At 62.0% G+C, this 57,671-nt stretch carries 50 protein-coding genes, 1 tRNA gene and 2 pseudogenes (2 of these 53 running past the window's edge); 27 read left to right on the top strand and 26 right to left on the bottom strand.

Going from position 1 to position 57,671, the window contains the following annotated elements:
- From AMK05_RS21815 to AMK05_RS21825, 3 genes and pseudogenes are all read left to right on the top strand, one after another.
- A protein-coding gene (locus AMK05_RS21815) for a glucan ABC transporter ATP-binding protein/ permease (RefSeq protein WP_064841486.1) crosses the window boundary here: on the top strand, positions 1 to 1,258 show its 3' portion. 506 nt of this gene lie to the left of the window's left edge; only the last 1,258 of its 1,764 coding nucleotides appear in the window; the start codon falls outside the window, past its left edge; the stop codon is at positions 1,256 to 1,258.
- A 307-nt stretch (positions 1,259 to 1,565) separates the two neighbouring features.
- Positions 1,566 to 2,130, top strand: a pseudogene (locus AMK05_RS21820) (glucose-6-phosphate isomerase family protein).
- 214 nt (positions 2,131 to 2,344) lie between these two features.
- On the top strand, positions 2,345 to 2,698 hold the full coding sequence (locus tag AMK05_RS21825) for a VOC family protein (protein WP_064841122.1): 354 nt from the start codon (positions 2,345 to 2,347) through the stop codon (positions 2,696 to 2,698).
- A 51-nt stretch (positions 2,699 to 2,749) separates the two neighbouring features.
- On the opposite strand, the gene AMK05_RS21830 is transcribed toward AMK05_RS21825, so the two are convergent.
- From AMK05_RS21830 to AMK05_RS21885, 13 genes are all read right to left on the bottom strand, one after another.
- Positions 2,750 to 3,988 carry an OpgC family protein gene (locus tag AMK05_RS21830; protein WP_064841124.1) on the bottom strand — a complete coding sequence of 413 codons (1,239 nt, stop codon included), beginning with the start codon at positions 3,986 to 3,988 and terminating at the stop codon, positions 2,750 to 2,752.
- Positions 3,989 to 4,088: 100 nt separating this feature from the next.
- Positions 4,089 to 12,611, bottom strand: a complete 8,523-nt coding sequence (locus AMK05_RS21835; RefSeq protein ID WP_064841126.1) for a GH36-type glycosyl hydrolase domain-containing protein — start codon at positions 12,609 to 12,611, stop codon at positions 4,089 to 4,091.
- Positions 12,612 to 13,171: 560 nt separating this feature from the next.
- Positions 13,172 to 13,336, bottom strand: coding sequence for a hypothetical protein (locus tag AMK05_RS35315; protein ID WP_171899816.1), 165 nt, complete (start codon positions 13,334 to 13,336; stop codon positions 13,172 to 13,174).
- Between the two features lie 172 nt (positions 13,337 to 13,508).
- Entirely contained in the window at positions 13,509 to 13,697 is a 189-nt protein-coding gene (locus AMK05_RS21840; RefSeq protein WP_064841127.1) for a hypothetical protein, read from the bottom strand.
- Between the two features lie 162 nt (positions 13,698 to 13,859).
- Positions 13,860 to 14,609 (bottom strand): ABC transporter ATP-binding protein, encoded by a 750-nt coding sequence (locus AMK05_RS21845; protein ID WP_064841129.1) that lies wholly within the window; start codon positions 14,607 to 14,609, stop codon positions 13,860 to 13,862.
- Positions 14,606 to 15,439 carry an ABC transporter ATP-binding protein gene (locus tag AMK05_RS21850; RefSeq protein ID WP_064841130.1) on the bottom strand — a complete coding sequence of 278 codons (834 nt, stop codon included), beginning with the start codon at positions 15,437 to 15,439 and terminating at the stop codon, positions 14,606 to 14,608. The genes AMK05_RS21845 and AMK05_RS21850 overlap by 4 nt, the downstream gene beginning before the upstream one ends.
- A complete protein-coding gene (locus tag AMK05_RS21855) occupies positions 15,436 to 16,371 on the bottom strand; it encodes an ABC transporter permease (protein ID WP_064841132.1) in 936 nt (311 codons plus the stop codon). The genes AMK05_RS21850 and AMK05_RS21855 overlap by 4 nt, the downstream gene beginning before the upstream one ends.
- Entirely contained in the window at positions 16,368 to 17,435 is a 1,068-nt protein-coding gene (locus AMK05_RS21860; RefSeq protein ID WP_064841134.1) for an ABC transporter permease, read from the bottom strand. Before AMK05_RS21860 ends, AMK05_RS21855 begins: the two co-directional genes overlap by 4 nt.
- 18 nt (positions 17,436 to 17,453) lie before the next feature.
- On the bottom strand, positions 17,454 to 19,097 hold the full coding sequence (locus AMK05_RS21865) for an ABC transporter substrate-binding protein (RefSeq protein WP_064841135.1): 1,644 nt from the start codon (positions 19,095 to 19,097) through the stop codon (positions 17,454 to 17,456).
- A 100-nt stretch (positions 19,098 to 19,197) separates the two neighbouring features.
- A complete protein-coding gene (locus AMK05_RS21870; RefSeq protein ID WP_064841136.1) occupies positions 19,198 to 20,256 on the bottom strand; it encodes a dipeptidase in 1,059 nt (352 codons plus the stop codon).
- A gap of 149 nt (positions 20,257 to 20,405) precedes the next feature.
- Complete coding sequence (locus tag AMK05_RS21875) at positions 20,406 to 21,431, bottom strand: ABC transporter permease (protein ID WP_049733299.1); 1,026 nt, start codon at positions 21,429 to 21,431, stop codon at positions 20,406 to 20,408.
- Positions 21,432 to 21,465: 34 nt separating this feature from the next.
- Positions 21,466 to 23,007: a sugar ABC transporter ATP-binding protein gene (locus tag AMK05_RS21880; protein ID WP_064841137.1), complete on the bottom strand. Its 1,542-nt coding sequence runs from the start codon at positions 23,005 to 23,007 to the stop codon at positions 21,466 to 21,468.
- A 63-nt stretch (positions 23,008 to 23,070) separates the two neighbouring features.
- Positions 23,071 to 24,000: a sugar ABC transporter substrate-binding protein gene (locus AMK05_RS21885; RefSeq protein WP_064841138.1), complete on the bottom strand. Its 930-nt coding sequence runs from the start codon at positions 23,998 to 24,000 to the stop codon at positions 23,071 to 23,073.
- 370 nt (positions 24,001 to 24,370) lie between these two features.
- On the opposite strand from AMK05_RS21885, the gene AMK05_RS21890 reads away from it, so the two are divergent.
- Complete coding sequence (locus AMK05_RS21890; RefSeq protein WP_064841139.1) at positions 24,371 to 24,868, top strand: DUF1993 domain-containing protein; 498 nt, start codon at positions 24,371 to 24,373, stop codon at positions 24,866 to 24,868.
- Positions 24,869 to 24,874: 6 nt separating this feature from the next.
- Here AMK05_RS21890 and AMK05_RS21895 read toward each other — a convergent pair whose 3' ends face one another.
- Both AMK05_RS21895 and galE read right to left on the bottom strand, forming a co-directional pair.
- Entirely contained in the window at positions 24,875 to 26,431 is a 1,557-nt protein-coding gene (locus tag AMK05_RS21895; RefSeq protein WP_064841140.1) for an alkaline phosphatase family protein, read from the bottom strand.
- A complete protein-coding gene (gene galE, locus AMK05_RS21900; protein ID WP_064841141.1) occupies positions 26,409 to 27,392 on the bottom strand; it encodes a UDP-glucose 4-epimerase GalE in 984 nt (327 codons plus the stop codon). The genes AMK05_RS21895 and galE overlap by 23 nt, the downstream gene beginning before the upstream one ends.
- 248 nt (positions 27,393 to 27,640) lie before the next feature.
- Between galE and AMK05_RS21905 the strand changes: the two genes are divergently transcribed.
- Both AMK05_RS21905 and AMK05_RS21910 read left to right on the top strand, forming a co-directional pair.
- A complete protein-coding gene (locus AMK05_RS21905; RefSeq protein ID WP_064841142.1) occupies positions 27,641 to 28,285 on the top strand; it encodes a ThuA domain-containing protein in 645 nt (214 codons plus the stop codon).
- A gap of 68 nt (positions 28,286 to 28,353) precedes the next feature.
- Positions 28,354 to 28,920 carry a GNAT family N-acetyltransferase gene (locus AMK05_RS21910; protein WP_064841144.1) on the top strand — a complete coding sequence of 189 codons (567 nt, stop codon included), beginning with the start codon at positions 28,354 to 28,356 and terminating at the stop codon, positions 28,918 to 28,920.
- A 26-nt stretch (positions 28,921 to 28,946) separates the two neighbouring features.
- Here the strand turns inward: AMK05_RS21910 and AMK05_RS21915 are convergent, their stop codons facing one another.
- Complete coding sequence (locus tag AMK05_RS21915) at positions 28,947 to 29,201, bottom strand: DUF2934 domain-containing protein (protein ID WP_064841146.1); 255 nt, start codon at positions 29,199 to 29,201, stop codon at positions 28,947 to 28,949.
- A gap of 236 nt (positions 29,202 to 29,437) precedes the next feature.
- Between AMK05_RS21915 and AMK05_RS21920 the strand changes: the two genes are divergently transcribed.
- Complete coding sequence (locus AMK05_RS21920; protein ID WP_064841148.1) at positions 29,438 to 30,874, top strand: DUF6880 family protein; 1,437 nt, start codon at positions 29,438 to 29,440, stop codon at positions 30,872 to 30,874.
- 36 nt (positions 30,875 to 30,910) lie between these two features.
- Positions 30,911 to 31,471, top strand: a complete 561-nt coding sequence (locus tag AMK05_RS21925) for a DsbA family protein (RefSeq protein WP_064841149.1) — start codon at positions 30,911 to 30,913, stop codon at positions 31,469 to 31,471.
- A 55-nt stretch (positions 31,472 to 31,526) separates the two neighbouring features.
- Here AMK05_RS21925 and AMK05_RS21930 read toward each other — a convergent pair.
- Positions 31,527 to 31,616, bottom strand: a tRNA-Ser gene (locus AMK05_RS21930).
- A gap of 305 nt (positions 31,617 to 31,921) precedes the next feature.
- Here AMK05_RS21930 and rplU point away from each other — a divergent pair.
- The 4 genes from rplU (at position 31,922) to AMK05_RS21950 (ending at position 33,908) form a co-directional block, all read left to right on the top strand.
- The gene (rplU, locus tag AMK05_RS21935; protein ID WP_003543907.1) at positions 31,922 to 32,239 is read left to right on the top strand and encodes a 50S ribosomal protein L21; all 318 of its coding nucleotides are present in this window, start codon (positions 31,922 to 31,924) and stop codon (positions 32,237 to 32,239) included.
- A 33-nt stretch (positions 32,240 to 32,272) separates the two neighbouring features.
- On the top strand, positions 32,273 to 32,542 hold the full coding sequence (rpmA, locus tag AMK05_RS21940) for a 50S ribosomal protein L27 (RefSeq protein ID WP_003567620.1): 270 nt from the start codon (positions 32,273 to 32,275) through the stop codon (positions 32,540 to 32,542).
- Positions 32,543 to 32,667: 125 nt separating this feature from the next.
- Positions 32,668 to 33,324, top strand: a complete 657-nt coding sequence (locus AMK05_RS21945) for a GNAT family N-acetyltransferase (RefSeq protein WP_012559345.1) — start codon at positions 32,668 to 32,670, stop codon at positions 33,322 to 33,324.
- Entirely contained in the window at positions 33,321 to 33,908 is a 588-nt protein-coding gene (locus AMK05_RS21950; protein ID WP_064841150.1) for a GNAT family N-acetyltransferase, read from the top strand. The genes AMK05_RS21945 and AMK05_RS21950 overlap by 4 nt, the downstream gene beginning before the upstream one ends.
- Positions 33,909 to 33,945: 37 nt before the next feature.
- Here the strand turns inward: AMK05_RS21950 and AMK05_RS21955 are convergent, their stop codons facing one another.
- On the bottom strand, positions 33,946 to 34,812 hold the full coding sequence (locus tag AMK05_RS21955) for an endonuclease/exonuclease/phosphatase family protein (RefSeq protein ID WP_064841151.1): 867 nt from the start codon (positions 34,810 to 34,812) through the stop codon (positions 33,946 to 33,948).
- Between the two features lie 84 nt (positions 34,813 to 34,896).
- On the opposite strand from AMK05_RS21955, the gene obgE reads away from it, so the two are divergent.
- The 7 genes from obgE (at position 34,897) to modC (ending at position 42,406) form a co-directional block, all read left to right on the top strand.
- On the top strand, positions 34,897 to 35,991 hold the full coding sequence (gene obgE / locus AMK05_RS21960; RefSeq protein WP_064841152.1) for a GTPase ObgE: 1,095 nt from the start codon (positions 34,897 to 34,899) through the stop codon (positions 35,989 to 35,991).
- A complete protein-coding gene (proB, locus tag AMK05_RS21965; RefSeq protein ID WP_064841487.1) occupies positions 35,978 to 37,147 on the top strand; it encodes a glutamate 5-kinase in 1,170 nt (389 codons plus the stop codon). The genes obgE and proB overlap by 14 nt, the downstream gene beginning before the upstream one ends.
- The gene (locus tag AMK05_RS21970; protein ID WP_064841153.1) at positions 37,140 to 38,423 is read left to right on the top strand and encodes a glutamate-5-semialdehyde dehydrogenase; all 1,284 of its coding nucleotides are present in this window, start codon (positions 37,140 to 37,142) and stop codon (positions 38,421 to 38,423) included. Before proB ends, AMK05_RS21970 begins: the two co-directional genes overlap by 8 nt.
- A gap of 37 nt (positions 38,424 to 38,460) precedes the next feature.
- Positions 38,461 to 39,060: a nicotinate-nucleotide adenylyltransferase gene (locus AMK05_RS21975; RefSeq protein WP_237352222.1), complete on the top strand. Its 600-nt coding sequence runs from the start codon at positions 38,461 to 38,463 to the stop codon at positions 39,058 to 39,060.
- Positions 39,061 to 39,543: 483 nt separating this feature from the next.
- A complete protein-coding gene (gene modA, locus AMK05_RS21980; RefSeq protein ID WP_064841155.1) occupies positions 39,544 to 40,335 on the top strand; it encodes a molybdate ABC transporter substrate-binding protein in 792 nt (263 codons plus the stop codon).
- A 305-nt stretch (positions 40,336 to 40,640) separates the two neighbouring features.
- Positions 40,641 to 41,342: a molybdate ABC transporter permease subunit gene (gene modB, locus AMK05_RS21985; protein ID WP_064841156.1), complete on the top strand. Its 702-nt coding sequence runs from the start codon at positions 40,641 to 40,643 to the stop codon at positions 41,340 to 41,342.
- A complete protein-coding gene (gene modC / locus AMK05_RS21990) occupies positions 41,339 to 42,406 on the top strand; it encodes a molybdenum ABC transporter ATP-binding protein (RefSeq protein WP_064841157.1) in 1,068 nt (355 codons plus the stop codon). The genes modB and modC overlap by 4 nt, the downstream gene beginning before the upstream one ends.
- A gap of 28 nt (positions 42,407 to 42,434) precedes the next feature.
- Here the strand turns inward: modC and AMK05_RS21995 are convergent, their stop codons facing one another.
- Positions 42,435 to 42,794: a winged helix-turn-helix domain-containing protein gene (locus AMK05_RS21995; protein WP_064841158.1), complete on the bottom strand. Its 360-nt coding sequence runs from the start codon at positions 42,792 to 42,794 to the stop codon at positions 42,435 to 42,437.
- Between the two features lie 209 nt (positions 42,795 to 43,003).
- Here AMK05_RS21995 and rsfS point away from each other — a divergent pair, with 209 nt between their 5' ends.
- The 6 genes from rsfS to AMK05_RS22025 all read left to right on the top strand — a co-directional run bounded on the left by rsfS (position 43,004) and on the right by AMK05_RS22025 (position 48,759).
- A complete protein-coding gene (rsfS, locus tag AMK05_RS22000) occupies positions 43,004 to 43,447 on the top strand; it encodes a ribosome silencing factor (protein ID WP_003589592.1) in 444 nt (147 codons plus the stop codon).
- Between the two features lie 116 nt (positions 43,448 to 43,563).
- Positions 43,564 to 44,046, top strand: coding sequence for a 23S rRNA (pseudouridine(1915)-N(3))-methyltransferase RlmH (gene rlmH, locus AMK05_RS22005; protein WP_064841161.1), 483 nt, complete (start codon positions 43,564 to 43,566; stop codon positions 44,044 to 44,046).
- Positions 44,047 to 44,210: 164 nt separating this feature from the next.
- The gene (locus AMK05_RS22010; RefSeq protein ID WP_064841162.1) at positions 44,211 to 45,608 is read left to right on the top strand and encodes a murein hydrolase activator EnvC family protein; all 1,398 of its coding nucleotides are present in this window, start codon (positions 44,211 to 44,213) and stop codon (positions 45,606 to 45,608) included.
- Positions 45,598 to 46,920: a S41 family peptidase gene (locus AMK05_RS22015; protein ID WP_064841163.1), complete on the top strand. Its 1,323-nt coding sequence runs from the start codon at positions 45,598 to 45,600 to the stop codon at positions 46,918 to 46,920. Before AMK05_RS22010 ends, AMK05_RS22015 begins: the two co-directional genes overlap by 11 nt.
- A gap of 76 nt (positions 46,921 to 46,996) precedes the next feature.
- Positions 46,997 to 48,190 (top strand): divergent polysaccharide deacetylase family protein, encoded by a 1,194-nt coding sequence (locus AMK05_RS22020; RefSeq protein WP_064841165.1) that lies wholly within the window; start codon positions 46,997 to 46,999, stop codon positions 48,188 to 48,190.
- 38 nt (positions 48,191 to 48,228) lie between these two features.
- Positions 48,229 to 48,759 carry an RNA pyrophosphohydrolase gene (locus AMK05_RS22025; protein ID WP_064841166.1) on the top strand — a complete coding sequence of 177 codons (531 nt, stop codon included), beginning with the start codon at positions 48,229 to 48,231 and terminating at the stop codon, positions 48,757 to 48,759.
- Positions 48,760 to 48,830: 71 nt separating this feature from the next.
- Here AMK05_RS22025 and bfr read toward each other — a convergent pair whose 3' ends face one another.
- The 5 genes and pseudogenes from bfr to AMK05_RS35620 form a co-directional block, all read right to left on the bottom strand.
- Positions 48,831 to 49,316, bottom strand: coding sequence for a bacterioferritin (gene bfr, locus AMK05_RS22030; RefSeq protein WP_064841167.1), 486 nt, complete (start codon positions 49,314 to 49,316; stop codon positions 48,831 to 48,833).
- Positions 49,282 to 49,681, bottom strand: a pseudogene (locus AMK05_RS33540) ((2Fe-2S)-binding protein). Before AMK05_RS33540 ends, bfr begins: the two are co-directional and overlap by 35 nt.
- Positions 49,682 to 49,803: 122 nt before the next feature.
- The gene (locus AMK05_RS22040) at positions 49,804 to 53,268 is read right to left on the bottom strand and encodes an error-prone DNA polymerase (RefSeq protein WP_064841170.1); all 3,465 of its coding nucleotides are present in this window, start codon (positions 53,266 to 53,268) and stop codon (positions 49,804 to 49,806) included.
- The gene (locus AMK05_RS22045; protein WP_064841172.1) at positions 53,265 to 54,680 is read right to left on the bottom strand and encodes a Y-family DNA polymerase; all 1,416 of its coding nucleotides are present in this window, start codon (positions 54,678 to 54,680) and stop codon (positions 53,265 to 53,267) included. Before AMK05_RS22045 ends, AMK05_RS22040 begins: the two co-directional genes overlap by 4 nt.
- A 40-nt stretch (positions 54,681 to 54,720) precedes the next feature.
- Entirely contained in the window at positions 54,721 to 55,665 is a 945-nt protein-coding gene (locus AMK05_RS35620; protein ID WP_064841173.1) for an ImuA family protein, read from the bottom strand.
- Between the two features lie 161 nt (positions 55,666 to 55,826).
- Between AMK05_RS35620 and AMK05_RS22055 the strand changes: the two genes are divergently transcribed.
- Entirely contained in the window at positions 55,827 to 56,264 is a 438-nt protein-coding gene (locus tag AMK05_RS22055) for a metallopeptidase family protein (RefSeq protein WP_064841175.1), read from the top strand.
- 42 nt (positions 56,265 to 56,306) lie between these two features.
- Here the strand turns inward: AMK05_RS22055 and AMK05_RS22060 are convergent, their stop codons facing one another.
- Positions 56,307 to 56,513, bottom strand: a complete 207-nt coding sequence (locus AMK05_RS22060; protein WP_064841176.1) for a DUF1737 domain-containing protein — start codon at positions 56,511 to 56,513, stop codon at positions 56,307 to 56,309.
- Positions 56,513 to 57,418, bottom strand: a complete 906-nt coding sequence (locus AMK05_RS22065) for an HpcH/HpaI aldolase/citrate lyase family protein (RefSeq protein WP_064841178.1) — start codon at positions 57,416 to 57,418, stop codon at positions 56,513 to 56,515. The genes AMK05_RS22060 and AMK05_RS22065 overlap by 1 nt, the downstream gene beginning before the upstream one ends.
- Positions 57,419 to 57,531: 113 nt before the next feature.
- Between AMK05_RS22065 and AMK05_RS22070 the strand changes: the two genes are divergently transcribed.
- Positions 57,532 to 57,671 carry the 5' portion of a hypothetical protein gene (locus AMK05_RS22070; RefSeq protein ID WP_064841180.1) on the top strand. Its footprint extends 94 nt past the window's final position, so 140 of the gene's 234 nt are visible here — the first part of the coding sequence; the start codon lies at positions 57,532 to 57,534; the stop codon falls past the right edge of the window.

The following is a 57,671-nucleotide window of genomic DNA, read 5'->3' on the forward strand; positions in this document are numbered from 1 at the left end:
CTGGCTGATCGGCCGCGTCGTCATGAGCCGCACCAAAGACGGCCAGGCTTCGGTCGAAAACCATTACCACACCGTCTTTTCGCATGTCAGCGACTCGATCAGCAACGTTTCTGTCCTGCACAGCTACAACCGCATCGAGGCTGAAACCAAGGCGCTGAAATCCTTTGCCGACCGCCTGCTCGAAGCACAGTATCCGGTGCTCGACTGGTGGGCGATCGCCAGCGCGCTGAACCGCATGGCGTCGACCATCGCGATGATGGTGGTCCTGATCATCGGCACCATTCTCGTCCAGGCCGGCCAGCTGCGCGTCGGCGACGTCATCGCCTTCATCGGCTTTGCCAACCTGCTGATCGGCCGTCTCGACCTGATGCGCCAGTTCGCGACGCAGATTTTCGAGGCCCGCTCCAAGCTCGAGGAATTCTATGCGCTCGAAGACTCGGTGCAGGAACGTGAAGAGCCGGCCGGCAACGGCGAGATCAAGGACGTCAAGGGTGCGATCGAATTCCGTGACGTCTCCTTCGGCTTCGGCAACAGCTCGCAGGGCCTGCACAATGTCTCCTTCTCGGTGAAGGCAGGCCAGACGGTTGCGATCGTCGGCCCGACCGGCGCCGGCAAGACGACGCTGGTTAACCTGCTGCAGCGCGTCTACGACGCCCAGGGCGGCCAGATCCTCGTCGACGGCACCGATATCACCAAGGTGACCCGCAAGTCGCTGCGTCGCCACATCGCCACCGTCTTCCAGGATGCCGGCCTGCTGAACCGCTCGATCAGCGACAATATCCGCCTCGGCCGCGAAGGTGCGAGCGAGGAGGACATGCGCCGTGCCGCCGAGGCTGCTGCCGCCGCCGACTTCATCGAGACCCGTGAGGATCGCTACGATACGCATGTCGGCGAACGCGGCAACAAACTCTCCGGCGGCGAGCGCCAGCGTATCGCGATTGCCCGCGCCATCCTGAAGGACGCGCCGATCCTGGTGCTCGACGAGGCGACCTCGGCGCTCGACGTCGAGACCGAAAACCGCGTCAAGTCCGCGATCGACAATCTGCGTGAGAATCGCACCACCTTCATCATCGCCCACCGCCTGTCGACGGTCCGCGAAGCCGATGTGGTGCTCTTCCTGGATGACGGCCGCGTCGTCGAACAGGGCAGCTTCGATGAACTCAGCCACAGCAACGGCCGCTTCGCCGCCCTGCTGCGCGCCAGCGGCATCCTGACCGACGAAGAGGTCCGCAAGGCCCACACGACCGAAGCCGCCTGATCGGTTCGGGTTCCATGACAAAGGCCGGAAGGGTAGTTCCCTTCCGGCCTTTTTATTTGGCTGGGTAAGGCCAGTCCAATTCCTACGACACACAGTAGTCATAAGCGGTGTTTGAACCCCCTTCCGGATCAGCGTTTGATTGTCGATGATGAGCCCTGAACGGTTAGCGTCCCTAATAGCCGCTTCGAGCGGCTCACACACGAAAGCCCCGGCTTTGCCGGGGGATGGTTAGTCCTAAGGAATGAATGTCGGATGCAGTCGCGGATGACTGGCGCGATGTCGCCAACACAGTTGAAAGGATCGAGCCATGTTGTTGCCTGAAGGCGTGCTCATCAACGGCTTAACCGGCGGAGTCTCGCCCGGGACCGGGAGATACACGAAACGTCTTAGCGAGCTGCGTGAGATATTCCAGGACCAGACCGAGCTTGACAGGCTGGTGGAGGTCGAGTGCGATCCCGTTGTCTACGAAGTCATCGAATATAGGAAGCAGGGCAGCGACCTCTTTTTCGGCACCACGACGATGGAACCCGGCAAGGTCAGTGGTGAGTTCTTTATGACCCGCGGCCATTTTCACCAGCGCCGCGATATGGGGGAGGTCTATTACACAGAGTGGCCACGGGGTCCTTTTGCTCGAGTCCCGCGAAGGCGAAACAAAAGTGGTCCGGATGGACCCGGGCGTTTGCGCCTTCATTCCACCGGACTGGGCCCACCGATCAATCAATGTCGGCACTGAAAAGCTCGTGTTCGTTTGGGTGTGCAATGTCGACGCGGGACATGACTACGGCGATATTCTCAAACATGGGATGCGTAAAATCGTCGTCGACAGGGACGGCAAGGACGCCATCATGAACAATCCCCGCTACGCGTTGTGAGATGCTTAGACGTCTTTTGTCGGTGTTGAGAAATGTCTGAGGTTGAGATACCCGTGAACGGCCTTGCACTGAGTGATGAGGCCAAACGAGGTAAGCGTCCGGTCAGGCCGTTTGATGGTGGTTTCCTACATCGCCATTTCAAGCCAAACCCCGATTGACCACCCTGCCGATCCTCCTACCTTCCGCCTTGTCATCAAGCATCGGGAGCAAACCCATGAAGGTCCTGCGCATCGTCGCCAATATCCAGGCGCCTGACATCACACCGGCTCGGCGCTTCTATCAGGATATCCTCGGTCTCGACGTCATCATGGATCATGGCTGGATCACGACCTTCGGCGCCGCAAGGCCGATGAACATTCAGCTCAGCATCGCCAGCGAGGGCGGTTCCGGAACGCCGGTGCCCGATCTTTCGATCGAGGTGGATGATCTCGATGCCGCCTTCGAGGCAATGTCGGCTGCCGGCTTTCCGATCGAGTATGGGCCGGCCGACGAGCCCTGGGGCGTCAGGCGCTTTTATGTGCGCGATCCGCTCGGCAAACTGGTGAACATTCTCGTCCATAAAGATTGAGCCGGCGGCCATTGGCCACCGGCTCCTTCATCTCACTGGCGTATCCGATGCCTATTTCCGATCGGGCCGGCGATAGGCGTTGGCGGTTCCGCCGATGCGGACGGGAACCGGGATGCTGGCGGGCTCGCTGACGAGTTTGGCCTTGACCTTGCCCTGCTGGCGCTTGCGTTCGAGATAATAGGCATAGGCGAATTGCGTTGCGACGCCGGCGATGACGAAGAGCGGCCCGACCAGCGGGTCCTTATTGGTGACAAAGAGCACCACCTGGCCGATCATGGCGAGGATCGTGCCGGCGACGAAGATATTCAGCGAATGGCGGCCGAGGATGGTCAGCGGATGGTCCGCCGGACGGCGCAGGATGCGTGAGAGCGCCGGGATGCTGATGACCAGATAGGTCAGCGCCAGCACATGCAGCAGCCGCGGCAGCGACAGGAAGGTCTTGTCGAAACCGGTGAGGACGGGGGGAAGGCCAAGCGCTGCCAGCGAATTGCCGAAGACCCAGAGATGGCCGGTCACCCAGACGAAAGACAGCGCGACGTAGCCGGCAGCGGCCGCAAACAGCAGCGGATGCCGCGGGATCGTGCCGCCGCGCTTGATATGCAGCATCGAAACGATGCCGATCGTAAACAGGAACTGCCAGGAAAGCGGATTGAGGAACCAGTAACTCTCGATCAGCATATTGTGCGGCGCCACCTCATAAATGCCCGCCAGCAGCCAGACCGTGCCGGAGACGCCGAGCGCCAGCAACGGGCTGCGCGCATTCAAAAGCAGGATGATCGGCACCATCAGCATCAACGCGCCATACATCGGCAGGATATTGTTATAGCCGATCTGATGGCCGAGCAGCAGCAGCGCCGGGATACCCTCCTTGAGGTTCATCAGCACCGCCAGAATGTTGATTTCAACCAGCAGACCCGGCCGGTGAAACAGCCATGCGCCTGAGATGAACAGCGCCAGCGTCATGAAGGTGGTGATCATATGCGCGAGATAGAGCGTGAAGGCGCGTTTTGCCGCCTTGATCGCCATCTTCAGCCGGTTGCCCGGCCGGAAGCCGGAACCATAGGCGAGGCCGACGGCGATGCCCGAGATCAGCACGAAGGCCTCGGCGGCATCGGAGAACCCGAAATTCTTCGTCGTCACATATTCGAGGATCTGTCCGGGAACATGATTGATGAAGATCATGATCAGCGCCACGCCGCGCAAGACGTCGAGCCTGGTGTCACGCATCGGCGCAGCTGCGGATAGGGAACTGCGCCCGGTGACGACGGCTTCGGTCGGCGTGCTAGCCATGGTTGTCTCCTTGTTATCCGATTTGCAAACGCGACGACGGCCAAAAGGGTTCCCTTTTGGCCGTCGCGAATCGCCGTGTTTTTCAGCGTGGAGAACGCTGTTATCCGAGCGGATATCCCTGTTCGGGATCGGTGACTTCGCAGCCGTTGATGGACAGAGTGTAGCCGCTGGCATTGGACGCTTTTGAGACCGAAATGCGGTATTTGCCGCCGCCCTGTTCCACCTCTGCCGCAAATCCGTCCCATTCCGAAGGGAGCGACGGCCGCACGTAGAGCCGGTCGCCCTTCAGCCGGATGCCGAGGATGCCCTCGACGGCGGCGCGGTAAAGCCAGCCGGCGGAGCCGGTGTACCAGGTCCAGCCGCCGCGCGCCGTGTAGGGATCCTGGCCGTAGACGTCGGCCGCCACGACATAGGGTTCGACGCGGTATTGCTCCGCCGAAGCCTTGTCGAGCGCATGGGTGATGGGGTTGAGGATCTGGAAGCAGCGCAACGCGTCGTCGCCCCGCTTCAGTTCCGCCAGCGCCATCACCACCCAGGTTGCGGCATGGGTATATTGCCCGCCGTTTTCGCGCACACCCGGCGGATAGGCCTTGATATAGCCGGGATCCCTGGCGGAATTGACGAAAGGCGGCGTGAACAGCCGGATGATGCGTGCATCCTCGTCGACCAGTTGGTCGAGCACGGCATTCATCGCCGTGACGGCGCGGGCCGGATCACCCTCGCCCGACAGCACGCTCCATGACTGCGCAATCGAATCGATCCGGCATTCCGGGCTCTCCCGGGACCCAAGCAGCGCACCGTCGTCGAACGTGCCGCGGCGATAGTAGCCGCCATCCCAGGCCGCGGTTTCGAGCGCCTTCTTCAGTTCGGTCAGATGCGCCGACCAGCGCTCGGTGCGGGTCGTGTCGCCGCGCTCTTCGGCATAGGGGATGAAGGAGCGCAAGGCACCCGCCAGGAACCAGCCGAGCCAGACGCTGGTGCCGCGCCCGCCGATGCCGACGCGGTTCATGCCGTCGTTCCAGTCGCCGCCGAGGAACAGCGGCAGGCCGTTTGCCCCCTTGCGGGCGATGGCGAGATCGAGCGCCAGCGCGGCATGCTCGTAGACGCTCGCCTTGTCCTCGGAAATCTCCGGCCTGTAGAAGGAGTCGTGCTGGCCTTCGAGCAGAGCCGGCCCTTCCAGGAAGGCGATCTCCTCGTCGAGCACACTCTTATCGCCGGTGACGCTGCTATAATGATGGATCGCGTAAGCGAGCCACACGACGTCGTCCGAGATCAGCGTGCGCACGCCGGCACCCGTTCCGGGCAGCCACCAATGCTGCACATCGCCTTCGCGGAATTGGCGCGAGGCTGCATTGAGGATCTGCCGGCGGGCGAGCGACGGTTCGTGCAGCACGAAGGCCAGCGTGTCCTGCAGCTGATCGCGGAAGCCGAAGGCGCCGCTTGCCTGGTAGAAGGCGGTGCGGGCCATGATACGGCAGCCGAGGCTCTGATAGGGCAGCCAGGTGTTGACGAGATTGTTCATCCCGCGATCCGGCGTCGATATCTGCAGCCTGCCGGTAAAGTCCCGCCAGAAGGCCCGGTTCGCCTCGACGGCATCGTCGAACGAAACCTTGCGGATATCGGCGATGACGCTGCGCGCTTCCTCCTCTGTCGGCGTATCGCCAAGGAAGAAGGTGAAGTCGCGCTCCTCGCCGGCGCCAAGCTCGACGTCGATCGCGAGCGCTGCTGCCGGATCGCCGTCGAGGTCGGCGGTGCCGGAAAGCGAGGCGGCTGAAATGACGGCCTGCGGCGCCTGGATCGTTCCTGCCTTGCCGACGAATTCGCGCCGGCTTGCCGAGAAGCTCGAAAGCGCCTCGCTCGCCGCGAAGAAGGCGGTGCGGTTGGAATAATCGATGCTGTAGGGATTGGTGGCAAACAGCGCGCCTGCCTCCTCGTCATATCTAGACAGGATGAAGGGCGCGGTACGCGCCGCATTGCTGCCGAGGATCCACTCGACGTAACCGTAGAGACGCAGCCTGCGGCTGGTCGAACCGGTGTTGCGCAGGCGCAGGCGCTGCAGTTTCACCGGCCTTTCACGGTCGATCGTCTGCGTCAGTTCCAGCGCGATATCGTGCTGAACGCTGGAGAAAACGGAATAGCCGAGCCCGTGGCGGGCTTCGAAACGGACATCCGGCCGGCGCGAAAGCGCTGCGAACGGCGTCATGACCGCACCGCTGTCGAGATCGGCGAGATAGAACGCCTCACCCGAGCGGTTGATCACCGCATCGTTCGACCAGGAGGTCAGCTGATAGTCGCGCGAATTGGCGCTCCAGGTGAAGCCCGCGCCCTCGGCCGACACGTGGAAGCCGAACCTGTCATTGGAGATGACATTGATCCAGGGCTGCGGCGTCGCGTGACCTCCCGGCAGGCGAACGACATATTCGCGTCCGTCGCGGGCAAAACCGCCGATGCCGTTCCAGAAGTCGAGATCGCCTTCTTCCTCGATGACGACGGCGGGCACGACCGGCGGCGGCACCGGCGCGACACGCTTGACCGGGGCCTCCTTGTTGCGCTCGGCCCGTTCCATCTCCTGCAGTTCCTCCTTGGAGGGTGCAGTGAGCGCCACGGCGCGGTTGATCTGATCGACCACCTTGCCGTTCTTCGTATGCAGCGTCACACGGGAAGCCGCGATCAGCGCATGATAGGTGCTCTCCTCCATCAGGTCCTTGCGAACCGCGAAGATATGCTGGCGCAGCCCGTCGGCCTGGCCCATGCGGCGCACGTTTTCGCACATCGCGTCGAGCGCATGCTGCATGTCCTGCGCATAGGAAGAGGCGCGTTCGTTCATGATGACGAGATCGGCGGTGACGCCGCGCGAGCGCAGGTATTCCTGCGCCAGCAGCGCCTCGCGGGCGATGTCGAGATCCATGTCATCATTGATGCGCAGCGTGAAGATCGGGAAGTCGCCGGAGATCGCCAGCGGCCACAGCGCCGATTGTGACTGCAGGCCGGCCTCGACGGTCGCCTCGTCCTTGCGCAGCTGCATGTCGGGATAGACGAGGTAGCGGCCGAGATGCTGGAAGGCCGCCGCCTGCTGCGAGGTGACGCCGACATGGCGCATCTGCACCTGCGTGCGCGTCCATGCCTGGACCAGCTCGTGGGTGAAAGCGTCGGGATGACGGTAGCGATTGACCGCCTTGTCGACTTCGTCGCGACTCGGTGCCGCGATCGTCCAGAAGATCACGCTGACTTTCTTGCCGGCCGGCACGCGCACCGTGCGGCGCAGCGACATCACCGGATCGAGCATGAAGCCGTCGCTGCCGGAAAGCGTCGCGCCCGGATCGAAGGCCGCCGCATCGGCAAGGCCGCGGCCGCGGCCGAGGAACTTGCGGCGGTCGGTCTCGAATTCCGTGTGGCGGGTATCGCCGGCATTGTCGACGATCAGATGCGCAATGCTGATGTTCGGCTCGTTCGGATCGCGCTTGTTGCGTTCGGCGCGGATGACGTCGCCGCGCTTGCCGATCTCGGTCTTGACGAACATCCTGGCGAATGCCGGATGCGCATTGTCGGTATCGTCGGAGGTGATCACCGGTTCGAGATAGGAGGTGACTTCGATGAAGCGGTCTTCCCCACCCATGTTGAGCAGGGTGACGCGGCGGGCTTCGGCATCATGCTCGGTCGCGATGATGCATTCCACCTCGCTGGTGAGGTCGCCGACCGTCTTGGTGAACTGCGCCTTCTCGTCTGCGAATTCGACCTTGATCTTTTCGCCCTCGACACCCTTCGGCTCCGAGGTCGTCGACCACCATTCGTTCGTGGCGGTATCGCGCAGGAAGATGAAGCTGCCCCAGCGGTCTTCGGTCGGATCGGGTTTCCAGCGAGAAACGGAAAGGCCGTTCCAGCGGGAATAACCGGCGCCCGTCGCCGTCAGCATCATCGAATAATGGCCGTTCGACAGGAATACGAGTTCGCGGTCGCGCGAGGCCGGATCGCTGATCTTCCTGATCTCCGGCCGCAGCAGATCGTCCTGAATGCTGGCCGGTGTGTCGGATTCATGCTTGCCGCTCATCACCGGAATGTCGCGCGGTGCCTTTTCCTGCAGCAGAAGCTCCGCTGCCTCGATGACCGGATCGGAGTGGAAGAGTTCACGCAGATGGCCGTTGAAGGCGACATTGGCGACGGCTGCGATCGACATGCCGTGATGGTGGGCATAATAATTGTAGACCACGGCGCATTTCTTGCCTTCCGGCACGCGCGTCGGCGTGAAGTCGACGGCATCGTGGAAGCCGAACTTGCCGAGCGCGCCGACTTTGCGCAGCCGCTGCAGGTTTTCGAGCGCGCCCGGCGGGTCGTACTGGCTGGCGAGCAGCGAGGCGTAGGGCGCAATGACCGCATTGTGGCCGAGGCCGCGCTTCAGGCCGAGCGTCGGCACGCCGAAGTTCGTGTACTGATAGTTGAGGTTATGGTCGCGGGCATTGAAGGCCGCTTCCGAAATGCCCCACGGAATGCCGAGCTTGCGGGCATAATTCATCTGTTCGACGACGACCAGATTGTTGGTCTGGTTGAGAATGCCCCCGCCGCGCTCCTGCATGACGAGCGGCGGCATCAGATATTCGAACATCGAGCCCGACCAGGAGACCAGCGCGCCGCGCGAACCGACAGGCACGACCTGGCGGCCGAGGCGGTACCAGTGCTCCGTCGGCAGGTCGCCCTTGGCGATGCCGAACAGGCTGGTCAGGCGGCATTCCGAGGCGAGAAGGTCGTAGCAGGCCTGGTCGAGTTCACCGCTTTCAACGCGGTAGCCAATCGACAGCAGGCGCCGTTCCGGCCGGAACAGGAAGCCGAAATCCATCGAGAAAGCCAGATCGCGGGCCTTGTCGCGCAGCGCCACCAGGCGTGGCCTCAGCGCATCGACCTTGGACAGGTCGAAGGTGCTGTCTGATATATGCGCCTCGCAGACCTTCACCAGCGATGCCGCCCATTGGGTGACCTCTTCGCTCTGCTTCGATTTGACCTCATGGTCGAGATTGGCGGCGAGCTTCTCGATGTCGCGGGCGAGAACGGCAAGGTTGATGATGCGGATCGAGGCGAATTCATGCTCGCGCTTGACCGCGGCAAGCGCGTTCTGGAAGCCGACGATGCGCTCTTCCAGGCGCCGGCGCAGCGGCCGCACGGTCTTGCGGTCATCCGGCAGCTCCGCCAGCACTTCGCCGAGAATGCCGGCCGTGTCGCCGACGCCGTCGAGATTGCCCTGCATATGGGCGGACGGCGCCTCGGCCCAGTTGCGGCAGGCCGACGAAATGGCGATCAGATGGCCGGCGAGATTGCCGCTGTCGACAGCCGAGACATAACGCGGCCCAAGCGTCTGCAGCGTATCGGTGTGATACCAGTTGAACAGATGGCCGCGGAATTTCTCCATTCGGTCGATCGTCGCAATCGTCTGCTCCAGCCGCTCGAGCGTCTCCTCGAAGGAGAACCAGCCGAATTGCCGGCCGGAGACGACGGAGAGCAGATAGACGCCGATATTGGTCGGCGAGGTGCGCGCCGCGACGATCACATGCGGCGTTTCCTGGATATTGTCCGGCGGCAGATAGTTCTGCTCGACCGTGGTGAAGGTCTCGAAATAACGCCAGGTGCGCCGGGCGATCTTGCGCAGCTCGCTCGACACGGAATCCGCGACCTCGAGCCGGTCCTCGGTCTCGGCCGACTGGCTGACATACCAGGCGACGACAGGCGAGAGGATCCACAACAGCGCGAAGGGAATGCCGACGACGAAGGCGCTGCCGCCGGGCAGGGCGGCAAAGCCAAGCGCCAGCAGCGCCAGCACCGGCGCATGCCACATCGCCTTATAGTAGGAGATCAGCTTTCCCTGGCCGCCGGCCTGAACGCTGGCGGCGGTCCGCCACTGCAGCATCAGCTTGCGGCTGAAGAACAGGCGGTAGAGCGAACGGCCGATCGCATCGGCCATCATGGCGGCGGAATCGGCGATGAAGACGATCCGCAGTGCGACCTGCGCATTGGCGGCGGTGATATCGGCCCAGACCGTATAGAGATGGGCGCGGGCGATGATATCGCTGGTGCGCGGAATGATACCGTTGATCAGCGACAGCGTCGGCGCGACGAACAGGCAGAAGATCAGCAGAATCTGCCAGATCAGCGCGCCGAGCGGGCTCATGAAATACCAGCCGAGCACCGAGGCGAAGAACCAGGCAATCGGCGTCAGCGAGCGGCGCAGATTGTCGAACATCTTCCAGCGGCCGAGGGCCGTGACGCCGTATTTCGGATTGAACATATAGGGCAGCAGCTGCCAGTCGCCGCGCGCCCAGCGATGCTGGCGCGAGGTCTCGACCTCGTAGCGGATCGGGAAATCCTCCACCAGCTCGAGATCGGTGACGAGCGCGCAGCGCGCCATCGAGCCTTCGAGAAGATCGTGGCTGAGCACCGAGTTCTCATCGATCCGGCCCTTCAGCGAGGCTTCGAAGGCATCGACATGATAGAGACCCTTGCCGGTGAAGGTGCCTTCGCCGGCGAGATCCTGATAGACGTCGGAAACAGTGAAGACATAAGGGTCGAGGCCGCGGTTGATCGAAAAGACGCGCTGGAAGACCGACGCGTCCTTGCCCGTCGTCAGCGACGGGGTAACGCGCGGCTGCAGCACGCCGTAGCCGCTTTCGACACGGCCGGTTTTCGGGTTGATCACCGGGCGGTTGATCGGGTGATAGAGCTTGCCGACGAGCTTGGTGACGGCATCGCGCATCAGGCGCGTATCGGCATCGAGCGTCATGACATATTGCACATTGGCCGGCACGGTGTTGGCGCCCGGCAGATAGGTCGTGTCGCGGTCGCCGCGCAGCAGCATGTTCAGCTCGTGCAGCTTGCCGCGCTTGCGCTCCCAGCCCATCCACACGCCTTCCGAGGGATTGTAGAGGCGGCGGCGATGCAGCAGATAGAAACGCGTCTTGCCGTCATAGGCATAGCGGGCGGAAAGATTGGCGATCTCGCGCCTGGCATAGTCGAGAACCTCGAGATCGGCGGGCGTTTCCTCGACCTCGCTATCCGGCCAATCGCTGAGCAGCGCGAAATAGAGTTCGCCGCGCGGATTGGCGAGGTAGTGAACCTCGAGATTGCGCACGTGGTCGTCGACGCTGTCACGGTTCGAGATCAGGCAGGGCACGACGAGCAGGGTGCGCGCATCCTCCGGAATGCCTTCCTTGAACTCGTAGCCGACGAGGCGCGCCGGCGTCACGAAGAAGGACAGCACGGTATTGAACAGGCCCGTCGCCCCCTCCGATGCCGGCAGTGAGAACATGATCAGCAGCAGGGCGATTTCGATCGCCCCCATGCCGGCACTGGCCATGAACCGGCCGACGATCGCCATGGCGATGACCGTCAAAAGCATGACCGGCACGGCAATGGCCAGCCAGTTGAACTGGCGCACCGCGCGCACGAAATGCTGCGTGACCGTCGGGCGATAGTTCGCCCGCGCCTCGAGCTTCGGCCGCTGCGCGCCGGACAGGAAGCCGCCGACATTCGGTTCATGCGGCTGCGGTTCGTCGGAAGCCTTGGCGGCATCCGTCATGTCGAGCGCCAGCTGGGCGATTTCCATTTCCGTCAGCGGCGAGCGTTTGGCCAGCTTTTCGATCTGTTTGCGATATTTGTTGCGCGAGCCGGAATCGAGGATGCCGTAATCCGAATGCTCCCAGAGCAGCTTGTCGACATGGCTGACCTGCTCGACCCAGACCGACCATTCGGCATCGTCGATCTCGCGAAGGCTGCGGATGATGTTGCCCATCGTCACGTTGCCGGAGGAGAGGCGGCTATGTTCGGCCGTCGTCGCCTCTTCGGTGTTGCGGCCGAGTTCTTCCAGCCGCTCGTCGAGCCAGGTGATCGCCAGGCTCGACGTCTGCGAGCCGTCACGCATGCGATAGAGGAACTGCGTCGAGAAGGTATTGTCCTCGGCAAGCGGTTCCAGCGTCTTCAGATAACTGGCCGCCGCGGCCGGGTCGGTCAGGCGCACCAGTTCATCGGCCGCCTCGTTGGCGCGGCGGCGCAGGCGGCGGCTGGCTTCGACACGGCTGGAAATGCGACGAAGGTTTTCAACGAGCACATAACGCACAAGCGAAGGCAAGGCCCAGAGTTCGCCGATCCTCAGCGTCTCGCTGGCCTGAAAACCGTCGACCAGAGCCGTCAGGCTTTCCTGCGAGATCGTGCTGTGGGTGTGGGCGACATAAAGCCATGCCAGCACGAGGGTGCGCGGCACCTCGACGCCGCCGACCACCATAGTCGGCAATTCGCGATAGAAGCGGCGGGGGAAGTCGCGCCGCACCTCCTGGATCGCCTCTTCGACGATATAATGATTGTCCAGCAACCATTCCGCCGCCGGCGTGATCGTCTCGCCGGCTTCGACATCAGTCGCCGTGGTCCGGTAGACGCGCAGAATTTCCTTCTCGTTTTCCTTGTGGCGCGCGAAGAAATCGAAGGGGGCGAAAGCCGGCAGCCGGTCGACGCCGCCGCGGGCGACCGTCTCGCCGATCGCCTTGATGTCCTCGATGGCAAGATATGTCGAGCGGATCGAATCGTTGTGATCGATCTGCTTCGTCTCGGGTTCGCGCGGAAGGCTCGGAGAAAGATTAGAAATAGACATGGGTTCGGTTCTGGATCCAAACGAAGTTATGGCTGTTTTGCTCAGCCTTTTGCACTGCTTATCATGACTGCTACATGAACGGAGCCCGTTTCTTCGAAGATCGATGAAGCCGGGATAAATGACGCTTGGGCCAAGCGATGCGAACGGGCTAAGCCCCGATCCAGGGCGCGGCCCGACGGGTGATCAAGATCATCGATACCCTCTCCGCGAAAGCCATGTCGAAAATTGGACACCATCGCGATAATTCAAGTCAAGAGGCATGAGCCGCGCGCCCGCCGAGCTTGGGAAATTCGTGAACGCCAAAATGCCGGCCCCTGATTCCGGCAATGCAAACGCTCTTGGATTTGGGAAAAGACGCGCGATCCCGAACGGATGACATCACCGGTTCGAAAACGGCGACATGCAGACACAAGATCGGACATGCACCGCGCGAAGACGTGCGATTCAGTCGCGCATGATGAAATGAAGAAGGACAGAAGAACGAAGAGGGGATCGGACGCCGATCAACCAGGCGAAAATCGCCGCAACGCCGGCATTGGCCGGCGTCTAACATTTGCCGATCAGCCGACGACGCCGCAAACCATGGCCACGACGAACAGGAATGCCGCCGTGAAGATTGCGCCATGCACCGCCATTTGAAGCCTGTGGCGCGTGGTGATCGGCTTCTTTGTCGCTGCGGAACCGTACTGGTTCACGTGAGCATGCGAAATACCCAGATCTGCCATATGTCGCCTCCGTTGTTTTTAAGCGGCCGGTTGTGCGGCTCGCGGTGATATTGTTATTTTCTCTATCAAGTAGGTAGAGATAAATTTCCGTCCAGAGCGAACGAAAGAGAAAATTCAACCAGCCCTTTTAGCAGCCTGTCTTTTTAGCAGTCCGCATTTAGCAGCCCGCATTTTAGCAGACTGTGCGCCATGCCCAGATCCACGAACGCTCGACGGCGTCTTCGCTCTGAGACGGGTTGGCGGGGACCTCGATCAGCCGACGATCCTTTTCCGTAGGAATGGAGACCGAAGCCTGGTCCCGGCGATCGGCTTTCACAGGAGGATCGAGGTAGCCCATGGTCATCCCACCAAGAAAGAACATGTCTCAACCTCCATCGATCACGAAAGCTAACAATCGTTAACAGGATCATGACAGAAGCGGGGCAGCTGTCAATAGTCTAGTTGAATGGTCGTCTTTTAGGGAAGTCTTATCCTTAACACCGCCGCCGGTCTTTTCTTTTCAAGGAGTTGAAAAGATTGCCCTTCAGGCTTTGACGAACCCCTTGCTCGCAATCATCAAATTTCTCGTGTAGTCTTGATGAACCGCACCGCTTGCCAGATCTTTCGAACTCAAGCGTTCGACGACGGCGCCGTTGCGCATCACCGCCAGCCTTTCGCACATATGGGTGATGACGCCGAGATCATGGCTCACCATCACGAAGGTGAGTTTGCGGTCGCGCCGGATCTGCTCCAACAGGTTCAACACCTCGGCCTGCACCGAGGCATCGAGCGCCGAGGTCGGCTCGTCGAGCAGCAGGATCGACGGTTCGACGATCAGCGCCCGGGCGATCGCCACGCGCTGCCGCTGGCCGCCGGAGAGCTGGTGCGGATAGCGGAAGCGGAAGCCGTTGCCGAGACCGACTTCGTCGAGCGCGCGGGCGATGCGGATCTCGCCGTCGCCAATGCCGTGAATCACCAGCGGCTCGAGCAGCAGCCGGTCGATCGTCTGGCGCGGATGCAGCGAACCATAGGGGTCCTGGAAGACCATTTGCACGCGCCGATAGAAGATTTTGCTGCGTTTCGACCCCTTCAGCGCTTCGCCATCGATCCGGATCGCACCGCCGCTGATCGGCGCCAGCCCGGCCACGGCCCTGAGCAATGTCGATTTTCCGGAGCCGGATTCACCGACGAGGCCGAAAGATTCGCCGCCTTCGACCGCGATGCTGACATCCTTCAGCGCATGAAATTGATCATAGACGACGCTGAGATCGTCAATTTCAAGGGCTGCGCTCATGCCGCCCACTCCGGCCTGCGGTCGAGCACCGGCAGCGGATGGCGGTTCTGGCCGATCTCGGGCATGCAGTTCAGCAAGCCTTGCGTATAGGGATGCTGCGCATGTCTGAGATCGGCGGCCGCGAGCTCCTCGACGATCTTTCCGGCATACATGACGATGACCCGATCGCAGAAGGACGAGACCAGCCTGAGATCATGGGAAACGAAGATCAGCCCCATGCCGCGCTCCGCCACCAGCCTGTCCATGATTCTGAGCACATCGAGCTGCACCGTCACGTCGAGCGCCGAGGTCGGCTCGTCGGCAATCAGCAGCTCCGGCCCGGCAATCAGCATCATGGCGATCATCGCGCGCTGCCCCATGCCGCCCGAAACCTCATGCGGATGCAGGTCGAAGACCCGTTTCGGATCGCGGATCTGCACCGCCTCCAGCATGGCGAGTGCGCGCTCGCGCGCCTCCGCCTTGCCGACCTTCTCATGCGTGCGCAAGGTTTCGCAGATCTGTCGGCCGATCGTCATGACAGGATCGAGCGAATATTTCGGGTCCTGCAGGATCATGGCGATGCGTTTGCCGCGCAGTCTGCGCCTTTCGCCGGCGGAGGCCTTGATGAGGTCGATGCCGTTGAAGTCGAGCCGGTCGGCCGTGACGATGCCGTGTTTCGGCGTCAGCCCCATGATCGCCCGGCCGGTCTGCGATTTGCCGGAGCCGGATTCGCCGACGATGCCGAGCCTTTCCTTGCCGAGCGTGAAGGAGACGCCGCGCACGGCCTCGATCACCCCGGTGCGCGTGGGATAGCTGACTTTGAGCTTTTCGACCGTCAGAAGTGTCGTCACTGGCCTGCCTCCTTCGGATCGAGCGCATCGCGCAGACCGTCGCCGAGCAGATTGAAACCGAGGCTGACGATGAGGATGGCGATGCCGGGCATCGCCGCGACCCACCATTGATCGAGAATGAAACGCCGTCCCGAGGCAATCATCGCCCCCCATTCCGGCAGCGGCGGCTGCGCTCCGAGGCCAAGGAAACCGAGACCGGCCGCCGTCAGGATGATGCCGGCCATATCGAGCGTCACGCGCACGATCAGCGAGGAGATGCAGAGCGGCATGACATGGCGCAGGATGATGCGGAACGGCGAGGCGCCCATCAGCTTCACCGCCGAGATATAGTCGGAGCGCCGGACCGTCAGCGTCTCGGCGCGGGCGATGCGGGCATAGGGCGGCCAGGAGGTGATGGCGATGGCGATGATCGCGTTCTGAATGCCGGGACCGAGCGCGGCGACGAAGGCGAGCGCCAGCACCAGCTTCGGAAAGGCAAGGAAGATATCGGTGATGCGCATCAGCGTCGCGTCCACCCAACCTCCGGCATAACCGGAGACCGTGCCGACGATCAGCCCGATCGGCGCCGAGATGACGGCGACGAGCACGATGACGAACAGCGTCAACCGCGATCCGTAGATCAGCCGCGAATAGATGTCGCGGCCCTGGTCGTCGGTGCCGAGCAGGAACCCATCCGTCCCCGGCGGCAGCAGCCGGGCGTTGCGCAGATCGCCGACGACGGGATTATGGGTGGCGATCACATCGGCAAAGACGGCGACGAAAAGCAGCGCGACGATGATCAGCAGGCCGACGACGGCGAGCCGGTTGGCGGTGAACTGCCGCCAGGTGACATAGGCGCGGCCGAGACGGGCCTGCAGGCGCGATTGCGGCCGGTCGGACAGCAGCCATTCGCGGCGGCTCATCACAGGAGCTGGGCTGGCGGGAGCGGTCATCGGTTTCGCGTCCTCGGGTCGAGCGTCCGGTAGAGAAGATCGGACAGAAGGTTGATGCCGATGAAAACGGTGCCGATGACGATGGTGCCGCCGAGCACGGCGTTCATATCGGCGTTCTGCAGCGAATTGGTGATGTAGAGCCCGATGCCCGGCCAGGAAAAGACGGTCTCGGTCAGCACCGATCCTTCGAGCAGGCCGGCATAGGAAAGCGCGATCACGGTGACCAGCGGCACGGCGGCATTGCGCAGCGCATGGCCCCAGATCACCCGCGTTTCCGAAAGCCCTTTGGCGCGCGCGGCGACGATATATTCCTGGGAAAGCTCGTTCAGCATGAAGCTGCGGGTCATGCGGCTGATATAGGCGAGCGAGAAATAGCCGAGCAGCGATGCCGGCAGGATGATGTGGCGGAAGACGTCGTAGAAGACGTCCCATTGCCCCTGCCAGGCGCTGTCCAGCAGATAGAGGCCGGTGATCGGCGTGAACGTATATTCGAAAACGATGTCGATGCGGCCGGGAAAAGCCACCCAGCGCAGCTGCGCATAGAAGATGACCAGTGAAATCAGCGCCAGCCAGAAGATCGGCACCGAGTAGCCGACCAAGCCGACGACGCGCACCACCTGGTCGGCGATGCTGCCGCGGCGCACGGCGGCGAGAACGCCGAGCGGCACGCCGACGAAAGCGCCGATCAGCGTTCCGAGCGTCGCGAGCTCGATGGTTGCCGGCAGGACACGGCGGATATCGACCATGACGGGATTGGTCGTCAGCACCGAATTGCCGAAATCGCCGGACAATATGCCTTTGATATAGATGTAGAACTGCTGATAGAGCGGCAGATTGAAGCCCATTTCCTGGCGCACCCGCTCGACGACGTGGCTGGGCGCGCGGTCGCCGAGAATGGCGAGCACGGGATCGATCGGCACGACGCGGCCGATGAAGAAGGTGACGGCCAGGAGACCGAGATAGGTGGTGACGGCGGCAAACAGGAACCGCCCGGCAGCCTTTGCGAAGGCCCCGGCACGGCCCTTGCGGGGCCGCGCCTCCTGTGTTGTTTCGACGGTGCTCAAGCGACCAATCCTGCCGGACTATTCCTTGGCGATCGGACCGACGAAATTGGTGTCGAAGCTCGGACCCAGCTTGAAGTCCTTCAGGTTCTTGCGGTAGCCGGCCACTTCGGTCTGCTGGAAGATGAAGACGAAGGGGCTATTGGCCAGATATTTCTTCTGGATATCCTGATAGATGGCGGCGCGTTTGGCGGCGTCGCGTTCCAGCAGTGCGGCCTTGGCCTGTTTGTCGAGTTCCGGCGCTTCCCAGGTGTTGCGCCATGCGAGCGTCTTCACCGTACCGGCATCGGAATTGTCGGGATTGCCGGTAAAAGTATCGGCATTGGAATTCGGGTCGAAATAATCCGAACCCCACTGGCCGATATACATGTCGTGAGTGCGGGCGCGGTACTTGGTCAGCGTCTGCTTGCCGTCGCCCGGAATGATTTCCATCTTCACCCCGGCCTGCGCCAGCGTCTGCTGCATGGATTCGGCGATCCCGGTCACCGGCTGCGTGTTGCGCACATCCATGGTGATCGAGAAACCGTCGGGCACGCCGGCCTTGGCGAGCAGTTCCTTGGCCTTGGCGACATCGAGCTTGTAGGGATTTTCGTCGAGCGCGCCGAGCTGGCCCTTAGGCAGGAAGGTCTGGTGGATTTCGCCGATCCCCTTGATCAAGGTCGCGCCGATCGCATCATAGTCGACAAGGTATTTGAAGGCTTCCTGGACCTCGGGCTTCTTCAGGTTCTCGTTCTTGTTGTTGAGGCTGACATAATAGATCGTGCCCTTCGGCGCGCTCGTCGTCGCCAGATCGGCATTTTTGGAAACGGCGTCGATGTCGCCAGGTTCGAGGTTGCGGGCAATATCGATATCGCCGGCTTCGAGCGCCAGCCGCTGGGCAGCACTTTCCTTCATATAGCGGTAGATGACGCGGTTGAGCTTCGCCTTGTCGCCGTAATAATTGTCGTTGCGCTCGAGAACGACGACTTCGTTTGCCCGCCATTCACGCAGCTTAAAGGCGCCGGAGCCGGCATAGCCTGTTTTCAGCCACTCATTGCCGAAATCATTGTCGTATTTGTGCTCGGCATCCGGTGTCACCGCCTTCACATGCTCCATCACCAGCTTCTTGTCGACGACGGAGGCAACCGTTGCCGTCAGGCAGTTGAGCACGAAGCTCGGGGCATAGGCCTTATCGACGGTGAAGACAAAGGTATTGGCATCGGCGGCCTTGGCTTTTTCGGTAATATTGTCGCCGGTCAGGCCGAATTGGGTAAGGATGAAGGCCGGGCTCTTGTCGAGCTTGACGGCGCGCTCGAACGACCAGGCGACGTCTTCGGCGGTGATCGGATTGCCGGAGGCGAATTTCATCCCCGATTTCAGCTTGAACGTATAGGTCAGACCGTCATCGGAAACGCTCCAGCTCTCGGCCAGATCACCCTTCACCTTCGATGTATCGTCCATGTCTAGACGGACGAGCAGGCTGTAGCTGTTGCTGGTGATTTCGGCGGTCGAAAGCTCGAACGCCTCGCCCGGATCCATCGTGATGATGTCGTCGATGGCGAACCCTTCGACCAGCGTATCCTTGGGTGTTTCGGCAAAGGCGGCGGGTGCCGCCATCATCAGCAGCGAGAGAGCGGCGCCTGCGGAAAGCAGGCGGAAATTGCGGCTGAGCTTGGTGATCATCATGGTCTGTTCCCCTGTTCTTGATTGATTACGAAGCGTTTTGTCGGTCATGCCCCATTAAAACTATTGTCCATTCGCAGCACGTCCAGAGGCGCACAGCGCTTTAGGCGCGGTCCTCCCGCCAAGCTTGTGCCAGAATGCGAAGCCAATTTTCACGGGCAAGTTTCGTGAGATCGGCCTCACCATAACCAACCTCCCGGAGAGCGGCAATCAGCTTCTGATTGCCGCTGGCATCGCCGATTTCCTCCGGAATGGTGGCCCCGTCGAAGTCCGATCCGAGGCCCACACAGTCGATGCCGATGCGGTTCACCAGATAGTCGATATGGCGGATCATGTCGGCAAGCGGCGTGTCGCTGTCCGAGCGGCCGTCGGGACGCAGCATGGCGGTGGCATAATTGATGCCGACGAGCCCGCGGCTTTCGCGGATCGCATCGAGCTGCCTGTCCGTCAGGTTGCGCGCGACCGGCGTCAATGCGTGGGCATTGGAATGGCTGGAGACCAGCGGCTGGTCGGTCGTCTTCGCCACGTCCCAGAAGCCCTTTTCGGTGATATGGGCAAGGTCGACCACGACGCCGAGACGATTGCATTCCTTGACCAGCTCGAAACCGGCATCGGTGAGGCCGGGCGCCGTGTCCGGCGACATCGGGAAGGCGAAGGGCACGCCGTAGCCGAAGACATTGTGCCGGCTCCAGACCGGCCCGAGCGACCGCAGTCCGGCTGCATAGAACACCTCGAGCGCCGCAAGATCGGCGCCGATCGCCTCGCAGCCTTCCATATGCAGGACGGCGGCAAAAATGTTGTCGGCCATGGCGCCGCGGATATCTTTTACCGTCCGGCAGAGCCGCCAGGCGCCGGCCTGGTCGAGCCGCAGCGCGATCGCCGCCATTTCAGTGGCAATGGCAAGGGAAGACAGCGGATCGAGAGGGGCCGCCATCGGCGTGACATAGCGGCCGTCGGCATCCGGATCGGCAAAGACCAGATCGCCCGAGGGAATGTAGATGGCACAGAGACCGCCGGAAAGACCGCCTTCTCTCGCCCGGCGCGCATCGATATGGCCGAGCGTCGTGCCGTTTGCGAATTCCGCGATCGGGTCACTGCCGTCTTTTGAATGTGTCCAGAGTCGAAGGAGAACGTCGTTGTGACCGTCAAATACGAATTGCATCTGTCTTCCTGCGCTGCCCGAGCGGGAAGACCAGAATAGAAAAGCTGGCGGAATTCGCCACCTCTTTTTTATAAATTCCGTCGTCACGCTCTAAAAACGGAACGGGGGCCGAAGCCCCCGCAAAAACCATCGGATCGCACAATCTGAGATCAGTGCTTGCGGCGCTTCTTCTGCCGGTAGACGTCGATGACCACAGCCGCGACGATGATGAGACCTTTGACGATCTCCTGGTAATAGGCGTCGATCCTGAGGAAGGTGAAGCCCGAAGTCATGACCCCGAGGATGATGGTGCCGATGACGGTGCCGGTGATGCGCCCGACGCCGCCGGTGAGCGAAGTGCCGCCGATGACGGTCGCGGCGATCGCATCGAGTTCATAGCCGACGCCCATGCTGGCCTGCGCGGTTTCGGCGCGGGCCGCCGTGACGATGCCGGCGAGACCCGCCAGCAATCCGGCGATCACATAGACCTTGACGAGATGCGCCTCGATGTTGATGCCGGAAACACGGGCCGCCTGCGGGTTGGCGCCGATGGCATAGGTGAACTTGCCATAACGGGTGTAGCGCAGCGCAATGTGAAAGATCAGCGCAACGACCAGGAAGACGACGACCGGCCACGCCTTGGTGCCGATGAAGTGAAACTGCTCGGTGATCCCGGAAACCGGCTGTCCCTTCGTATACCACTTCGCGACACCGCGGGCCGAAACGAACATGCCGAGCGTTGCAATGAACGGCGGGATTTTCGTGTAGGCGATGAGCGCGCCGTTCGCGAGACCGGCGGCCGCCCCGATTAGCAGCCCGATCATGATCGGCACGAAAGCCGGCAGGTCGGTCAGCGACGGAAAGACCGCCCGTCCCCAGGTCGACGATTGGGCGAAGCTCGTGGCGATCATCGCCGTCATGCCGACGACCGAGCCGGACGACAGGTCGATACCCCCGGTGATGATGACCTGGGTGACGCCGACGGCGATGATGCCGATGACGGAGACCTGCAGGATCATGATCGTCAGGCGCTGCGAATTCATCAGGAAGCTTTGGCCGATGAACATCCAGCCGAGCGCTTCATAGATGAGCGCGATGCCGACGAGCACGAGGAAAATGCTGAGCTCGGTCGGCAAACGCCGCCGCCTTTGCCGGGTTGCGAGCGGAGCCGCGCCCTCTGCTGCCTTGGTACTCATGTCAAACCTCCCTTGGGCGATGACGGACGGCGCATCACTGCGCAGCCAGCTCCATCACCTTGATCTGCGTTGCTTCATCGCGATTGAGGAAACCGGTCACGCGTCCCTCATGCATGACCATGATGCGGTCGCTCATCCCGAGAACCTCGGGCATCTCGGATGAGATCATGATAACCGCCACGCCGTTTCGCGCCATTTCGGTGACCAGCCGGTGGATTTCCGCCTTGGCGCCGACATCGATGCCGCGCGTCGGCTCGTCGAGGATGAGGATCCGCGGATTGGTGAGCAGCCAGCGCCCGATCAGCACCTTCTGCTGATTGCCGCCCGAAAGATTCTCTACGCGCTCGTAGAGATTGGGCGTTTTCACCCGCAGCTTCTTTGCCATATCCTCGCAGGTCGCCTCGATGGCGCCCTGCTGCACGAAGCCGCCCTTGACATATCTGTCCTGCAGCACGGCGATCTGCATGTTCTCGAGAATATCGAGGATGAGCAGACAGCCGGTATCCTTGCGGTCCTCGGTCAGGAACGCCATCTGGTGGCGGATGGCCTCGGTCGGCGAAGAAATCGTCACCGGTTTGCCGTAGAGCTCGATCGAGCCGGAGCTTGCCGGCGTCACCCCGAACAATGTTTCGGCGACATTCGACCGCCCGGAACCGACGAGGCCGGCCACGCCGAGGATCTCGCCCGCCCTGACCTCGAAGGAGACGTTTTTGAAGACGCCGTTGAGGCAGAGATCCTTGACCGAGAGCATCACCTCGCCGATCGGCACTTCTTCTTTCGGAAACATCTGGGTGATCTCGCGCCCGACCATCATCCGGATGATGTCGTCGCGGGTCACCTCGGTCGAGGCATGCGTGCCGATATAGCGGCCGTCACGGAAGACGGAGAACTCGTCTGCGATTTCGAAAAGCTCGTTCATCTTGTGGGTGATGTAGACGATGCCGATGCCCTGCGCCCTTAGGTCGCGGATAATGCGGAAGAGATGCTCGACCTCGCGCTCGGTCAGCGCCGAAGTCGGCTCGTCCATGATCAGCACGTCGGAATTATAGGAAACCGCCTTGGCGATCTCGACCATCTGCCGGTTGGCGACCGACAGGTACCGGACCTCGATATCGGGATCGATGTCGATATTCAGCCGGGCAAACAGCTCTTCGGTCATGCGATGCATGACGCCGTGATCGACGAAGCCGAAGCGGTTCTTCGGTTCGCGGCGGATCCAGATATTTTCGGCGACCGTCATGAACGGCATCAGGTTCAGTTCCTGATGGATCATGGCAATGCCGTTCTCCAGCGCGTCGAGTGGAGATTTCAGCTGGATCTCGATGCCCTTCAGGCGGATATCGCCTTTATCCGGTATGTAGATGCCGGCAAGGATCTTCATCAGCGTCGATTTGCCGGCGCCGTTTTCGCCCATCAGCGCATGCACGGAGGCGCGCTTCAGCCGAAATTGCACGTCGTCGAGGGCGACGACACCGGGAAATTCCTTGCGAACGCCCTCGGCGCTCAACAGATATTCCGCATTCGGGACTGCACCGCTCGCGCGCACGGCGGCCATGGTTGTCGGGCTGACGGCCATATCATCTCCTCCGGACAGGCGAAAAGGATGCGGGCAAAGCCCGCATCCGGTTTGGCGTTCGCCTCAGTTCTTGGTGACGAAGTCCTTGACGTTTTCAGGCGTGACGAGCTGGAAGGGAATATAAACCTTCTTCTCGGTCTTTTCGCCCTTGGCGAGCTTGAGTGCCGTGTCGAGCGAACCCTTGCCCTGGCCGGCGGCATCCTGGAACACCGTGACGTCGAGATCGCCTGCCTGCATGGCGGCAAGCGCGTCCTGGGTGGCGTCGACACCGCCGACGACGACCTTGGTCATATCCTTGCCGGCTGCCTTCAGCGCCTGGATGGCGCCGATCGCCATTTCGTCGTTGTTGGAGATCACGGCGTCGAATTCGATGCCGCTGGAGAGCCAGTTGGTCATCAGGTCGGCGCCCTGGGTGCGATCCCAGTTGGCCGTCTGCTCTTCGACGATCTCCAGACCCTTGCATTCGTCGGTCTTGATGACGTCATGAACGTCCTGGGTGCGCATGCGCGCAGCCTGGTTGGAAAGCTCGCCCATGATGACGACAGCCTTGCCCTTGCCGCCGAGAATGCGGCAGATTTCCTTGGTTTCCAGCGTGCCGGATTCCTGCTCGTTGGAGGCGACGAAGGCCTGCTTCTCCGGCAGCGTGTCGACATTGACCGGCTGGCGGTTGACGTAAACCAGCGGAATGCCGGCATCGGCGGCGAGCTTCGACATTGCCGTGGTCGCGTCGGTATCGACCGGGTTGACGATGATGGCATCGACCTTGGAGGCGATGAAATTCTGGATCTGGCTCTGCTGCTTGGAAACGTCGTTCTGCGCGTCTTCGACCTGCAGCGTCACGCCGCTCAGCGTCTTGGCATAATCGGTCATGCCGTTGCGCAGCACGGTCAGAAAGTTGTCGTCGAATTTCGCCATCGAAACGCCGACGGTTTCTGCGTGAGCCGCCGTCGACATGACGAGCGCCATCGCAGTGCCCAGGATAAACTTTTTCATTTTACTTCCTCCACAAACGGTGCCCGGCTGCACCCTCCTCACGCCGGAGCCCCAGGCATTTGCCCTGGAGCCGCAATTTCCCGCCGCCTCTCCTGCGGCGCTCCGCTTAAAACGGAACAAACAAACCGTAAAATTTGCTCTTCGGAATATTCATTCCATTTTCTGAGAACGACGTCAAGCCTCTTTAGCGCGACGTGAGCGGGCAGAAGTCGTAAGGCCGCGCAGGTCACGATCGCCGCCGGCATTGCCTCTGTTGTGAAAGATCAAGGCCGCCTCCATCTATGGAGGGCTCGAAGACAAGACCGCGGCCGCAGGCGTCTTCGATATCCTCGACGCGGCCGGTCATTTAAAGATTTTGGAGACAGGACAGATGTCCATTTCGATCTATCGCCTCACCGTTCCGATGTTCCAGCGCGGCCTCGGCAGCCTGAAAACCTATCTCGACAAGGCGGAAGCCTATGCGAAGGAAAAGAACATCGATCCCGCCGTCTTGGTCGCCGCGCGTCTCGCGCCCGATATGCTGCCGCTCTCCGGCCAATATCAGCGCGCCAGCGACAGCGCCAAATTCACCCTCTCGAGGCTAACCGCCACCGACGCCCCGAAGTTCGAGGACAATGAGAAGACGTTCGACGAACTGCGCGAACGGCTGGCCAAGACCGAAGCCTATCTCGCCGGCTTCTCGGAGGACGCGCTGGAGGGCACGGAAGCCCGGGACATCACTTTGCCGGGCAAAAGCGGCATCGTGCTTCCCGGAAACGAGTATGTCACCGTTTTCGCCCTGCCGAACTTCTATTTCCACGTTGCCACGGCCCACGCCATCCTGCGCAATCAGGGTACGCCGATCGGCAAGCGCGATTATCTCGGGTAAAAGGTGTCAGGGCCGGCGCGTCACCGGCCCTTTTTCCGTCAGCTCGGTATAGGCGAGCGTCTGATCGAGATGCCGCGCCCGCAGCGACAGCAGCTTTTCGGCATACTCAAGCCGGATCGCCGCATAGGCCGAATCGGCCGCGACATTCTTGAGCTCCATCGGATCGTCGCCGAGATTGAAGAGCAGCGGCGGCAAGGCGGCAAAATGCACATATTTGAACCGCGCGTCGCGGATCACCGCGAGATTGCACTCGTTCGACCTGAGCCCGAAATACCGCTCCGTCTCGCCGCCGGCGATATCGCGGAAATCGAACTCCCAGAATGCTGCGTCCCGCCAGCCTTCCGCGCCGCCGCCCTCGACGAACGGCATCAGCGACCGACCGTCGAGCCCGTTCTGCGCCTCGATGCCGAGCCTTTGGCAAAGTGTCGGAAAAACATCCGCAGCGCTGGTGAAATTGTCGACGGCCCCGCCGGCGGCTCCACTTGCGGGATCGCGAATGACCAGCGGAATATGGTAACTGCCGTCGAAGAAGCCGCCCTTCCCCAGCGTCCAGTGGTCGCCCGCCATCTCGGCGTGATCCGAGGTGAAGACAATAAGCGTATTGTCCCAGGCGCCGGCATCCTGCAGCGCCTGCCAGATCCGGCCGAGCTGCGCATCGACCTCTGCGATCATGCCGTAATAGATCGCCCGGATCGCCGCGAAATCCTCGCCGTTCCAGTCGCCGAGCGGCCCCGTCGCACCGTGGATGAAACTGCCCTTGCCGGTGCGTGGCATGGCATAGGCGAGATAGGGATGACTTGCCTCTTCCGTTTGGGCGTTTGCCGCCCGCGCAAAAGCCGGCCCCTCACCGGGCCTGAACATCCGGTTGAACGGCTCCGGCACCGAGAACGGCGGATGCGGACGTAGGAAAGACACATGCGCAAACCACGGCCTGTCCTGCTCGCCCAGCCAGCGGATGAACTCGCCGGCGAGGAAGGCCGTCTGGGTCTCGTCGCTGGAATAGGCCGGCGCCGCATCGGAAATGTCGCCGGCGCGCGCGCCGACGGGAATATGAATGTCGCGGCTGACGGCGTCCCGATGGCCGCGGGACCGGAGCCAGGAGAGCCACTGCCTTTCATGCTCCGGCAGCAACTGGCGTGCGGTAAAGCCCGGCAGCACGCCTTCATAGGTGGTCAGATGCGGGTCATTGGCATCCATACCGCGCGGATCGGGCGCCGTGTCCGTATAGCCGAACAGTGTCGGGTCATATCCCGCCCGCCGGGCGGCCAGCGCCAGATTGTCGAAGCGGGCATCGAGCGGCGAACCATTGCGGCAGACGCGGTGGTTCATCTGGTAGAGGCCGGTATAGAGCGTCGCCCGGGCCGGCGAGCAGGGTGCCGCCCCGGCATAGTGCCGCCGGAACAGCGTGCCCTGGCGCGCCAGTGCGTCGACATTGGGCGTTTTCACGCAAGGATGACCGACGGCCGACAGGCAATCGCCACGCCACTGATCCGCCGTGATCAGCAGGATGTTCGGCCTGGCGCCTTTCTCAATTCCGGGCTCAATGCTGGTTGGTTTTGGCATGCCAGTTCCAGGCGGAACGGATGATCTGACTGAGATCATACTGCGGCACCCAGCCGAGCACGTCGCGCGCCTTGTCGTTATTGGCGACCAGCGTATGCGAATCGCCTTCGCGCCGGCCGATATATTCGACCGGGAAAGGCCGGTTCGACACATCCTCGATCGCGCCGAGCAATTCCCTGACCGTGGTGCCGGTGCCGGTGCCGAGGTTGAGCGCGACGGACTCGCCGCCCTTCAGCAGATATTCGACGGCGCGCACATGCGCATCGGCAAGATCCAGCACATGAATATAGTCGCGCACGCAGGTGCCGTCGCGCGTCTCATAATCGCTGCCGAACACCTTGAAGCCCTGGCGGCGGCCGAGTGCCGCGTCGATCGCCAGCGGAATCGCATGCGTTTCCGGCTGGTGCCATTCGCCGATCCGGCCTTCGAAATCGGCGCCCGCCGCATTGAAATAACGCAGCACCACCGAGCGCAGGCTCTTGTACTGGTCGTAATCGGCAAGCGCCTGTTCGACGATATATTTCGTCCGCCCGTAGGGATTGATCGGCACCTGCCGGTGCGTCTCGTCGAGCGGCACGCTCTGCGGCAGCCCGTAGGTGGCGCAGGTGGAGGAGAAGACGAAGGCATTGATGCCGGCCGCCTGCGCCGCCGACAGCAGCGTCAACGTGCCGATGACGTTGTTCTCATAGAAGGAAACCGGATCCTTGACCGATTCGCCGACTTCGATCAGCGCCGCGAAATGCAGGATCGCCGCCGGCTTGTGCTTGGCCAGCACCTCATCCAGCCGGGCGCGATCGCGAATATCGCCTTCCTCGGCCGGTCCCCATTTGACGAACTCGCGATGGCCGTTGGAAAAATTATCGAAGACGACAGGCTTGTAGCCCTTGTTCGCCAGGTCGAGACACGTATGCGAGCCGATATAACCGGCGCCGCCGACGACAAGAACCGTTTCACCTGCCATGCACCACCCTTATTATTAGCGAGAGATGAAAGAAACCTAGACGAGATACACGTCAATAAAAAGAAGGAATTACGATCGGCGTGAACGGACAATACGTCAAATGCCGAACTGCCCCGGCCCTATATGATTTGGCCCGGACCGCCAACCTTCGCGCATTATTCGCGTGATTTGCATAGCCGCCCGCCCTAAGGGGCTTTCACCACCATGTGATGCAACGGACCGCGGCAATCGGATAGGGGAGCGCGCGAATGAGAAAGGCATTGGTCGTTTGGGGCGGCTGGCAGGGCCATGAGCCGGAGCAATGCGCTCATATCGTCGCCGATCTTCTGCGCGAGGACGATTTTACGGTGGAGGTCACTGGCGATCTCGGCATATTCGGATCGCCGACGCTTGTGAAAGCCGATCTGCTGGTACCGATCATCACCGGCGAAACGCTGGAAAAACCCCACGCTAGCGCCTTGGTTGAGGCGGTGCGCGGCGGGCTGGGGCTTGCCGGCCATCACGGCGCGCTCGCCACCTCCTTCAAGGAAAGCGCGCCTTTCCGCTATGTCTCCGGCGTCACCTGGGTCGCCCATCCCGGCAACATCATCGACTTCCGCGTCGCCGTTACCCGCCAGGACGATCCGGTGATGGAGGGCATTCCCGATTTCGACTACCGGTCGGAGCAATATTATCTGCATTATGATCCCACAGTCGAAATCCTGGCGACCACCACCTTTACCGGCGCCTACGATCCGGCCGCCCGCAATGTCGTGATGCCCGTCGTCTTCAAGCGCCATTTCGGGGCCGGCCGCATCTTCTATTCCGCGCTCGGGCATGTCGCCGCCGAATTCGACCATCCCTATATGCCGCTCATCCTGCGCCGCGGCCTCGGCTGGGCCGCCCGCCAGTAGCGTACGACGGCGCATTGCGTCATGGAGCAGCCGCCTGCCGCGCGCCGGCGGCACCCTAACTTGCCCCCATGCCGGATCGCTTCTCTTTCGTCCCCGCCACTGCCGATCGCCTCACCGATATCGAAATGGTCTTCGACGATTGCGGCGGCGGAAGGAATTGCCGCTGCGCCGACTGGTATCTGCCGAATGCCGATTTCAAGGCGGGATGGGGCGAGGGAAATCGCAGCTGGTTTCGAGACCTGCTTGACGGGCCGCGCCCGCCGGGCATTCTCGGCTATCAGGGCAACGACCCAGCCGGATGGTGCGGCGTCGCGCCGCGCGCCGTCTTCGACCGGCTGCGCCGCTCAAAACCTTTTGCCCCGGTCGATGAGAGGCCGGTCTGGTCGATCAACTGCTTCATCACGCGCAAGCCGTTCCGGCGGCAGGGCCTGTCTCGCCTGCTTTTGAAACAGGCCGTCGAATTTGCTAGGGTAAACGGCGCCGAATGTCTCGAAGCCTATCCCGTCGATCAGGGCCGTACCTTGGGAACGGGCGAGCTTTACCCGGGCACGCTTTCGATATTTCTCGATGCCGGTTTTGCCGAAGTGGCAAGACGTCTGCCCACAAGGCCGATCGTCCGCCTGGACTGCCGCTGACGATTTCGGTTGTCCGGAAATTGGATCTAGCGCGCTGCCTTGATCTGCCGGTCGTTCTCGACGTCAGGGGCCGCCGTATCATAGACCCGCATCAGCCGCCCGGCCGCCTTCAACTTCTCGATGAGATCGTTTCCGTCAGGCGAGGCCTTCGTCAGCTCCAGCTGCTCGAACTCCTTGAGCGCCTGTGCCCAATGGCTTTCGCCACGCCCATCCGGCCTGCCTTCCGATTCCCACAGTGAATAGGCGCGCTGGCTGACCCAGGCGTCTTTATTATGACTCATAATCAACCCCAGCGAGAAATTTGGAAAAAAAGTCGACAGGCAACAAGGTGCCAAAACCGGCTTTAGGAGTCGTTACGAGGCAGCGTTAGTTTTTAGCTAACTGCCATGATTCGGCGAGACTAACCGCCGATAAAGTCATACGAATTCGCGGTGCGATAGAGCTGCGCCCCTCGCTCGGCACCTTGGACTGATTTGAATACCGAGTTAGGGTCGGCGCGAAACGACAGCGGTGACCTATGGCAGCAAAGACGACCCTCAATGCGAAGAACCTGGAAGCGCTCGGTGCGCAGCGTCTCGCCGAACTGCTGATCGAGATCAGCACCGGCAGCGCCGCCCATAAACGGCGTCTGCGCATGGAACTGGCCGGCAATCAGGGCAGCACCGAGGTGGCGCGTGAGATCCGCAAGCGCCTCGGCAGCATCGCACGTGCGCAGAGCGTCATCGAATGGCACAAAGTAAAAGCCGTCAACGCCGACCTCGAAACGCAGCGATCCGCGATCGTCACCGTCGTGGCCGCCGACGACCCGAAGGAAGCGTTCGATCTCATCTGGCAATTCCTTGCCGTTGCCGATTCGATTTTCCACCGATCCAACAGCAACGACATCGCCTTCACCGAGACGTTCCATCAGGCATGCGCCGATGCCGGCGCCATCGCCAGCTCAGCGGGAATCGGTATCGACGTTCTTGCCGACAAGGTCTTCACGGCATTGCAGGATAACGACCACGGCCAATATGACCCGCTGATCGCCGAAATGGTTCCGGCGCTGGGCAAGGACGGCCTGGAACGTTTGAAGAGCCTCCTGGTGCAATGGTCGAACGAAGCGGAGGAGAAGCCCGCCGACGCCGACCGGGAGATTTTCGGCTGGGGCGGCAATGGGCCGATCTTCAGGGACGAGATCTATGCCGGCCATCGGCAACAGACGGCGCGAATCGCTCTGCAGGACATTGCCGATGCTGAGAACGATGTCGATGCCTTCATCGCCCAGCAGCCGAAAGAGACATTGAGGGCGCCGACGATCGCAACCGCGATTTCCGGCCGCTTGCTCCTGGCTGGACGCGCCGAGGAAGCATTGAGGATTTTGGACGGCGTCGACCACCGGGGATGGTTCGAAATGCCTTTTGAATGGCAGGAAGCCCGCGTCGAAACGCTCGAAGCGCTCGGACGGGGGGAGGAAGCCCAGGCCTATCGATGGCAATGTTTCGAGCAGTCTCTGAACGGCGAGCACCTTCGCGCTTTCCTGCGAAAGCTCGCCGACTTCGACGACATCGAGGCCGAGGAGAAAGCATTGGCCTTCGCGCGCGGCTTTCCGGATGTTCATCGAGCCCTTGCCTTTTTCCTTGCCTGGCCGGCACCTGCCGAGGCCGCGAAACTCGTCTCCAGGCGCCAGGCGGAACTGGACGGCGACCTCTACGAGCTGATGACGTCGGGCGCCGAAAGGCTGCGGGAGAAACACCCGCTCGCGGCAACAATCCTGTTACGCTCGATGATCGGCTTCACCCTCGATAACGGCCGATCCAGCCGTTACAGGCATGCCGCGCGCCATCTGGCGGAATGCGCCGCGCTCGCGCCTCACATCGACGATTTCGGCAGCGCCCGGCCTCATGACGCCTATGTTGCCGAACTGAAGCGTCAACACGGAAACAAGAATGGCTTCTGGAGCCTAATACGTTAAGCCGCAGCCCGATTCACGAACGGAAAGGACATCGCTATGACCGATACTTCGTGGCACGCAGATCCCCTGAGCTGGGGCAATGGCCTACACATGTTCGAAGCCTTCCTCGAGCCGACGGACCCCTACTCGGCCAAAGCATTCAACAAGCTGGACGCCCTTCTCGATCAGGCCGGCGAGGACAGGATCACAGTGAAGATCCGCCTGCAGTCGCAACCCTGGCATCTCTATTCCGGCGTGATCGTCCGCTGCATCATCGCAGCCTCGACGCTGGAAGGCGGCAAGGAGACGGCAAAGAGGGTCTTAGCCGCCGTCGCCGCGCATCGGGAAGAGTTCGAATTCGATCATCACGCCGGCGGGTCGAATATGGACGTGACGCCGAACCAGATTATCGAGCGCCTGGAGGGCTATAGCGGCGTCAAGCTGAAGGACGCCTTCGCAATTCCGGATCTTGACCGAGAGATCAAATGGCACTGCAAATACGCCCGGCAAAACGGCATCCACGTCTCGCCGAGTTTCATGATCGACGGGCTGGTGCAGGGGGACGTCAGCAGCGGCGACGAGGTTGCGGCGTGGGTGAAGAAGGTGCTGGGCCATTGACGCCTAGCTATGCCAACGTCCTGAAATCACAAGCGTTGGCGCGCTTGAAGCATTATGGCGGAGAGGGTGGGATTTGAACCCACGATACCCTTGCAGGTATGCCGCATTTCGAGTGCGGTGCATTCGACCACTCTGCCACCTCTCCGCGGTCAGGTCGGCGCTTGTTCGGCGCGGGCGTTCTCATAACGAGCCTGTGACGGGTTGGCAAGCCGAAAAGTCGAAGCATTCCATCCTTTTGCCTTGACACTTTTTTGTCACTCGCGTATCTCGGCTGCGCAATAGGTTCGGAGTAATCCGTGCCTTGCCAGTCCCGCGCTCGCGTGGGGCGTTTCACCGGCAGGAAGAGCTCGAGGCCAGCCCTCTGAAATCCCTGCTTAACTTCGACTGATAAAAAGACGGCCACCCTGCTGATCAGCGGGGAGAGCTGGAACGAACATGAAAGGATAAAAAATGTTCGCAGTCATCAAGACCGGCGGTAAACAGTACCGTGTGGCAGCCAACGACGTGCTGACCATCGAAAAGCTGGAAGCCACCGCTGGCGACTCCATTGAATTCACCGAAGTGCTCGTGATCGGCGAAGGCGCCGACGCTGCGATCGGTGCGCCCTTCGTTACCGGCGCCTCTGTCAAGGCAGAAGTCGTCGAACAGAACCGCGGCAAGAAGGTCATCGCCTTCAAGAAGCGCCGCCGTCAGAATTCGAAGCGTTCGCGCGGCCATCGTCAGCATCACACGGTCGTCCGTATCACGGACATCGTGGCTGCCAAGTAAGATCAACGGGACAAGGTTTAAAGGAGAACTCCAATGGCACACAAAAAAGCTGGCGGTTCCTCGCGCAACGGTCGCGATTCCGAATCCAAGCGCCTTGGCGTGAAGAAGTTCGGCGGCGAAGCCGTCATCGCAGGCAACATCCTCGTGCGTCAGCGCGGGACGCAGTGGCATCCGGGTTCCAACGTCGGCCTCGGCAAGGATCACACGATTTTTGCGCTTACCGCCGGCAATGTGAACTACCGAACCAAGGCCAACGGTCGCGTCTACGTGTCTGTCATGCCGAAAGCGGAAGCAGCGGAATAAGCCGGTAGCGCTCAAAAACAGCCGGCGTCTCATCGACCCGGCTGGCCGTATCAGGTTCAGTCTAGAAAACAGGGGAGATGGGGCGCCATCTCCCCTTTTTCTTTGTCCAAACAGGAGGACTGAACATGCAAGGCGAATTGTTAAGGGTAGACCAATCACGGTCGCCCCGGGAAGGCCAGGTGTCTTCCGAAGAACGGCTGAGGCCGGAGCGGTTAAGGACCGATTGCCCTGTCTTGTTATCGGAAAGGCTCGTCATGCGCGCGCCCCACGAAGAAGACATCGACGCCCTTGCCCATCTCGCCAATAACGCCAAAGTCGCCACCATGGTATCGCGTATGCCGCACCCTTATACCGCCGATGATGCTGCCGACTTCGTGCGTCGCACGAAAAAAGGCGAGATTGGCAAGTGCGTCTATGCAATCACCAAAGCCGAAAACGGCGCCTTTATCGGCTGCTGCGGTGTCGAGCCGCATGCCGACGGCAGAACCGTCGAGATCGGCTACTGGCTGGGCGAGCCCTATTGGAACAAGGGTTATACCACCGAGGCCTGCCATGCCCTGGTCGATATGGTGTTCAGAACCCGTCAGGATGTCGATCAGATCGATGCCCGTTGCCGGGTGATGAACGTCGCCTCGCGCCGCGTCATCCAGAAGTGCGGCTTCCAGTTCCAGGGATCGGGGCTCGCCGCTTCGCTGGCGCTCGGCAGCAACGTGCCGGTGGAATGGTACAGGCTCGACCGCAAGACCTGGATGTCGCTCAGAAGCTGGGGGAACATCGCATGAGCACGACCGCGCTGCAAAGGCCGGAGACCAGGCCGATGATGCCAGGCCCCGCGCCTGTCATCTCGACCGCCCGGCTGACGCTCCGCCCCCACAGGCTGAGCGACGCGCCATCGATTGCGGAATCGCTTTCCGATTTCGCTGTCACGCGCATGCTGTCCCGCGTGCCCGCGCCGTTCGACCGGCAGGATGCGCTGGACTGGCTGGTCCCGGTCACCTCGGGCGCCCTGCCGGACTGGCCGTTGGCGATCACCGGCAAGGACGATGTCCATATCGGCAACGTCTCGATCGAGCTGCGCCACGGCCGCTGGCACCTCGGCTATTGGCTGAACCGCTACTACTGGCGGCGCGGCTATATGAGCGAGGCGGTGGCTGGGATTATCGAGCGCTTCTCGCGCCGCATGCCGGAGACGCCGATCCATTCCGGCGTCTTCGCCGACAACCCGGCCTCGCTGCGGCTGCAGGAGAAGCTCGGTTTCCGCATGACCGGTTGCGGCGAAATCTATTGTTTCGCCCGCAACACCATGGTCTCGCACATCGAAACCGTGCTGCAGCCGGGCATGCTGCAGCCGCGGAAGGTGGCCTAATCGAAGAAAGAAGACGCCGCCCAGAGCGGCGTCTTCGTCAATTCCCGATCTCGACCCACAGAGGAAAATGATCGGAGCCGACGGATTGCGTATCGATCCGGGCGGATTGCAACCGGCCCTCGAGGCCGCAACTGACGAAGCAATAATCGAGATGCATGCGTTCGCCGTGATCTTCGGGATTCATCCAGCTGTAGCTCTCCGGGCGGTAAGCTTTGAGCGCCGCAAAGGCGTCGACCGGCGTGCCGATCCTGGTGATACGGCCGTAATATCCGCCCCCGGCACCGGCAAGCGCGCAATATTCCGGCGATTCCGGCTCCATGTTGAAATCGCCCATGACGACGTAATCCTCCGGCAGCGGCGGCTCCGGCAGATCGAATTCGCCGCCCCCCGTCAGCGATCCGCCGTCGTGGACGAAAGCGTTGATATGCGCGTTCAAAAATTGCAGCTGGCGAATGCGCTCGTCTGGAGAGACGTGGTCGAGATGCACGGAATAGACACGGATCGCGCGCCCGGGTGCCGCGATGACCGCCTCGGTGGCACCGCGCTGCAGGTTGATCTTGCCGATCGTGCGGCTGCGCGGCAGAAGCAGCGTCCGGGTCGAAAGGATCGGCCAGCGCGACAGCACCATATTGCCGAACTGGAAGCGTGTGCCCCGCACCGGCGAGAGCCCGCTTCCGGCAGCCTCGGCATGCAGGTCGCAGGCCGGCCCATACACCCAGAAATGGTCGGGAAAGAAGGCGGCAAGGTCGGCCGCCATGTCGGCAAAACCGTTGCGCGAGAAGCCGCGGGTCACTTCCTGCAGCGCGATGATATCGGCGCCCTCGAGGCTCCGGGCAATGCGCGCGAGATCGTATCTGCCGTCGAGACCGAAGCCGTACTGTATGTTATAGCTCGCAAAATTCACGATAATCTTTGACCTCCGTCGGAACCGCCTATATCGAATGGGCCAAGACGGGCCGTCCAACCGCCACCGGATACTGGAAGTAAAATGAAATTTCTCGACGAAGCAAAGGTCTATATCCGATCCGGAGACGGCGGCGGGGGCAGCGTTTCCTTCCGGCGCGAGAAATTCATCGAGTTCGGCGGGCCGGACGGCGGCGATGGCGGCCGTGGCGGCGATGTCTGGGTCGAGACCGTCAACGGCCTCAACACGCTGATCGATTTCCGTTTTCAGCAGCATTTCAAGGCGACGATCGGCACCCACGGCATGGGCAGGAACCGCACCGGCGCCAACGGCAGTGACGTGACGCTGAAGGTACCCGTCGGAACCCAGATCTTCGAGGAAGACCGGGAAACGCTGATCTGCGATCTCACCGTCGAAGGCCAGCGTTATTGCCTCGCCCATGGCGGCAATGGCGGCTTCGGCAACGCCCATTTCAAGACCTCGACCAACCAGGCGCCGGATTGGGCCAATCCCGGCCTGCCCGGCGAGGAAAAGACCCTCTGGCTGCGGCTGAAGCTGATTGCCGATGCCGGCCTCGTCGGCATGCCCAATGCCGGCAAGTCGACCTTCCTGGCATCGGTCACCCGCGCCCGGCCGAAGATTGCCAATTATCCCTTCACCACCCTGCATCCCAATCTCGGCGTCGCCACCATCGACGAGCGGGAATTCATCCTGGCCGACATTCCTGGCCTGATCGAAGGTGCCCATGAGGGTGTCGGCATCGGCGACCGTTTCCTCGGCCATGTCGAGCGCACCCGCGTGCTGCTCCATCTCGTCTCCGCCCAGGAGGAAAAGGTCGGCAAAGCCTATACGACGGTGAAGCACGAGCTCGAAGCCTATGGCAACGATCTGACGGATAAGGCCGAGATCGTCGCTCTGTCGCAGATCGACGTGCTCGACGAGGCCGAACTGAAGAAGAAGACGAAGGAATTGGCCGAGGCCTGCGGCAAGACGCCGTTCCAGATTTCCGCCGTCACCGGCAAGGGTATGACCGAGGTGCTGCGTGCGCTGCGCGACATCATCGTCGAAGAAAATGCCGAGGAAAAGCCGGCCAAGGTGCCGAAGCAACGCCATCGCGACATTGTTGTCGCCGACGAGGCTGAGGACCTTGGCGAGGATGGGGCCGATGACCAGCCGTAAGCCGCTCGGCCGCTACCGCCGCATCGTCATCAAGATCGGCTCGGCGCTGCTGGTCGATCGCAAGGTCGGGCTGAAAAAGGCGTGGCTCGACGCCATGTGCGCCGACATTGCGGGGCTGAAGGCCAAGGGCATCGACGTGCTCGTCGTCTCCTCCGGCGCCATTGCGCTCGGCCGCTCGGTGCTCGACCTGCCGTCCGGCGCGCTGAAACTGGAGGAAAGCCAGGCGGCCGCCGCCGTCGGCCAGATCGCGCTGGCCCGCGCCTGGTCGGAAAGCCTGTCGCACGGCGAGATCGTCGCCGGCCAGATCCTGCTGACGCTCGGGGATACCGAGGAGCGCCGCCGCTATCTCAATGCGCGCGCCACCATCAATCAGCTTTTGAAAATCGGCGCCGTGCCGATCATCAACGAGAATGACACGGTCGCCACCAGCGAGATCCGCTATGGCGACAACGACCGCCTGGCCGCCCGCGTCGCGACGATGACCGGCGCCGATCTGCTGGTCCTTCTTTCCGATATCGACGGCCTCTATACTGCGCCGCCGCATCTCGACCCGAACGCGACGTTCCTGGAGACGATTTCCGAAATCACCCCGGAGATCGAGGCGATGGCCGGCGGCGCGGCTTCCGAGCTGTCGCGCGGCGGCATGCGCACCAAGATCGATGCCGGCAAGATCGCTACGACATCGGGCTGCGCCATGATCATCGCCTCCGGCAAGACCGAAAGCCCGCTGTCGGCGATCGAAAACGGCGCGCGGTCCTCCTGGTTCGCGCCGTCGGGCACGCCGGTCACCGCCCGCAAGACCTGGATCGCCGGACAGCTGCAGCCGGCCGGCGAACTGCGTGTCGATGACGGCGCCGTCACCGCCCTCGGGGCCGGCAAGAGCCTGCTTCCGGCCGGTGTGCGCGGCGTTTCCGGCCTGTTCAGCCGCGGCGATACGGTGGCGATCGTCGGCCCTGAAGGTCGCGAGATCGCCCGCGGGCTTGTCAGTTACGATGCCGAGGATGCCCGCAGGATTGCCGGCCGCAAGTCGGCCGAAATCGAGGCCATTCTCGGTTATCCCGGCCGCGCCGCCATGGTCCATCGCGACGATATGGTGATGACCGCGCAGATCAGACAGAAATCGGAAAGGCAGAAGAAGGACGCGGCCCATGCCTGATACCGTTGCGCTAAGCCCTGACATTGACGCGCTGATGAACGACATCGGCCGCAAGGCGAAGGCTGCCGCGCGACCGCTGAGCTTTGCGTCCACTGAGGTCAAGAACAGCGCGCTGAACGCCATGGCCGATGCGATCCTGGCCAACCAGGCGGAGATCCTTGCCGAGAATGCCAAGGATTTGAAAGACACCGAAGGCAGCGACATGCTCGCCTCCTTCGTCGACCGGCTGACGCTGAACGACAAACGCGTCGCCGAGATGGCCGAGGGAATCCGTGCCATTGCCGCCCTTGCCGACCCGGTCGGTGAAGTTATCGCCGCCTGGGACCGCCCGAACGGGTTGAAGATCGAGCGCGTCCGCACGCCGCTCGGCGTCATCGGCGTCATTTTCGAAAGCCGGCCGAACGTCACGGCCGATGCCGGCGCCCTCTGCCTCAAGGCCGGCAATGCCGTGATCCTGCGCTGCGGTTCGGATTCGCGCCGTTCATCGCAGGCAATCCATGCCTGCCTCGTCGAGGGTCTGAAGGCCGCAGGACTTCCAGAGCATGCTATCCAGCTCGTGCCCGTCACCGATCGCGCCGCCGTCGGCGCCATGCTGCGCGGCCTGGACGGAGCGATCGACGTCATCGTGCCGCGCGGCGGCAAGAGCCTGGTCGCCCGCGTGCAGAGCGAGGCCCGCGTGCCGGTTTTCGCCCATCTCGAGGGCCTCTGCCATATCTATGTCGATGGCTCGGCCGATATCGAGATGGCCAAGCAGATCGTCGTCAATGCCAAGATGCGCCGCACCGGTATCTGCGGCTCTGCCGAAACCCTGCTCGTCGATGGCGCCGCGATCGGCACGCATCTGTCGCCGCTGCTCGAGGCCCTCACCGCGGCCGGCTGCGAAGTCCGCGCTTCGCCGACGGTGCTGAAGGTCGCCCCCGGCCTGAAGCCTGCAACCGAGGAGGACTGGTCGACCGAATATCTCGACGCGATCATCTCGGTCGCCGTCGTCGACGGCATCTCCGGCGCGATCGCCCATATCCAAAAATATTCCTCGAACCACACCGAAGCGGTGATCGCCGAGGACCCCGATGTCGTCGCGCGCTTCTTCACCGAGGTCGATTCGGCGATCCTGCTGCACAATGCCTCGACGCAATTTGCCGATGGCGGCGAGTTCGGCATGGGCGCGGAGATCGGCATCGCCACCGGCAAGATGCATGCCCGCGGCCCGGTCGGCGTCGAACAGCTGACCTCGTTCAAATATCGGGTGCACGGCGCCGGACAGACGCGGCCCTGACGTGACGGCGGAGAGTGTGGACCGGCATTATCTCCGCATGCCGCACAGCGAGCGCGGCATGGTCGTCGGCCTGTTCGGCGGTTCGTTCAACCCGCCGCACCAGGGCCACGCGCTGGTCGCCGAGATCGCCATCAAGCGGCTCGGCCTCGACCAGCTCTGGTGGATGGTCACCCCCGGCAATCCGCTGAAAAGCCGCAACCAGCTGGCCCCGCTTGCCGAGCGCATTGCCGAAAGCGAGCGTGTCGCCGCCGATCCGCGCGTCAAGGTCACCGCCTTCGAACAGTCGCTCGGCGTCAGCTACACCGCCAATACGCTCGCCCGCGTCAAGGCCCGCAATCCGCATGTGCATTTCATCTGGATCATGGGCGCCGACGGCCTGCAGACATTCCACAAATGGCAGAAATGGCAGGAAATCGTCCGCACCTTCCCGATCGCTGTGATCGACCGGCCGGGTGCCACGCTCTCCTACCTCTCCTCGAAAATGACCAGGACTTTCGATTTCGCCCGGGTCGACGAGGACGACGCGCGCATTCTCTGGAAGAAACCCGCGCCGGCCTGGACCTTCATCCACGGGCCACGCTCCGGCCTAAGCTCGACGGCAATCCGCAACGGCTCGCTGCCAGGCAGTTCCGAATAGGCTGATTTTTAAGGAAATCCCGGAAACGAGAAAGCCCGACGGGGGAGGATCCGTCGGGCTTATAAACTCGATCGACAACTGGGAGGAGGAGTGTTGTCGACCCTATCGAACGGCTATGGGAGGAGGAGAAGCCGTTTCGATGAGTGTGTTGTACCATATTCCGCTGGAAGATGAATATCGATTTGTGCAATGCAGCAATGCGGGCGCTGCAATCCTGTCGCGGACAGCCCTCGGGATACTGCCGTTTTTAGCGGCACGGCCGGCGAAACGGCCCTTGCAATGCCGGACTTTGTCGGTTGCCGATCGGCGCTGCCCGGAAAGTTCGACGTCCGTAGATCTCCGTCTCTGGGAAAGCCATGCGCTTCGTGAATAGGCGAACGCGGAACGGTCTGTCGCTAGGGTTATATTTTCCTGAATATATCCCTAGCCAAAGCGAGAGCGCCGTTATATTCGTCGCAATATTTCGAACCCTGGGGAATAATCATGCAGAACCGTCGCCAATGGATGAAACTGGCAACCGCCGCAATATCAGCCCTGTGGCTTGGGGCGGCAGCGCTGCCGACACCTGCCGCCGCGGCCGAAAAGCTCACCATCTTTGCGGCGGCGAGCCTCAAGGATGCGCTCGATGCCGTCAATGCCGCCTGGGCCAAGGAAAGCGGCAAGGAAGCCGTCGCCTCCTATGCGGCAAGCGGGGCACTGGCCAAGCAGATCGAAAACGCGGCACCCGCCGATGTCTTCATCTCGGCCGACCTTGCCTGGATGGATTACCTTGCCGGGAAGAACCTCATCAAGGCCGATACCCGTTCGAACCTGCTTGGAAACCGGATCGTGCTCGTTGCTGAAAAGGCCAAGGCAAAACCGGTCGAGATCAAGCCGGGCTTCGATCTCGCAGCGCTTCTGGGTGATGGCAAATTGGCCATGGGTGAACCGAAATCGGTTCCGGCCGGCAAATACGGCATGGCCGCGCTCGACAAACTCGGCGTCTGGAAATCCGTGGAAAGCAAGGTCGCCGGCGCCGAGAGCGTGCGCGCCGCCCTCGCCCTCGTCTCCCGCGGCGAAGCGCCCTACGGCATCGTCTACCAAACCGATGCCGCCGCCGATAAGGGTGTCGCCGTCGTCGGCACCTTCCCGGCCGATTCCCATCCGCCGATCATCTACCCGGTCGCCATTCTTGCCGAGAGCAAAAACCCGGATGCCGCAGCCTATCTCGACTTCCTGAAATCCGACAAGGCCACCGCCTTCTTCACGGCGCAGGGTTTTACCGTTCTCAAGTGATTGAGGGCGAAATGATTGCGGAATCAACAGTGACAGCTTAGCGTGAAGGCTCACTTAGGCGCGCCTCCTGTCCGGTTCGAGCCAATGGCTGCCCCTCGCCCTAACCCTCTCCCCGCTCGCGGGGAGAGGGGGCGTGCCCTGCGAAAGGTTGGCGAGGAACGGAGAGGTCGAGACATATCCCCTTCGCCCCGTTTACGGGGGTCCGAAGGACGGGTCGAGACGCGTGGCTCGACCCCGGTCGGTGCCGGCAGGCGGATGAGGGGCAGACACCGGGTGACACCGAATTTCCAGGGAGACAACCGCGTTTGGACATCTTCGGCCTGAGCAATGAAGAATGGACGGCGATCCTGCTCAGCCTGCGCGTCTCTTTTGTCGCCATGCTGGTGAGCCTGCCCTTTGGCATTCTCGTCGCTCTGCTGCTTGCCCGCGGCCGCTTCTGGGGCAAGTCGGTGCTGAACGGCGTCGTGCACCTGCCGTTGATCCTGCCCCCCGTCGTCACCGGCTTCCTTCTTCTCATCCTGTTCGGCCGCCGCGGTCCGGTCGGCAGCCTGCTCGACCAGTATTTCGGCATCGTCCTTTCCTTCCGCTGGACGGGCGCGGCACTCGCCTGCGCGGTCATGGCCTTTCCGCTGATGGTGCGCAGCATTCGCCTGTCGATCGAGGCTGTTGACCGCAAGCTGGAGGAGGCGGCCGGAACGCTTGGCGCCGGTCCCGCCTGGGTCTTTTTGACGATTACCCTGCCGCTGACCCTGCCCGGCATCATCACCGGCATGATCCTGTCCTTCGCCAAGGCCATGGGTGAATTCGGCGCGACGATCACCTTCGTCTCCAACATTCCCGGCGAGACCCAGACGCTATCCTCAGCGATCTACACTTTTACCCAGGTGCCGGGCGGCGATGCCGGCGCACTGCGGCTGACAGCCGTCGCCATCGTCATTTCCATGGCCGCGCTGCTCGCCTCCGAATTTCTCGCCCGTCTCGCCGGCCAAAGGATCGATCCGGAATGACGCTGATCGTCGCGGCAAAACAAAGGCTCGGCGGCTTTTCGCTCGACGCCGCCTTCACCTCCGAGCGTGGCGTCACCGCGCTGTTCGGCCGCTCCGGCTCCGGCAAGACCTCGCTGATCCGCATCATCGCCGGCCTCGCCCGCCCCGACGAAGGCCGCGTTATCCTCGACGGCGAGGCCCTGACCGAAACAGCAACCGGCACCTTCGTCCCGAAACATCGCCGCCGCTTCGGTTATGTCTTCCAGGAGGCGCGGCTTTTCCCGCATCTCAGCGTCCGCGCCAATCTCTCCTACGGCCGCTGGTTTACGGCGAAAACCGCACGCAGCGAGAGCTTCGATCGCATCGTCGACCTGCTCGGCATCGGGCCGCTGCTGGAGCGCAGCCCCGCAAAACTTTCCGGCGGCGAAAAGCAGCGCGTCGCCATCGGCCGCGCCCTTCTCGCCGCGCCCCGCCTGCTGCTGATGGACGAACCGCTGGCGGCCCTCGACGAGGCGCGCAAGGCCGAGATCCTGCCCTATCTGGAGCGATTGCGGGACCAGACCGAAATTCCGATCATCTATGTCAGCCATTCGATCGCCGAGGTGGCGCGGCTGGCAAACCAGGTCGTCGTCCTCAGCGACGGCAAGGTGGAAGCGATCGGCCCGGCCGTCGACATATTGAGCCGCCCGTCTGCGGCGGCTGATCGGAGAGAGGCGGGCGCGCTTCTCGAAGGCACGGTCGAAAGCTACGATCCACGCCACCACCTGTCGACCGTCGCGCTGAAATCTGCTCAGTTGCACATCCCCGGTGCAGCGCTTACCGCAGGCAGGCCGGTGCGCATTCGCATTCCGTCGCGAGACGTCATGCTGGCAACCGCCAGGCCCGAGGGCCTCAGCGCGCTGAACATTCTCGAAGGCAGGATCGCGGCGATATCGCCGGACGAGGACGGAACGGTGGAAATCCGGCTCGATTGCGGCGGCGACGCCATTCTCTCGCGCATCACAGCGCTCTCCTGCGAGCGCCTCGATCTTCAGCCCGGCAAAACCGTCTTTGCCGTCATCAAGACGGTTGCTCTGGAGGCCTGAACAGCGCCTCCCTACAGGCTGCGCCCCCTTACGGACTGCGCTTGCCTTCGAGCCAGGCGAGATCCTCGGCGAGGCTTTCGCGCATCGTCTTTTCCATCCGGCGGAAACGCTGGAGCAATTCTTCGCCGAACGGCGTCAGCGCCGCGCCGCCGCCCTTCTGGCCACCGCGCTGCGGCTCCACCACCTGTTCGCGGAACATCCGGTTCATCTCGCTGACCAGCAGCCATGCGCGCCGATAGGACATGTCCATCGCCCGCCCCGCCGCCGAGATCGATCCTGTCGCGCGGATATGCTCCAAGAGCTCCATCTTGCCGTGACCGAGACGATCTTCGTCCGGGAAGCTGATTCGCAGGACGGGCACGAGTGTTTTTGCGGCTGGATCGGTCATCGAATCGTGAAATCGTGGAATTTGCCGCACTTTACGCGGCGGTACGGAAACTGTACACCGCCCGCACCAGCAGTCCGCGCGGCAATATCCTTCAATTCGGACGCCAGATCGGATTTTCGACCGTTCTGTATCTTAGCACGTCTTGAAACATTAATGGTTTGATGCCTATCTTAACCATGATCCGGTCTCGATCGGATCTTGTGTTGTGCATGGTTTGTCATTCCAGGAAAGGGAAAGCACTGACAACAGTACACGCCAAGGGAAAAACGTTCGCCGTTATCCCGAAGAGTGCGGAACGTGGCGCCGATGCCGCCGCCCGTGCCCTAGAAACCGTCCTCGCCAGCCTCGAGGACTCCAAAGCTGAAGATATCGTCACCATCGACATTGCCGGAAAATCGGCGCTGGGAGACTACATGATCGTCGTCTCCGGCCGCTCGAACAGGCATGTCATGGCGATCTCGGATCACCTGCTCACCGACCTGAAAGACGACGGCCTCGGCACGGCCCGCGTCGAAGGCCAGGAAGGCGGCGATTGGGTCCTGATCGACACCGGTGATATTATCGTGCATGTGTTTCGTCCTGAAATCCGCGAGTTCTACAACATCGAAAAGATGTGGGCGGCTCCGGATATGGATGAAGAAACGCGGCACTGACAGGCAGGCCGGCATTCTGTCCGGCGCCTGAACGTGGCATTGGCTGGCCGGGCAAAAGGAAAACCGGCCGGTGGCGCCTCGTGCGCCCGATGTGCTGCATCAGCAGGAGCGGATGAATGCGAGTTGGTCTTTTTGCGGTGGGACGGCTGAAATCCGGCCCCGAAAAGGATCTTGCGGCCCGTTATTTCGACCGTTTCGCCAAGGCCGGCCCTGCTGTCGGCCTCGAACTTACCCGCGTTGCCGAAGTGGCCGAAAGCCGCGCCTCCAATGCGGAAACCCGCAAGCGCGAGGAAGCGGCGCAGCTTGTGAAATCGCTTGCCGACGGCAGCGTCCTCATTCTTCTCGACGAACGCGGCAAGGCGCTCGACAGCGAAGCCTTCGCGGGCCTGCTCGGCGCCTATCGCGACCAGGGCAAACGCGAGCTGACCATCGCCATCGGCGGCGCCGACGGCCTCGATCCCTCCCTCTACGACCGTGCCGACGCCACGCTTTGCTTGGGTAAAATGACCTGGCCGCATCAGCTCGTGCGCACGCTGATTGCCGAACAGCTCTATCGTGCCGTGACCATCCTGTCCGGCCATCCCTATCACCGCGTCTGATGCCGCATCGGCCCGATGCGCCACATTGTCACGCAGCCGTGTTTGCTTGGCCGCCCGATGTGCTTCGAACTTTCTGGCAAAGCGCGCCAAATCAGCTTAGTCTCCGCGCGATTTGAGAAAGTGCCCCAACACGCATGACGAGAGCATCCACCAGGCGACACCGCATGATCCTGCCGGCTATCGCGGCCGGTATCGGTGCGGCGGTGATTGCCGTGTCGGCAGATCCCTTCATCGTCCGGGCGCAGGATGCCGCACCTGAAGCGGCACAATCGGCGCCGCCGGCAGCCGAGCCGCCCCCACCTGATCCGGCCGCCGAACTGGCCGCCAAACGGGATAAGACCCGTGCCGAACTCGAAACCCTGTCGAAAACCATCAGTCTTTCCAGCGACAAAGTGAGCGCGCTGCAGCAGAGCATCGCCGATCTGGAAAAAAACACGCAAAGCATCCGTCAGGCGCTGATCGAGTCCGCCGCCCGCCGCAAGGGGCTCGACAAGCAGATCCTCGAAAGCGAGAAGAAGCTTGCCGATCTCGGCGTCAAGGAGGATGGCATCCGCCGGTCCCTGCACGAGCGCCGCGGCCTGCTGGCAGAAGTGCTGGCAGCGCTGCAGCGCATGGGCCGCAACCCGCCGCCGGCTTTGCTCGTCACCCCTGACGACGCGCTCGCCTCGGTGCGCAGCGCCATCCTGCTCGGCGCCGTGGTGCCCGGCATCCGCAAGGAGACCGACAAGCTTGCCGGCGACCTGGCAAGCCTCGCCGCCTTGCAGGCCGCAAGCGCTGCCGAAAAGGCCGGCCTGACCGCGACGATGACGGATAGTATCGAGGAAGAGCGGCGCATGGACCTGCTGCTTGCCGAAAACGACAAGCTCAGCCGCAGCAACGCCGCCGAACTCGAGGCCGAGAGAAAACGCTCGGAGGAACTGGCAGGCAAGGCGACCAGCCTTGAAGGTCTCGTCGCCTCGATGGAATCCGAGATCGCTTCGGTGCGCGATGCCGCCGCCGCCGCCCGTCAGGCGGAGGAGAACCGCAAGCTGATGACGGACGAGCAGCGCGCCCAGGCCAAGGCCTTGGCCGACAGTGGTGTGCCCGATAAAAACCGCATTGCGCCCGCATATCCCTTCGGAGAATTGAAGGCGAAATTGGAGGTGCCCGTTGCCGGCGATATCCTGCGCCAGTTCGGCGATGCCGACGGCACCGGCCACGAGGCGATGGGAATGACGGTCGCCACCAATCCGGAGACGGTGGTGACGGCGCCTGCCGATGGCCTGGTGGTTTTCGCCGGCGCTTTCCGCAGTTACGGCCAGATGATCATCCTGGACACCGGCGATGGTTACCACTTGGTTCTCTCGGGAATGGACACGATCAATACCCGTCAGGGAAAATTCGTTTTCTCCGGCGAGCCGCTCGCCGTGATGGGCGCGAAAAGAGTGGCAAGCGCAACTGCATTGGCGCTGGAAACGGACCGGCCAACGCTTTACATTGAATTTCGAAAGGACGGTAAACCGGTCGATTCCCGACCGTGGTGGACCGCCAAAGACACTGGAAAGGCACGCAATGATTCGTAGGGCTTCTCTTGTTCTGGTCGGCGCATTGATGGGTGCGACCGCCATGAGCGTCATTTACTCGGCGGGCGTGCCGGCAGAAGCGGCCGGATCCTCCACCTACAAGGAACTCTCGGTGTTCGGCGACGTCTTCGAGCGTGTGCGCGCCCAATATGTGACGCCGCCGGCCGAAGACAAGCTGATCGAAAACGCCATCAACGGCATGCTCTCTTCGCTGGATCCGCATTCGAGCTACATGAATGCGAAGGACGCCGAGGACATGCGCACCCAGACCAAGGGTGAATTCGGTGGCCTCGGCATCGAAGTCACCATGGAAGACGAACTCGTCAAGGTCATCACCCCGATCGACGATACGCCCGCCGCCAAGGCCGGTGTTCTCGCCGGCGATTACATCTCCGAGATCGACGGCCAGTCCGTGCGTGGCCTGAAGCTCGAGGACGCCGTCGAGAAGATGCGCGGCGCCGTCAACACGCCGATCAAGCTGACGCTGATCCGCAAGGGCGCCGACAAGCCGATCGAGCTGACGATCGTCCGTGACGTCGTCGCCGTCCAGGCCGTCAAGTCGCGTGTCGAGGACGATGTCGGTTATCTCCGCATCATCTCCTTCACCGAGAAGACCTATCCCGACATGGAAAAGGCGATCAAGAAGATCAAGGACACCGTTCCGGCCGACAAGCTGAAGGGTTATGTCCTCGACCTGCGCCTCAATCCGGGCGGTCTGCTCGACCAGGCGATCAACGTCTCCGATGCGCTGCTGCAGCGCGGCGAAGTCGTGTCGACCCGCGGCCGCAATCCCGATGAAACCCGCCGCTTCAATGCCGGCCCGGGCGACCTGACGGATGGCAAGCCGGTGATCGTGCTGATCAACGGTGGCTCGGCCTCCGCATCGGAAATCGTCGCCGGCGCTCTTCAGGATCTGCGCCGCGCCACCGTTCTCGGCACGCGCTCCTTCGGTAAGGGCTCCGTCCAGACGATCATCCCGCTCGGCGAAAACGGCGCGCTGCGCCTGACCACGGCGCTCTACTACACGCCGTCGGGCCGCTCGATCCAGGGCACCGGCATCACCCCCGACATCAAGGTCGAGGAGCCGCTGCCGGAGGAACTGCAGGGCAAGATGGTAACCGAAGGCGAATCCAGCCTGCGCGGCCACATCAAGGGCCAGAGCGAGACCGACGAAGGTTCGGGCTCCGTAGCCTATGTGCCGCCGGATCCGAAGGACGACGTGCAGTTGAACTACGCGCTCGATCTGCTGCGCGGCAAGAAGACCGACCCGTCCTTCCCGCCGAACCCCGACAAAGCCGTCGTCGCCAAGTAATGATCACCTCAAGGCCGGGCACCTCGTCCGGCCTTGACCCTTTCTGCTGTTTCCCGGTTTTGGAGCGGGTAAAAAATTGGGAACGGACCTGCATGCGCCTTTGGGCCGCAACCGCAAAACCGGCAGCCGGCGCCCGGGTGTTCTGCGCCTCGGTCGTATCGCAGCCAGTCTTTGTCTTTTCGCCATAGGCGGCTTTTCCCTCTATACGGCGTTTCGCGGCGATGGGCTTGAGCGCCCCAAGCCATCGGCCACCGAACAGGCCGCAACGCCATCCTCCAATACCCCTCAGCCACCGGCGAGCGCCAACCAGGCGGCGGACGGCATGCCGCGCGCCGAACCGCGCTCGGGCGCCAACGTCGAACAGATGGTCACCGGCGACGGCTCCGTCGTCACCAAATACAGCCCCCGCCCGCGCGACGGCGGCGGGCCGGTGCTGGTCGATGCCATGCAGATCGGCCAGGATCCGCGCATGGCGGCCCAGCCGAATGAAGCGCTGCTCGAGGAAACGCCTTTCGGCAGGTTGCCGATCGTCGGCCCCGACGGCCGGCGGCCGATGGATCAATATGCCCGCCCCGCATCCGGCGCGCGCGGCGTCCGCATCGCCATCGTGGTCAGCGGCCTCGGGCTCAGCCAGACGGGGACGCAGCGCGCCATCGCCGAATTGCCCGAAGAAATCACCTTCGCCTTTGCCGCAAGCGGCAACAGCCTGCAGCGCTGGATGCAGGAGGCCCGCCGCGGCGGCCATGAGATTCTGCTGCAAGTGCCGCTCGAACCGTTTGATTATCCGGCGAACGATCCGGGTCCGGAAACTCTGCTGACCTCGAAGCCGGTCGCCCGCAACATCGAGAACCTGCACAAGGCGATGGGCGAAATCACCAATTATACCGGCATCATGAACTATCTCGGTGGCCGTTTCCTCTCCGATTCCACCGCCATGGAGCCGGTGATGCGCGATATCGGCAAGCGCGGCCTGCTGTTCCTCGACGACGGCACCTCGGCGCAGTCGAAGACGGCGGTGGTCGCCAAGGGCACCGAGCTGCCCTACGCCTTCGCCGACCTGCAACTCGACGGCCAACTCGATATCAATGCCGTTCTGAAGAAGCTCGACGAACTCGAGCGCATCGCCCGCAAGAACGGCCAGGCGATCGGTGTCGCCTCGGCTTTCGATGAGAGCGTCGACGCCATCGCCAAATGGAGCGAGGAGGCTGCGATGCGCGGCATCGAGATCGTCGGCGTCGCCGCCCTGACCAGCGACCCCCAGAATCCGTGAAAAGCAATCCCTGAGACCATTCCTGAACGGAGAAGAAGATGAGCCGGGCGACCGTAAAAGCCGAGGACCTGCCCTACCGCCCCTGCGTCGGCGTGATGATCCTGAACCGCGATGGCCTGGTTTGGGCCGGGCGGCGCATTCCCGACGGCAATTCGGAGTATGACGGCTCGCCGCAGCTCTGGCAGATGCCGCAGGGCGGCATCGACAAGGGCGAGGATCCCTTGGACGCCGCCTATCGCGAGCTCTACGAGGAGACCGGCATCAAGACGGTGACCCTGCTTGCCGAAGCGGCAGACTGGATCAACTATGATCTGCCGCCGGCGCTGATCGGCATCGGATTGAAAGGAAAATTCCGCGGCCAGACGCAGCGCTGGTTCGCTTTCCGCTTCGATGGCGACGACAGCGAGATCGCCATCAACCCGCCGCCCGGCGGCCACGAGCCGGAATTCGATTGCTGGGAATGGAAGCCGATGCAGGAACTGCCGGGACTGATCGTCCCTTTCAAGCGCAGCGTCTACGACCAAGTGGTGGCCGAGTTCCAGCATCTGGCGGCGTTGCGGGAAGACTGATCGAGACGGATTCGTTTGATAATACAGATATGGAATACCGGCCGCCTGAGCGGCCGGTATTCGTTCGAATGTTATTCGGCTTCGTTGGCGGAATCGGCGTTGAGCTGGCCGTATTTGCTCTCGCCGATTTTCCCGAGCAGATCGAGCTGCGTTTCGAGGAAGTCGATATGGCCTTCCTCATCCATCAGCAGCTCTTCGAAGAGTTTCATGGAAACGTAATCGCCGGCTTCGTAACAGATATCGCGCGATTTCTTGTAGGCCGCGCGGGCGTCGTATTCGCCGGCAAGATCGGCCTCGAGCACTTCCTTGACGTTCTGGCCGATGCGCAGAGGCGCAAGGGTCTGCAGATTGGGGTGGCCTTCAAGGAAAATGATGCGTGCAACAAGCCGGTCGGCATGGTGCATCTCTTCGATCGATTCGGCGCGTTCCTTCTTGGCGAGCTTGGTGTAGCCCCAGTCCTCAAGAAGACGATAATGTACCCAATATTGATTGACTGCCCCGAGCTCGAGGAACAACGCCTCGTTAAGCCGCTCGATGACTTTTTTGTCGCCTTTCAATGTCCGCTCTCCTGTTTTCCTCATGGAATTGTTTCAAGCGTGACATGAAATCAAATATTTCGGTCTCCGTCGAGTGGCGACGGGCGTGATATTCCTCGGTCGTCTGGATGATGATGTCGACGACGTTGGGGAAGCAGCCGCAGCAGCGGCCGCGTTTTTCCATGGCGTGGTAGACCTTCGCCGGCACGATAAGCTGCCAACAGTCTTCATCGAGAAGGTTGGTGATAACCTCCCGGATTTCCTTGTCGGTTATATAGTTGCAGCTGCAGACAAGCACGTCTTCATTTCCAAACATGACACTGACTATCGTGTTTTCTGCTAAAGAAGATGGTGGCTGTCAAGAAAAAATTCGAGCACCGCTTCATGGGATGCGGCGTCCAAATGACAAGCCGATGCATATCGTCCGGGATTATCCAGTGCTTCCAGGATGATGACGCCATAAGGCAACTGAAGGCGGGCCGCGGGATCCCGACGGGTGCGGCGCATTTTAATGGAAGTTGCGTCCGCGCGGCATCACCTCGGCAGTTTCCGCTATGCCGGAATTGCGGCCTGTGGCCGCCATTCGTTTTTCCAGCTCCGCTCTCTCCTGTGCATGTGCAAGCTTTTTCTGCCGCTGATCGACACCTGGGCTCAGCACTTCGTCTGCCCGCTCGCAGACGCCGAAACGCCGGGCCTCGCGCTGCAGGATGCCGAGCGCCGGCGTCATGTCCTCGATTTGCTCGACGACGGTATGGATCACGCCGCTCTGGCTTTGCAGCCTGCCGCGGATTTTCACCAACCGGGCGCCCATCACAACCGAGCGGTATGTGTCGAAGATTTTCGGCCAGACGATCGCATTGGCGACGCCGGTCTCATCCTCGAGCGTCATGAAGATCACGCCTTTGGCCGATCCCGGCCGTTGGCGCACCGGCACCAGGCCCGCAATCGTCACCCTTCTGCCGTTGGCGACTTTCAACAGATCGACATTGCGCGTCACATCGGCATGCCGCAATTCCTCGCGCAGGAAGGAGACCGGATGCGCCTTCAGCGACAGCGAGAGATAACGATAGTCCTCGATGACCTGCTCTCCCGGCAGCATGTCCGGCAGCTTCGTTGCCGGCTCAGCCTGGAGATCGACATGACGGACCTGCTCGAAAAGCGGCAGCTCCTCGGCTGCGCTCTTCACATCCAAGGCCCGCACCGCCCAGAGCGCGTCGCGTCGCGATAGCTTGAGGGATTGGAAGGCATCGGCATCCGCCAGCCGCTCGATGACGGATTTCTGCAGGCCGGACCGCAGCCAGAGGTCCCGAACGGAACCGTAGCCTCTGCCTCGATGTTTGACGAGCAGCTCCATCTCCTTATCCGAGATGCCCTTGATCTGCCGAAAGCCGAGCCGCACCGCATGCCGGGCCTTGATGATCCCGCGCATCTCACGGTGATGGAAATCGACAGCATTCGGATCGAAAGCAGCCTCTTCCAGACCGCAATCCCAATCGGATTCATTGATGTCGACCGGCAGGATCCTTACCCCATGCTCGCGTGCATCCCGTACCAGCTGCGCCGGCGCATAGAACCCCATCGGCTGGGAATTCAGCATCGCCGCGCAGAAGACGTCGGGATAATAGGCCTTGAGCCAAGAGGAGGCATAGACGAGCAGCGCAAAGGAGGCGGCATGGCTTTCAGGGAAGCCATATTCACCGAAGCCTTTGATCTGGTTGAAACATTGCTGCGCGAATTCCCGAGCATAACCCTTTGAGGCCATTCCCTCGATGAACCTCGTCTCGAAATTGCCGATCGTGCCGGTTCGCTTGAATGTCGCCATCGCCCTGCGAAGCTTGTCGGCTTCCGCAGGCGCAAAGCCTGCAGCGGTAATGGCGATCTGCATCGCCTGTTCCTGAAACAGCGGCACGCCGAGGGTTCTTTCCAGAACCGTTTTCAGCTCCTCGCTTGGATATTCGATCGGGATATTCCTGGCCCGCTGCTCCCGGCGCTTCAGATAGGGATGCACCATATCGCCCTGGATGGGGCCCGGCCGGACGATCGCCACCTCGATGACGAGGTCGTAGAACAGCTTCGGCTTCAGGCGCGGCAGCATGCTCATCTGCGCCCGGCTCTCGATCTGGAAGACGCCAAGCGTATCGGCCCGGCCCATCATCTCGTAAACCGGCCTGCCTTCGTCCCCATGTTCCCTGTTGCCGAGATCGGCGAGCGTCTTCTTCACGCCGTAATGCAGTTCAAGCAGCGAAAAACCCTTCCGCAGGCAGGTCAGCATGCCGAGCGCCAGCACATCCACCTTGAGGATCTTGACGTTGTCGAGATCGTCCTTGTCCCATTCGATCATGTAGCGGTCCGGCATGGCCGTCTTCATGATCGGCACCACCTCGTCGAGCCGGTCCCGCGTTATGACGAAGCCGCCGACATGCTGGGTGAGGTGGCGCGGGAAGCCGAGAAGCGCGGAGGCATATTTCAGCACGTTCCTGGTGACCGGATCCTTGATGTCGAGGCCGGCCGCCTTGGCATCGCGCTCGGAAAGATTGTCCTCCGACCAGCCCCAGACGAGACTGCTGATCGCCGACTGGACATCTTCCGACAGTCCGAAGGCCTTGGCGACCTCGCGGCCGGCCGAGCGGGTACGGTAGGTCGTTACCCCCGCCGTCAGCCCGGCATGTTCTCTCTTATAGGTTCTGTAGATGAACTGGATGACCTCTTCGCGCCGATCATGCTCGAAATCGACATCGATATCCGGCGGTTCGTCGCGGTCCATCGAAATGAAACGGTCGAACAGCAGCGTGCTCTTTTGAGGATCGACTTCCGTAATTTCGAGACAATAGCAGATGACCGAATTTGCCGCCGATCCGCGCCCCTGGCACAAGACCTTGAGGTCATAACGGGCGTGCTGGATGATCCTGTAAACCGTCAGGAAATAGGAGGCGTAGTTCTTATCGCCGATGAGTTTCAGTTCATAATCGATCTGCTGCGCCACTTTGGACGGCACACCCTCGGGATAGCGCCTTGCGGCTCCCGCCCTCGTCAGCCTATCGAGCGTCTCCTGCGGCGTTTCGCCGGGATCGTTTTCAGGCGGATAATTATGCTCCAATTCCTTCAGCGAAAAGGTCAGCTTATCGAAGAAAGCCTGGCTATTTTCGATCGCAGCCGGATAGTCCCGGAATATCCGGGCCATTTCACGTGAATCCTTAAGGTAGCGTTCGGCATTCGGCGCCAGCAGGAATCCGGCTTGCGCTATCTGCACGTGCTCCCGGATCGCGATCACCACATCCGAAAGCGGCCGGCGTTCGGGATGATGGTAAAGTGGCTGGTTGGTCGCAATCAGCGGCACGCGGTTTCGCGCCGCAAGCATGGCAAGCACCGCAAAGACCTGCCGGTCGCGGCCGTCATAGGCCGGGGCCAGCGCCATGAAAAAATCCTTGCGGAACCGTCTGCGAAACCGTTCCAGATAATCTTCCAGCGCCGACTGGCCTGACTGACGATCGACAAGAGTGCGATCGGGAACAAGCGCGAGCATCATCTCGTCTCCCCATTCCATGAGCTCGGCTTCCGTCAGGAAGCAGCTTCCCTTGACCGCTTCTTCCTTCAGATTGCCGGCGCTGAGAAGGCGGCAGAGATTTGCCCAGCCCCGCCGATTGCGCGGGTAGGCGAGGATATCCGGCGTGTCGTCGCAAAAGACCAGACGGGCGCCCGGCTGAATCCGGATGGGATCGAAAATCCTTTCCGTTTTCCCGTCCTTCTCCGCCTGGGCCAGGATCGCATCTCTGTTCCTGTATCTCTCCTCGAGCTGCAGCGCCTGCGCATGCGCCCTGACGACGCCGGCAACCGAATTCCGGTCCGCAATGCCGAGACCGCCGAGCCGGAGATGAGCGGCCTGGACGACCATCTCTTCCGGACTGGAGGCGCCCTCGAGAAACGAAAAATTCGTTCTCACGCCGATCTCGAAAAATGCCGGCCCGCTTTTCATGCAAACACACCGTGCATGAACCAGCGAGGATCGAGTTCCCGGCCATAGAAACCGCGACGATAGATCCAGAAGCGATGTCCGGCCTCGTCCTCGATGCGGAAATAGTCACGCGCCTCGGCGTCATCCCCATCGATCCACCACTCCATGGCGATCCGTTCCGGCCCTTCGCTTCTTGCCACCTGATGCTGCATGCGCCGCCAGCGGAAGATCTGCGGCGGACCATCGGGCACTTCGGCAAGCATGATCTCGACCGGCTCCGGCGTTGCGAAGAGCCGCAGCGGGCGCTCCTCGCGGAAAGGAAGCTGGATGCCCTGCGCCGCCTTCCGCCTGGGAAGAGCATCCATCACGGGAACCGTGATGACGGCGCGTTCCGGCACATGGCTCTCGCGGAGCTGGAAGCTTTGCAGGCAATCCGCACCCAGCCGGGCCGAGACCCGGTCGACGAAAACAGAAAGCGAGATCTCGCCCTGACGGTCGCCCTCGAAATCCGCCTGGGCCTCGTTGAAGGGATCATGCCGCAGCACATTCAACCGCAGGATTTCGAAACCATAGCCGGCATCGAGATCGTCATAAACCGCCTGCAATCGCTCGGAAAAAAGCCCGGCAATGAATTTTGGTTCACGAAGCGGCTGCGAAGCACCGACGGAGATACGAAAGACCCTGCCGTCGACGCGGAACAGCACCAGTTCGAACACCCGTCCACCGATCCCCCGCGTCTCCAGCGACGGCTGCAGCGACACGGCGACCTGCCGCGTGACGGCAAGGATCTGTTCTTCCGTCCCGATGGGCTCGATCAGGCGGCTTTCGGCCGAGAGGCTGGCGACCGGACGCCGCGGCGAGACCGGCTCCTCCTCACGTCCCAGCGCCTGGTCGAGCCGCAGAAGCAGTCCCGGGCCGAACCGGCGGGTCAGCGGCGCGCGCGGTGCATCGATGACGTCGCCGATATATTTCAGGCCGAGCTTCTTCAGCGCATCGACGGTTTGTCCTTCCAGCCGCAAGGCTGCCACCGGCAAGGACATCAGCACCTGCTTCGTCTCCTCATCCTCTATCACGCCGCCTCGCCCGAAGCGCGACGCGGCCCAGGAAAGGCCTGGCGAGGATGAGATGGCGCCGCGCGCATCGATTCCCATATGAAAAAGCCGCGACAGCACATCCTTGAGAAGCGGCTTTTCCCCACCGAAGAGATGGGCGCAGCCGCTAATGTCAAGAAACAGGCCGTCCTTGCCGTCGAACGCCACCAGCGGCGTATAACGGTCGCACCAGTCGGCAATGGCCTCCAGCAGCCGGCGGTCGGCCGCCGGATCCTCTTCCGCGACCTCGAGCATTGGGTACATGGCCCGCGCTTCGGCAACGCCCTGGTCCTTTTTCAGCCCCAGCCTTTCGGCCAACTCGTCCAGCGCCGTCAGCCGCATGGCATTGTTGAGTTTGCCGGAACAGACGATAGGCGGTGCCTCAGGACGCCCTGTCGAACGCCAGGAGAGCCCCCATCGCCTGCGGGCGATGCGGTCCGTTGGCAGATGCGGAAAGCTGAGCGCCAGAATGCGCTGACTGCTCGCCTGGAGAACGAAGGAGGTTTGGCTCGGCGACGGGGAGAAATTCGCGTCCATGGGGGTTCCACTCCAGAAAAAAGCAGAGCGGGGCCGGATTGCGCCCCTTCTCCAGCGTGAGACGGAAAATCGGATTGCCGATGCTGCCGGAAAGCTTCGATCCATCCGGCAACGGCCGCAGACCGGATGGCGCCGGCTCGACATGCAGACGGAAGGCCGCACTGCTTGCCTCTTCCGCCCCGGCCTGGCGGACAAGAAAGAGCGGACGGCGGGCAGCACGCGCCCTGAGACTGAGCCTGCGGCTTTCGGTCAGGCCGAAATGGGCGGGATTGCCTCGCACTTCGAAGATGACCGCCGAAAAGGCAGCGCTTTCCACCGCGGTCTCCACCAGCCAGAGCGCCTCGTCCAGCTTGCGCGGCGCGGCATGGAAAAACCGCTCCGGGCTCAGCCCGAAATCCCGAAGCCCGGGAACATAGGGACGGCCGGCCTCCAGCGTGCCGACAGCATCGCCGATCCAGAGCAGCGGGGAAAGCCTGCCGGCATCCGCCTCTTGGCTCTGCAGCCGCGCGGCGACGGCCAGCGCCAGCCCGCTTGCCGCACCGGCATCACGCGACAGAGCGGAGCGGAATTCGGTGATCGCATCGAGCGGCAGGCCGCCTTCCAGCGCCTCATCAAGCGATTCCACCCCGAACGCCAGGGGCGGCAGACTGCGCCTCTGCCGTGTCTTGCCTCCGTCCGCCAGGGCTTCCCGCTCCGCTGCCGCAAGCGCCGGCGCGGGCTTCCCCTCCAATCTGGCGATGGTTTCGCGGAGCGCAAAAAGCCGCTCGCGCGCCAGGGCGTGCTGCGCCATGGCGTTCTCCAATCCGTCTTGTTCCTGTTATGTTCTTATAGATTCCAGAGAGCTAATGAAGAGTCAACGGCCATTTTCTATGAATTTATTCCTGCCTTTGATTCCGCACTCGAAAACCGGCGATAAAGGTTCTATATGGGCCCGCAAAGGAAGGAATATTCATGGCCCGCATAGACCAGAGCGATGATTGGCGGGACCGCCATGCGCCGACGATCAGCACCTTCGAGTCGCTGGCCATGGAGGCCTATAGCCATCTGCCGGATGAATTTCGCCGGTTGACGACCAACCTCACGATCGAGATCGAAGACTTCCCCGATGACGATGTTTTCGAGGACATGGCGTTGGAAACCCCTTTCGATCTGCTCGGCCTTTTCGAAGGCAGGGGCATTTCCGAACGTTTCACGGTGGAAACCGGCGAGATGCCGAACCGCATCCGCCTCTACCGGCGCCCCATTCTCGATTACTGGGCCGAGAATGACGAGACGCTCGGCGATATCATCACCCACGTCCTGATCCACGAAATCGGCCACCATTTCGGGCTGAGCGACGACGATATGGAGCGGATCGAGGCAAGCGCTGAGGAAGCCGCCGAGCGCTAACGCATCGCCCGAAAAAACCGGCATCGCTCGGTGCTGTAAACCTTACTGCTCGGAGAGCTTCATCTCGGGATGGTAATCCTTGCCTTCGACGGTCTTGACGACCGCCTGGCCGCACTGCATCGCGCCGGTTGCGGCATTGAAGGCATAGGTCGGCGAGCCCTCCAGCGACCAGCCCTTGTTGAGGGCGGCGGTGACCTTGTGGCAGAAGGAAGCGTCGTCGGGACCGGTCAGGAAGCGGTAAAGTTTCATCAGGCGGGCTTTCTTGCAGAAATCAGGCGAGCTTTATGAACCAGGCTTTCGGCTTGGACAAGATGCAGCCGCTCGATCATCCGCCCGCCTGAATTGATGACGTTCAAGCCATCGGAAGCCGGATCGGCAAAAGCCGATATGATCGCCTCCGCTTCCGCAATCGCTGCCGGGTCCGGGCCGAAATGCCGATTGGCGGGCTCGATCTGCGTGGGATGGATCAGCATCTTGCCGGCAAAGCCCATGGCCCGGCCCTGCAGGCATTCGGCATCGAAACCCTGCTCGTCCCTGAAATCGTTGAAGACGCTGTCGATCGCATCGAGCCCGTAAGCGCTGACCGCCAGGACGACCTGCATCAGCCACGGCACGAGATAGGTTCGTCCCGGCTGCGGCAAGACGCCCGTTTCCTTGCGCAGATCGTTGAGGCCGACGACGAGGCAATCGAGCCGCGAGCCCGGCGTCCGGCCGGCTTCGGCGATCGCCCCGGCATTCAGCACGCCGCGCGGCGTCTCGATCATCGCCCAGATGCGCAGTTCCTCCGGCGCATCCGCATCGGCGAGCAGATCGCCTATATCGGTAATACCGCGAGGTCCCTCCACCTTGGGAAGGAGGATGGCATCGGGCAAAAGCGCCTTGACCAGATCCAGGTCCACCGGACCGAATTCGGATGACAAAGAATTGATGCGAATGATCCTTTCCTTGCCTTCAAGCGGCGGCCCCGCAAAAAAGGCGCGCAGATTTTCCCGCGCTTGCCCCTTCTTCTCGGGCGAGACGGAATCCTCCAGATCGAAAATAACCGCATCGCAATCAAGCGAATGGCTTTTTTCGAGCGCCCGGAGATTGATGGCGGGCACGCTCAGCACCGAGCGGCGCAGATTTAAGGAACGGCGAGGGGGTATTTGGCTCATCGATCATTAGTGCCAAGCTTCGCAAAGCCGGGCAAGACAACAAAAAGCCATGCTTGCCTTGCAGAGAAGAAAAAGAAGGACACATTCCTTTCCGTAGAAAGGTACCAAACCCCATGCAGAACATTCGCTCCATCTTCTTCATGCTTGCCGGCGCCAGCGTTTTCGTGGCCATGCTGCTTCTCACCTTCTCGGTGACGCTTGCCGTCGGCGGCATTCTGACCGTGCTGATGGTCGGCCGCGCACTGTCGCTGAA

The organism is Rhizobium sp. N324 (assembly GCF_001664485.1).
In the GTDB taxonomy this organism is placed as follows: Bacteria; Pseudomonadota; Alphaproteobacteria; order Rhizobiales; family Rhizobiaceae; genus Rhizobium.

Coding starts and splice junctions, on each gene's coding strand:
- AMK05_RS21825 (WP_064841122.1), top strand. CDS start 2,345: ATGAAGGTCCTGCGCATCGTCGCCAATATCCAGGCGCCTGACATCACA.
- AMK05_RS21830 (WP_064841124.1), bottom strand. CDS start 3,988: ATGGCTAGCACGCCGACCGAAGCCGTCGTCACCGGGCGCAGTTCCCTA.
- AMK05_RS21835 (WP_064841126.1), bottom strand. CDS start 12,611: ATGTCTATTTCTAATCTTTCTCCGAGCCTTCCGCGCGAACCCGAGACG.
- AMK05_RS35315 (WP_171899816.1), bottom strand. CDS start 13,336: ATGGCAGATCTGGGTATTTCGCATGCTCACGTGAACCAGTACGGTTCC.
- AMK05_RS21840 (WP_064841127.1), bottom strand. CDS start 13,697: ATGTTCTTTCTTGGTGGGATGACCATGGGCTACCTCGATCCTCCTGTG.
- AMK05_RS21845 (WP_064841129.1), bottom strand. CDS start 14,609: ATGAGCGCAGCCCTTGAAATTGACGATCTCAGCGTCGTCTATGATCAA.
- AMK05_RS21855 (WP_064841132.1), bottom strand. CDS start 16,371: ATGACCGCTCCCGCCAGCCCAGCTCCTGTGATGAGCCGCCGCGAATGG.
- AMK05_RS21865 (WP_064841135.1), bottom strand. CDS start 19,097: ATGATGATCACCAAGCTCAGCCGCAATTTCCGCCTGCTTTCCGCAGGC.
- AMK05_RS21870 (WP_064841136.1), bottom strand. CDS start 20,256: ATGCAATTCGTATTTGACGGTCACAACGACGTTCTCCTTCGACTCTGG.
- AMK05_RS21875 (WP_049733299.1), bottom strand. CDS start 21,431: ATGAGTACCAAGGCAGCAGAGGGCGCGGCTCCGCTCGCAACCCGGCAA.
- AMK05_RS21880 (WP_064841137.1), bottom strand. CDS start 23,007: ATGGCCGTCAGCCCGACAACCATGGCCGCCGTGCGCGCGAGCGGTGCA.
- AMK05_RS21885 (WP_064841138.1), bottom strand. CDS start 24,000: ATGAAAAAGTTTATCCTGGGCACTGCGATGGCGCTCGTCATGTCGACG.
- AMK05_RS21890 (WP_064841139.1), top strand. CDS start 24,371: ATGTCCATTTCGATCTATCGCCTCACCGTTCCGATGTTCCAGCGCGGC.
- AMK05_RS21895 (WP_064841140.1), bottom strand. CDS start 26,431: ATGCCAAAACCAACCAGCATTGAGCCCGGAATTGAGAAAGGCGCCAGG.
- galE (WP_064841141.1), bottom strand. CDS start 27,392: ATGGCAGGTGAAACGGTTCTTGTCGTCGGCGGCGCCGGTTATATCGGC.
- AMK05_RS21905 (WP_064841142.1), top strand. CDS start 27,641: ATGAGAAAGGCATTGGTCGTTTGGGGCGGCTGGCAGGGCCATGAGCCG.
- AMK05_RS21910 (WP_064841144.1), top strand. CDS start 28,354: ATGCCGGATCGCTTCTCTTTCGTCCCCGCCACTGCCGATCGCCTCACC.
- AMK05_RS21915 (WP_064841146.1), bottom strand. CDS start 29,201: ATGAGTCATAATAAAGACGCCTGGGTCAGCCAGCGCGCCTATTCACTG.
- AMK05_RS21920 (WP_064841148.1), top strand. CDS start 29,438: ATGGCAGCAAAGACGACCCTCAATGCGAAGAACCTGGAAGCGCTCGGT.
- AMK05_RS21925 (WP_064841149.1), top strand. CDS start 30,911: ATGACCGATACTTCGTGGCACGCAGATCCCCTGAGCTGGGGCAATGGC.
- rplU (WP_003543907.1), top strand. CDS start 31,922: ATGTTCGCAGTCATCAAGACCGGCGGTAAACAGTACCGTGTGGCAGCC.
- rpmA (WP_003567620.1), top strand. CDS start 32,273: ATGGCACACAAAAAAGCTGGCGGTTCCTCGCGCAACGGTCGCGATTCC.
- AMK05_RS21945 (WP_012559345.1), top strand. CDS start 32,668: ATGCAAGGCGAATTGTTAAGGGTAGACCAATCACGGTCGCCCCGGGAA.
- AMK05_RS21950 (WP_064841150.1), top strand. CDS start 33,321: ATGAGCACGACCGCGCTGCAAAGGCCGGAGACCAGGCCGATGATGCCA.
- obgE (WP_064841152.1), top strand. CDS start 34,897: ATGAAATTTCTCGACGAAGCAAAGGTCTATATCCGATCCGGAGACGGC.
- proB (WP_064841487.1), top strand. CDS start 35,978: ATGACCAGCCGTAAGCCGCTCGGCCGCTACCGCCGCATCGTCATCAAG.
- AMK05_RS21970 (WP_064841153.1), top strand. CDS start 37,140: ATGCCTGATACCGTTGCGCTAAGCCCTGACATTGACGCGCTGATGAAC.
- AMK05_RS21975 (WP_237352222.1), top strand. CDS start 38,461: ATGCCGCACAGCGAGCGCGGCATGGTCGTCGGCCTGTTCGGCGGTTCG.
- modA (WP_064841155.1), top strand. CDS start 39,544: ATGCAGAACCGTCGCCAATGGATGAAACTGGCAACCGCCGCAATATCA.
- modC (WP_064841157.1), top strand. CDS start 41,339: ATGACGCTGATCGTCGCGGCAAAACAAAGGCTCGGCGGCTTTTCGCTC.
- AMK05_RS21995 (WP_064841158.1), bottom strand. CDS start 42,794: ATGACCGATCCAGCCGCAAAAACACTCGTGCCCGTCCTGCGAATCAGC.
- rsfS (WP_003589592.1), top strand. CDS start 43,004: ATGGTTTGTCATTCCAGGAAAGGGAAAGCACTGACAACAGTACACGCC.
- rlmH (WP_064841161.1), top strand. CDS start 43,564: ATGCGAGTTGGTCTTTTTGCGGTGGGACGGCTGAAATCCGGCCCCGAA.
- AMK05_RS22010 (WP_064841162.1), top strand. CDS start 44,211: ATGATCCTGCCGGCTATCGCGGCCGGTATCGGTGCGGCGGTGATTGCC.
- AMK05_RS22015 (WP_064841163.1), top strand. CDS start 45,598: ATGATTCGTAGGGCTTCTCTTGTTCTGGTCGGCGCATTGATGGGTGCG.
- AMK05_RS22025 (WP_064841166.1), top strand. CDS start 48,229: ATGAGCCGGGCGACCGTAAAAGCCGAGGACCTGCCCTACCGCCCCTGC.
- AMK05_RS22040 (WP_064841170.1), bottom strand. CDS start 53,268: ATGAAAAGCGGGCCGGCATTTTTCGAGATCGGCGTGAGAACGAATTTT.
- AMK05_RS22045 (WP_064841172.1), bottom strand. CDS start 54,680: ATGCGGCTGACGGCGCTGGACGAGTTGGCCGAAAGGCTGGGGCTGAAA.
- AMK05_RS35620 (WP_064841173.1), bottom strand. CDS start 55,665: ATGGCGCAGCACGCCCTGGCGCGCGAGCGGCTTTTTGCGCTCCGCGAA.
- AMK05_RS22055 (WP_064841175.1), top strand. CDS start 55,827: ATGGCCCGCATAGACCAGAGCGATGATTGGCGGGACCGCCATGCGCCG.
- AMK05_RS22060 (WP_064841176.1), bottom strand. CDS start 56,513: ATGAAACTTTACCGCTTCCTGACCGGTCCCGACGACGCTTCCTTCTGC.
- AMK05_RS22065 (WP_064841178.1), bottom strand. CDS start 57,418: ATGAGCCAAATACCCCCTCGCCGTTCCTTAAATCTGCGCCGCTCGGTG.